Annotated in this window: 52 protein-coding genes and 2 tRNA genes (2 of these 54 cut by a window edge); 29 read left to right on the forward strand and 25 right to left on the reverse strand. The window is 64.9% G+C overall.

Features of this window, described 5'->3' with window-relative positions; all coding sequences use genetic code 11:
- The 9 genes from BLEFHOIH_RS25595 to BLEFHOIH_RS25635 all read left to right on the forward strand — a co-directional run.
- Window positions 1-2659, forward strand: the 3' portion of a protein-coding gene (locus tag BLEFHOIH_RS25595; RefSeq protein ID WP_088348898.1) for a sarcosine oxidase subunit alpha family protein. It extends 320 nt beyond the left edge of the window; the window shows 2659 of its 2979 coding nt (coding positions 321-2979); its start codon lies beyond the left edge, outside the window; it ends in the stop codon at window positions 2657-2659.
- Complete coding sequence (locus tag BLEFHOIH_RS25600) at window positions 2652-3215, forward strand: sarcosine oxidase subunit gamma family protein (RefSeq protein WP_088348899.1); 564 nt, start codon at window positions 2652-2654, stop codon at window positions 3213-3215. Before BLEFHOIH_RS25595 ends, BLEFHOIH_RS25600 begins: the two co-directional genes overlap by 8 nt.
- 186 nt (window positions 3216-3401) lie before the next feature.
- Window positions 3402-4751, forward strand: coding sequence for an L-serine ammonia-lyase (locus BLEFHOIH_RS25605; protein ID WP_088348900.1), 1350 nt, complete (start codon window positions 3402-3404; stop codon window positions 4749-4751).
- A 149-nt stretch (window positions 4752-4900) separates the two neighbouring features.
- Window positions 4901-6943, forward strand: a complete 2043-nt coding sequence (locus tag BLEFHOIH_RS25610) for an NADH:flavin oxidoreductase (RefSeq protein WP_088348901.1) — start codon at window positions 4901-4903, stop codon at window positions 6941-6943.
- Window positions 6944-7325: 382 nt separating this feature from the next.
- Window positions 7326-9209 carry a DUF3483 domain-containing protein gene (locus BLEFHOIH_RS25615; RefSeq protein WP_088348902.1) on the forward strand — a complete coding sequence of 628 codons (1884 nt, stop codon included), beginning with the start codon at window positions 7326-7328 and terminating at the stop codon, window positions 9207-9209.
- Window positions 9206-10402, forward strand: a complete 1197-nt coding sequence (locus tag BLEFHOIH_RS25620; RefSeq protein WP_088348903.1) for an electron transfer flavoprotein subunit alpha/FixB family protein — start codon at window positions 9206-9208, stop codon at window positions 10400-10402. The genes BLEFHOIH_RS25615 and BLEFHOIH_RS25620 overlap by 4 nt, the downstream gene beginning before the upstream one ends.
- A complete protein-coding gene (locus BLEFHOIH_RS25625) occupies window positions 10395-11165 on the forward strand; it encodes an electron transfer flavoprotein subunit beta (protein WP_088348904.1) in 771 nt (256 codons plus the stop codon). Before BLEFHOIH_RS25620 ends, BLEFHOIH_RS25625 begins: the two co-directional genes overlap by 8 nt.
- Before the next feature lie 117 nt (window positions 11166-11282).
- On the forward strand, window positions 11283-12560 hold the full coding sequence (locus BLEFHOIH_RS25630; RefSeq protein WP_088348905.1) for an aromatic ring-hydroxylating dioxygenase subunit alpha: 1278 nt from the start codon (window positions 11283-11285) through the stop codon (window positions 12558-12560).
- Between the two features lie 4 nt (window positions 12561-12564).
- Window positions 12565-13644: a hybrid-cluster NAD(P)-dependent oxidoreductase gene (locus BLEFHOIH_RS25635; protein WP_088348906.1), complete on the forward strand. Its 1080-nt coding sequence runs from the start codon at window positions 12565-12567 to the stop codon at window positions 13642-13644.
- A gap of 155 nt (window positions 13645-13799) precedes the next feature.
- Here BLEFHOIH_RS25635 and BLEFHOIH_RS25640 read toward each other — a convergent pair whose 3' ends face one another.
- Window positions 13800-14837 (reverse strand): GlxA family transcriptional regulator, encoded by a 1038-nt coding sequence (locus tag BLEFHOIH_RS25640; RefSeq protein ID WP_088348907.1) that lies wholly within the window; start codon window positions 14835-14837, stop codon window positions 13800-13802.
- Window positions 14838-14953: 116 nt separating this feature from the next.
- Between BLEFHOIH_RS25640 and BLEFHOIH_RS25645 the strand changes: the two genes are divergently transcribed.
- The 4 genes from BLEFHOIH_RS25645 to BLEFHOIH_RS25660 all read left to right on the forward strand — a co-directional run bounded on the left by BLEFHOIH_RS25645 (window position 14954) and on the right by BLEFHOIH_RS25660 (window position 19159).
- A complete protein-coding gene (locus tag BLEFHOIH_RS25645) occupies window positions 14954-16018 on the forward strand; it encodes a GlxA family transcriptional regulator (protein ID WP_088348908.1) in 1065 nt (354 codons plus the stop codon).
- A gap of 41 nt (window positions 16019-16059) precedes the next feature.
- Window positions 16060-17061, forward strand: a complete 1002-nt coding sequence (locus tag BLEFHOIH_RS25650; protein WP_088348909.1) for an ABC transporter substrate-binding protein — start codon at window positions 16060-16062, stop codon at window positions 17059-17061.
- 120 nt (window positions 17062-17181) lie between these two features.
- A complete protein-coding gene (locus tag BLEFHOIH_RS25655) occupies window positions 17182-18069 on the forward strand; it encodes a proline/glycine betaine ABC transporter permease (protein WP_088348910.1) in 888 nt (295 codons plus the stop codon).
- On the forward strand, window positions 18062-19159 hold the full coding sequence (locus BLEFHOIH_RS25660) for a betaine/proline/choline family ABC transporter ATP-binding protein (protein WP_088348911.1): 1098 nt from the start codon (window positions 18062-18064) through the stop codon (window positions 19157-19159). Before BLEFHOIH_RS25655 ends, BLEFHOIH_RS25660 begins: the two co-directional genes overlap by 8 nt.
- Before the next feature lie 2 nt (window positions 19160-19161).
- Here the strand turns inward: BLEFHOIH_RS25660 and BLEFHOIH_RS25665 are convergent, their stop codons facing one another.
- Window positions 19162-20181: a hypothetical protein gene (locus BLEFHOIH_RS25665; protein WP_088348912.1), complete on the reverse strand. Its 1020-nt coding sequence runs from the start codon at window positions 20179-20181 to the stop codon at window positions 19162-19164.
- A 148-nt stretch (window positions 20182-20329) separates the two neighbouring features.
- On the opposite strand from BLEFHOIH_RS25665, the gene BLEFHOIH_RS25670 reads away from it, so the two are divergent.
- The gene (locus tag BLEFHOIH_RS25670; RefSeq protein WP_088348913.1) at window positions 20330-20560 is read left to right on the forward strand and encodes a hypothetical protein; all 231 of its coding nucleotides are present in this window, start codon (window positions 20330-20332) and stop codon (window positions 20558-20560) included.
- Between the two features lie 45 nt (window positions 20561-20605).
- Here BLEFHOIH_RS25670 and BLEFHOIH_RS25675 read toward each other — a convergent pair whose 3' ends face one another.
- Complete coding sequence (locus tag BLEFHOIH_RS25675) at window positions 20606-21595, reverse strand: aldo/keto reductase (RefSeq protein WP_088348914.1); 990 nt, start codon at window positions 21593-21595, stop codon at window positions 20606-20608.
- Between the two features lie 456 nt (window positions 21596-22051).
- On the opposite strand from BLEFHOIH_RS25675, the gene ugpC reads away from it, so the two are divergent.
- The 6 genes from ugpC to denD all read left to right on the forward strand — a co-directional run bounded on the left by ugpC (window position 22052) and on the right by denD (window position 29707).
- Window positions 22052-23125, forward strand: coding sequence for a sn-glycerol-3-phosphate ABC transporter ATP-binding protein UgpC (gene ugpC / locus BLEFHOIH_RS25680; RefSeq protein ID WP_088348915.1), 1074 nt, complete (start codon window positions 22052-22054; stop codon window positions 23123-23125).
- 68 nt (window positions 23126-23193) lie between these two features.
- On the forward strand, window positions 23194-24507 hold the full coding sequence (locus BLEFHOIH_RS25685) for an ABC transporter substrate-binding protein (RefSeq protein WP_170937388.1): 1314 nt from the start codon (window positions 23194-23196) through the stop codon (window positions 24505-24507).
- A gap of 339 nt (window positions 24508-24846) precedes the next feature.
- Window positions 24847-25701, forward strand: a complete 855-nt coding sequence (locus BLEFHOIH_RS25690; RefSeq protein WP_088348964.1) for a sugar ABC transporter permease — start codon at window positions 24847-24849, stop codon at window positions 25699-25701.
- On the forward strand, window positions 25698-26600 hold the full coding sequence (locus tag BLEFHOIH_RS25695; protein ID WP_088348916.1) for a carbohydrate ABC transporter permease: 903 nt from the start codon (window positions 25698-25700) through the stop codon (window positions 26598-26600). The genes BLEFHOIH_RS25690 and BLEFHOIH_RS25695 overlap by 4 nt, the downstream gene beginning before the upstream one ends.
- 141 nt (window positions 26601-26741) lie before the next feature.
- A complete protein-coding gene (locus BLEFHOIH_RS25700) occupies window positions 26742-28529 on the forward strand; it encodes an IlvD/Edd family dehydratase (RefSeq protein WP_088348917.1) in 1788 nt (595 codons plus the stop codon).
- Window positions 28530-28702: 173 nt separating this feature from the next.
- Window positions 28703-29707, forward strand: a complete 1005-nt coding sequence (gene denD / locus BLEFHOIH_RS25705; RefSeq protein ID WP_088348918.1) for a D-erythronate dehydrogenase — start codon at window positions 28703-28705, stop codon at window positions 29705-29707.
- 217 nt (window positions 29708-29924) lie between these two features.
- On the opposite strand, the gene BLEFHOIH_RS25710 is transcribed toward denD, so the two are convergent.
- The 8 genes from BLEFHOIH_RS25710 to BLEFHOIH_RS25745 all read right to left on the reverse strand — a co-directional run bounded on the left by BLEFHOIH_RS25710 (window position 29925) and on the right by BLEFHOIH_RS25745 (window position 39623).
- Window positions 29925-30689, reverse strand: a complete 765-nt coding sequence (locus BLEFHOIH_RS25710) for an outer membrane beta-barrel protein (RefSeq protein WP_088348919.1) — start codon at window positions 30687-30689, stop codon at window positions 29925-29927.
- 335 nt (window positions 30690-31024) lie between these two features.
- On the reverse strand, window positions 31025-31699 hold the full coding sequence (locus tag BLEFHOIH_RS25715) for an outer membrane beta-barrel protein (protein ID WP_348626069.1): 675 nt from the start codon (window positions 31697-31699) through the stop codon (window positions 31025-31027).
- Between the two features lie 568 nt (window positions 31700-32267).
- Window positions 32268-32543, reverse strand: coding sequence for an HU family DNA-binding protein (locus BLEFHOIH_RS25720; protein WP_088348921.1), 276 nt, complete (start codon window positions 32541-32543; stop codon window positions 32268-32270).
- 320 nt (window positions 32544-32863) lie between these two features.
- Entirely contained in the window at window positions 32864-35287 is a 2424-nt protein-coding gene (gene lon / locus BLEFHOIH_RS25725; protein ID WP_088348922.1) for an endopeptidase La, read from the reverse strand.
- Window positions 35288-35527: 240 nt separating this feature from the next.
- Window positions 35528-36787, reverse strand: coding sequence for an ATP-dependent Clp protease ATP-binding subunit ClpX (clpX, locus tag BLEFHOIH_RS25730; RefSeq protein WP_088348923.1), 1260 nt, complete (start codon window positions 36785-36787; stop codon window positions 35528-35530).
- Window positions 36788-37154: 367 nt separating this feature from the next.
- A complete protein-coding gene (locus BLEFHOIH_RS25735; RefSeq protein WP_088348924.1) occupies window positions 37155-37811 on the reverse strand; it encodes an ATP-dependent Clp protease proteolytic subunit in 657 nt (218 codons plus the stop codon).
- A 101-nt stretch (window positions 37812-37912) separates the two neighbouring features.
- Window positions 37913-39472 (reverse strand): trigger factor, encoded by a 1560-nt coding sequence (gene tig / locus BLEFHOIH_RS25740; protein ID WP_088348925.1) that lies wholly within the window; start codon window positions 39470-39472, stop codon window positions 37913-37915.
- Between the two features lie 66 nt (window positions 39473-39538).
- Window positions 39539-39623, reverse strand: a tRNA-Leu gene (locus tag BLEFHOIH_RS25745).
- 145 nt (window positions 39624-39768) lie between these two features.
- On the opposite strand from BLEFHOIH_RS25745, the gene BLEFHOIH_RS25750 reads away from it, so the two are divergent.
- A complete protein-coding gene (locus BLEFHOIH_RS25750) occupies window positions 39769-40806 on the forward strand; it encodes a cysteine synthase A (protein WP_170937395.1) in 1038 nt (345 codons plus the stop codon).
- Between the two features lie 109 nt (window positions 40807-40915).
- Window positions 40916-41767 (forward strand): 3-mercaptopyruvate sulfurtransferase, encoded by an 852-nt coding sequence (sseA, locus tag BLEFHOIH_RS25755; protein WP_088348926.1) that lies wholly within the window; start codon window positions 40916-40918, stop codon window positions 41765-41767.
- 131 nt (window positions 41768-41898) lie between these two features.
- Here sseA and BLEFHOIH_RS25760 read toward each other — a convergent pair whose 3' ends face one another.
- From BLEFHOIH_RS25760 to BLEFHOIH_RS25780, 5 genes are all read right to left on the reverse strand, one after another.
- Window positions 41899-42492: a DUF4396 domain-containing protein gene (locus BLEFHOIH_RS25760; RefSeq protein WP_125461891.1), complete on the reverse strand. Its 594-nt coding sequence runs from the start codon at window positions 42490-42492 to the stop codon at window positions 41899-41901.
- A 404-nt stretch (window positions 42493-42896) separates the two neighbouring features.
- Window positions 42897-43856 (reverse strand): NAD(+) diphosphatase, encoded by a 960-nt coding sequence (gene nudC / locus BLEFHOIH_RS25765; RefSeq protein ID WP_088348928.1) that lies wholly within the window; start codon window positions 43854-43856, stop codon window positions 42897-42899.
- A gap of 13 nt (window positions 43857-43869) precedes the next feature.
- Window positions 43870-45711 (reverse strand): cyclic nucleotide-binding and patatin-like phospholipase domain-containing protein, encoded by a 1842-nt coding sequence (locus BLEFHOIH_RS25770; RefSeq protein WP_170937390.1) that lies wholly within the window; start codon window positions 45709-45711, stop codon window positions 43870-43872.
- A gap of 177 nt (window positions 45712-45888) precedes the next feature.
- Window positions 45889-46485, reverse strand: coding sequence for a superoxide dismutase (locus tag BLEFHOIH_RS25775; protein WP_088348930.1), 597 nt, complete (start codon window positions 46483-46485; stop codon window positions 45889-45891).
- A gap of 250 nt (window positions 46486-46735) precedes the next feature.
- Complete coding sequence (locus BLEFHOIH_RS25780) at window positions 46736-47293, reverse strand: isochorismatase family protein (protein ID WP_088348931.1); 558 nt, start codon at window positions 47291-47293, stop codon at window positions 46736-46738.
- 249 nt (window positions 47294-47542) lie between these two features.
- Here BLEFHOIH_RS25780 and BLEFHOIH_RS25785 point away from each other — a divergent pair, with 249 nt between their 5' ends.
- The 3 genes from BLEFHOIH_RS25785 to BLEFHOIH_RS25795 all read left to right on the forward strand — a co-directional run bounded on the left by BLEFHOIH_RS25785 (window position 47543) and on the right by BLEFHOIH_RS25795 (window position 48695).
- The gene (locus tag BLEFHOIH_RS25785) at window positions 47543-48265 is read left to right on the forward strand and encodes a Maf family nucleotide pyrophosphatase (RefSeq protein ID WP_088348966.1); all 723 of its coding nucleotides are present in this window, start codon (window positions 47543-47545) and stop codon (window positions 48263-48265) included.
- Window positions 48262-48516 carry a DNA gyrase inhibitor YacG gene (gene yacG / locus BLEFHOIH_RS25790; protein WP_088348932.1) on the forward strand — a complete coding sequence of 85 codons (255 nt, stop codon included), beginning with the start codon at window positions 48262-48264 and terminating at the stop codon, window positions 48514-48516. Before BLEFHOIH_RS25785 ends, yacG begins: the two co-directional genes overlap by 4 nt.
- 103 nt (window positions 48517-48619) lie before the next feature.
- Window positions 48620-48695, forward strand: a tRNA-Phe gene (locus BLEFHOIH_RS25795).
- Window positions 48696-48771: 76 nt separating this feature from the next.
- Here BLEFHOIH_RS25795 and BLEFHOIH_RS25800 read toward each other — a convergent pair.
- The 9 genes from BLEFHOIH_RS25800 to BLEFHOIH_RS25840 all read right to left on the reverse strand — a co-directional run bounded on the left by BLEFHOIH_RS25800 (window position 48772) and on the right by BLEFHOIH_RS25840 (window position 52917).
- Window positions 48772-49848: a tyrosine-type recombinase/integrase gene (locus BLEFHOIH_RS25800; protein ID WP_088348933.1), complete on the reverse strand. Its 1077-nt coding sequence runs from the start codon at window positions 49846-49848 to the stop codon at window positions 48772-48774.
- Window positions 49814-50068: a hypothetical protein gene (locus BLEFHOIH_RS25805; RefSeq protein ID WP_088348934.1), complete on the reverse strand. Its 255-nt coding sequence runs from the start codon at window positions 50066-50068 to the stop codon at window positions 49814-49816. Before BLEFHOIH_RS25805 ends, BLEFHOIH_RS25800 begins: the two co-directional genes overlap by 35 nt.
- Window positions 50049-50411 (reverse strand): DUF4326 domain-containing protein, encoded by a 363-nt coding sequence (locus tag BLEFHOIH_RS25810; protein ID WP_088348935.1) that lies wholly within the window; start codon window positions 50409-50411, stop codon window positions 50049-50051. Before BLEFHOIH_RS25810 ends, BLEFHOIH_RS25805 begins: the two co-directional genes overlap by 20 nt.
- A gap of 97 nt (window positions 50412-50508) precedes the next feature.
- On the reverse strand, window positions 50509-50745 hold the full coding sequence (locus BLEFHOIH_RS25815) for a hypothetical protein (protein ID WP_088348936.1): 237 nt from the start codon (window positions 50743-50745) through the stop codon (window positions 50509-50511).
- 112 nt (window positions 50746-50857) lie between these two features.
- Window positions 50858-51145 (reverse strand): hypothetical protein, encoded by a 288-nt coding sequence (locus BLEFHOIH_RS25820; RefSeq protein ID WP_088348937.1) that lies wholly within the window; start codon window positions 51143-51145, stop codon window positions 50858-50860.
- Window positions 51146-51168: 23 nt separating this feature from the next.
- A complete protein-coding gene (locus tag BLEFHOIH_RS25825) occupies window positions 51169-51444 on the reverse strand; it encodes a hypothetical protein (protein WP_088348938.1) in 276 nt (91 codons plus the stop codon).
- Window positions 51441-51842 (reverse strand): ASCH domain-containing protein, encoded by a 402-nt coding sequence (locus tag BLEFHOIH_RS25830; protein ID WP_088348939.1) that lies wholly within the window; start codon window positions 51840-51842, stop codon window positions 51441-51443. The genes BLEFHOIH_RS25825 and BLEFHOIH_RS25830 overlap by 4 nt, the downstream gene beginning before the upstream one ends.
- Window positions 51843-51846: 4 nt before the next feature.
- On the reverse strand, window positions 51847-52530 hold the full coding sequence (locus BLEFHOIH_RS25835; RefSeq protein ID WP_125461892.1) for a hypothetical protein: 684 nt from the start codon (window positions 52528-52530) through the stop codon (window positions 51847-51849).
- Window positions 52531-52662: 132 nt separating this feature from the next.
- On the reverse strand, window positions 52663-52917 hold the full coding sequence (locus tag BLEFHOIH_RS25840) for a hypothetical protein (RefSeq protein ID WP_088348941.1): 255 nt from the start codon (window positions 52915-52917) through the stop codon (window positions 52663-52665).
- A gap of 190 nt (window positions 52918-53107) precedes the next feature.
- Between BLEFHOIH_RS25840 and BLEFHOIH_RS25845 the strand changes: the two genes are divergently transcribed.
- From BLEFHOIH_RS25845 to BLEFHOIH_RS25870, 4 genes are all read left to right on the forward strand, one after another.
- Window positions 53108-53434 carry a hypothetical protein gene (locus BLEFHOIH_RS25845; RefSeq protein ID WP_125461893.1) on the forward strand — a complete coding sequence of 109 codons (327 nt, stop codon included), beginning with the start codon at window positions 53108-53110 and terminating at the stop codon, window positions 53432-53434.
- Window positions 53435-54847: 1413 nt separating this feature from the next.
- Window positions 54848-55252 carry a single-stranded DNA-binding protein gene (gene ssb / locus BLEFHOIH_RS25860; protein WP_170937392.1) on the forward strand — a complete coding sequence of 135 codons (405 nt, stop codon included), beginning with the start codon at window positions 54848-54850 and terminating at the stop codon, window positions 55250-55252.
- Window positions 55253-55269: 17 nt separating this feature from the next.
- Complete coding sequence (locus BLEFHOIH_RS25865; protein ID WP_125461894.1) at window positions 55270-55644, forward strand: hypothetical protein; 375 nt, start codon at window positions 55270-55272, stop codon at window positions 55642-55644.
- A protein-coding gene (locus BLEFHOIH_RS25870) for a hypothetical protein (protein ID WP_088348947.1) crosses the window boundary here: on the forward strand, window positions 55623-56651 show its 5' portion. The gene runs 168 nt beyond the window's last position; 1029 of the gene's 1197 nt are visible here — the first part of the coding sequence; the start codon lies at window positions 55623-55625; its stop codon lies off the right edge, out of view. Before BLEFHOIH_RS25865 ends, BLEFHOIH_RS25870 begins: the two co-directional genes overlap by 22 nt.

The following is a 56651-nucleotide window of genomic DNA, read 5'->3' on the forward strand; positions in this document are numbered from 1 at the left end:
CAATTTCGATGTCGGCGCGATCAACGACCGGCTCTCGCCGATCTTCGTCGCGGGCTTCTACTACAAGACCTTCATGTGGCCGCGCCGCTTCTGGGACAGGGTCTATGAGCCGAACATCCGCGCCGCCGCCGGACTCGGCAAATCGCCTGACGGCCCTGACGCCGACCGCTACGGCAATCGCCACGCCCATTGCGACGTGCTCGTCGTCGGCGCGGGACCGGCGGGGCTGGCGGCGGCGCTCGCGGCGTCCGAGGGCGGCAAGCGCATCATACTGGCCGATGAGCAGGCCGAGTTCGGCGGCTCGCTGCTGCATGACGTGACCTCGACCGTCGACGGGACGGCGGCGCAGGACTGGGCCGCGCAGGCCATCGCGATGCTGAAGGCGCGCGAAAACGTCACGCTGCTGACCCGCACGACGGCCTTCGGCTATTACAATCACAACCACGTCGCGATGGCCGAGCGCATCACCGACCATCTCGAAAACGCGCCCGACCATCTCCCCCGCGAGCGCCTCTGGCAGGTCCGCGCGGGCGCAGTGATCCTGGCGACCGGCTCGCATGAGCGCCCGCTGGTCTTCGCCGACAATGACCGGCCGGGCATCATGCTGGCCGAAAGCATCCGCGCCTTCGTCAACCGCTACGCCGTCGCGCCCGGCCGGCGGATCGTCATCGCGACGAGCGGGGCCTCGGCCTACCGCGCGGCTGCCGATGCGCACGCTGCGGGGCTGGCCGTCACCGTTGTCGATATTCGCCTCGAAGCCGATTGCGGGCCGGAAGTCGCGTTCGTCAGGCAGAAGGGCATCGACGTCCTGACCAGCCATACCGTCATCGCGGCGACCGGCCGCAAGCGCGTCACCGGCCTGATCGTCGCCCCGCTTGGCAGCGAGGGCCGCGTCGGCGCGCGCCGGACGCTGGCGGCGGATTGCGTCGGCATGTCGGGCGGCTGGACGCCTTCGGTGCATCTGTTCTCGCAATCGCGCGGCAAGCTGCGCTTCGACGATGCCATCGACGCTTTCGTGCCGGGCCAGTCCGTGCAGGCCGAGCGCTCCGCAGGTGCCGCGCGGGGTAGCTACGATCTCGCCGACTGCATCGCCGATGGCTTTGCCGCCGGCGACCCGCTCACCGCACGCCCGCGCCTCGCTGCCACGCCCAGCCTCACCGGCTTCCAGCCCGTCCGCATCCTGCCGACCGACGCGGATGCAACGCGCGTCCGCGCCTTCGTCGATTTCCAGAACGACGTCACCGCCAAGGATATCGGCCTCGCCGTGCGCGAGGGCTTCGAATCCGTCGAGCACGTCAAGCGCTACACCACCACCGGCATGGCGACCGACCAGGGCAAGACCTCGAACATGAACGCCCTCGGCCTGATGGCGGGCATCCAGGGCAAGGCGCTGCCGGCGGTCGGCACCACGACCTTCCGCCCGCCCTATACGCCTGTCACCTTCGGCACGCTGGTCGGCCCCGCCAAGAATGCGCTATTCGACCCGGCCCGCATTACGCCCATCCACGGCTGGGCCAAGGAGCACGGCGCAGAATTCGAGAATGTCGGCCTCTGGAAACGCGCCTGGTATTTCCCGCAAGGCCGCGAGACCATGCACGAAGCGGTCGCGCGCGAATGCAAGGCGGTGCGCGAGGGCGTCGGCATCTTCGACGCCTCGACGCTCGGCAAGATCGAGGTCGTCGGCCCCGACGCCGCCGAGTTCATGAACCGCATCTACATCAACGCCTGGACCAAGCTGAAGCCGGGCGCCTGCCGCTACGGGCTGATGCTGAAGGAGGACGGCTTCATCATGGATGACGGCGTCGTAGCGCGGCTGGCGGAGGACCGCTTCCACGTCACCACCACGACCGGCGGCGCGGCGCGCGTGCTCCAGCATATGGAGGACTATCTCCAGACCGAGTGGCCGGACTTGCGCGTCTTCCTCACCTCGATCACCGAGCAATATGCCGTCATCGCCCTGCAAGGCCCGAAGGCGCGCGAGGTGATCGCGCCGCTCGTCTCCGACATCGACCTGTCGGGCGAGGCGTTCCCGCATATGACTGTGCGTACCGGCTTCATCTGCGGCGTGCCGACCCGGCTGTTCCGCGTCTCCTTCACCGGCGAACTGGGCTTTGAAATCAACGTCCCGTCCGATCACGGCCGCGCCGTCTGGGAAGCCATTTACGAGCGCGGCAGGGCGTTCGGCATCACGCCCTACGGTACCGAGACCATGCATGTGCTGCGCGCCGAGCGCGGCTTCATCATCGTCGGCCAGGAGACGGACGGCACCGTCACGCCCGACGATGTCGGCCTCGGCGGCATGATCGCCAAGGCCAAGCCGGATTTCGTCGGCAAACGCTCGCTGGCGCGGCCGGACATCGTGGCGGCCGGGCGCAAGCAGCTCATCGGCCTCGTCACCGACGATCCGTCGCTCGTGCTGGACGAGGGCGCGCAGATCATCGACGACCGCCATCGCCCGGTCCCGATAAAGGCCCTCGGCCATGTGACGTCGAGCTATTGGAGCGCAGCTTGCGGTCGATCCATCGCGCTGGCGCTGGTCGCGGGCGGGCGCGAGCGGATGGGCGAGACGCTCTATGTCACGACTCCGGACAGCTTCGCCGCGGCGCGCGTGACGGCCCCGGTCTTCTTCGACGAGAAGGGAGCGCGCGTCCATGCTTGAGACCCCGAACGCCGCCCGCCGCGTCTCCGCCTTCGCCGATGCGGTCAGCCCCGCAGGCATCCGCCCGCTGCCGGGCGCGGCGCGCTTTGCCCTGCGGCTCCGCGAGGCGGACGCCACCGGTGAGGCCGCAGGCTTCCGCCTGGATCAGCCGCTGAACACCTTCGCCGCGCAGGGCGACCGGCTGTCGCTCCGGCTCGGGCCGAATGAGTGGCTGCTGATCGGTCCCGAAGCCGATGCCGACGCCATCGCCGCCGAAATCGCCGCGGCACTCGGCACACGCTTCCACACGCTGGTCGATATCGGCCATCGTAACGTCGCCATCGAAGTCAAAGGCCCGCACGCCGCCGACATCCTCAACGCCGGCTGCCCGCTCGACCTGTTCGACGCGCGCTTCCCAACCGGCACCGCAACGCGCACACTGCTCGGCAAGGCGGAGATCGTGCTGATGCGCCTCGACGATGCGCCGACCTACCGCGTCGAATGCTGGCGCTCCTTCGCCACCTACGTGCACGACTTCCTAACCGAGGCGGCGCAGGAATTCGACGCCGGGACATGATCAGATGAGGTGGACGCAACCAACCCTGCCGCTTGCCGCAGCGAACCCTCTCCAAGGGGAGAGGGCGCGCGAAGTGTGCCGGGTGAGGGGTTGCGGATTCACGGCTGAGGCACCAACCCCTCACCCTAGCCCTCTCCCCAGGGAGAGGGAACTAGGCTGCGGCTTATGGATGGGTGGGCCGCTCCCATGATCAGCGTCTTCGACCTCTTCAAGATCGGCATCGGGCCTTCCAGCTCGCACACCGTCGGCCCCATGGTCGCCGCCAAGCGCTTCCGCGACGGTCTCGCCGGGACGCTTGCCGCGCATATCCAGGTCCGGCTGTTCGGCTCGCTCGCCTGGACGGGGCGCGGCCATAAGACGGATGCAGCGATCAGCCTCGGCTTGCTCGGCGAGACGCCGGAGGCCATCGATCCCGACGCCGTGCCCGCTTTGCTCGACCGGCTCAATGCCGAGAACACGATCCCGATCGCCGGCCGCCTGCTGCGCTTCGATCCCGCCGCCGACCTAATCTTCAATCACACCGACCTGCTGCCGGGCCATTCCAACGGCATGCGCTTCACCGCATTCGGCGGCGACGGCGCCATCATCTCCGACCGCGTCTTCTATTCCATCGGCGGCGGTTTTGTCGTCGAGGAGGGCGAGAACGCCGAAGCCCAGCCGCCCACCGTCCCGCATCCCTTCGAGACCGCCGCCCAGCTCCTGGCGCTGTGCGATGCGCGCGGCCTGTCGATCGTCGATCTCCAGCGCGCCAACGAGATCGCCCTGCGCCCGGCCTCTGAGGTCGATGCCGGTCTCGACGCCATCGGCCGCGCCATGTTCACCTGCGTCGAGCGCGGCATCACCCATTCCGGCATCCTGCCCGGCGGCCTGAAGGTCAAGCGCCGCGCCATGGCCCTGCACGACACGCTCATCGCGCGCCGCGCCAGCAACCAGCGCCCCGCCCACGACCTCATGGACTGGGTCTCCACCTACGCCATCGCCGTGAACGAGGAGAACGCCGCGGGCGGCCGCGTCGTCACCGCGCCCACCAACGGCGCCGCCGGCATCATCCCTGCCGTGCTCTGCTATTTCCGCGATTTCTGCCCGGACTATGCCGAGGCCAAGATCGGCGATTTCCTGCTCGCCGCCGCCGCCATCGGCAGCCTCATCAAGAAGAACGCTTCGATCTCCGGCGCGGAAGTCGGCTGCCAAGGCGAGGTCGGCTCCGCCGCCTCGATGGCCGCTGCCGGGCTCGCTGCCTGCCTCGGCGCGACGCCCGCCCAGATCGAGAACGCCGCCGAAATCGCCATGGAGCATCACCTGGGCATGACCTGCGACCCGATCGGCGGGCTGGTGCAGATCCCCTGCATCGAGCGCAACGCGTTCGGCGCGATCAAGGCCATCGCCGCCGCCTCGCTCGCCATGCATGGCGACGGCACGCACCGCGTCAGCCTCGACGAAGTGATCGAGACCATGCGCCAGACCGGCGCCGACATGCAGTCGAAATACAAGGAAACCTCGCGCGGCGGCCTCGCCGTGAACGTCGCGGAATGTTGAAAATACGGATGTCATCTCAGCGCAAGCTGGGATCCAGTAAACGCCGGAGAGGCTGCGGCGTACTGATTCCTGCCTGCGCGGGAATGACAGTAATGGAGTTCATGTAAACTGACCGCGATCCAGACACAGGGTCAGGAAAGGCTCGGCTGATGACGGCACCCTTCGAAGCCCTGCTTCGCCCGCTCACCATCAAGGGGCTGACGATCCGCAACCGGATCATGAGCACCAGCCATGCCCCGTCCTACGGCGCGGATGGCAAGCCGAAGGAGCGTTACCAGCTCTACCACGAGGAGAAGGCCAAGGGCGGCATCGGCCTGACCATGTTCGGCGGCTCGTCCTCCGTCGCGGTCGACAGCCCGGCCGCGCCCTGGAACCAGATCTCCGTCGCCGACGACAGCGTCGTGCCGTTCTTCCGCGAATTCGCCGACCGCATCCATGCCCATGGCGCGGCGCTGATGATCCAGCTCACCCATATGGGCCGGCGCACCAAATGGGACACCGAAAACTGGCTGCCGACCGTCTCCGCCTCGCCGCGCCGCGAGCCCGCCAGCCGCTCCATCCCCAAGGAGATGGAGGATTTCGACATCGCCCGCATCGTCGCCGACTACGCCGCCGCCGCGCGCCGCTGCAAGGAAGGCGGGCTGGACGGCTGCGAGATTTCGGCGGCGCATGGCCATCTGATCGACCAGTTCTGGAGCCCGTCCGTCAACAAGCGCACGGACGGCTATGGCGGCAGCCTGGAGAACCGCATGCGTTTTGGCATCGAGGTGCTGGAGGCGATGCGCGCGGCCACCGGCCCGGATTACGTCATCGGCATGCGCATGTCCGGCGACGAACTGATCGACGACGGGCTGACGCATCAGGACTGCATCGCCATCGCCAAGACCTATGCCGAGCGTGGCCTTGTCGATTTCATCAACCTGATCGGCGGCCAGGCGCGCGACCACCTCGCCCACGCCATCGTGCTGCCGAACATGTCCTTCCCCGTCGCGCCGTTCCTGGCGCTGGCGAGCGCGATCAAGCGCGAGGTGGGCGTGCCGGTCTTCCACGCCCAGCGCATCACCGACCTGGCGACGGCGGGGCGGGCGGTGTCGGAGGGGCATATCGACATGGTCGCCATGACCCGCGCCCACATCGCCGACCCGCATATCGTGCGCAAGCTGATGGACGGGCGCGTCGACGACATCCGCCAATGCGTCGGCTACGGCTATTGCATCGACCGCATCTATGCCGGCAATGACGCGCTCTGCATCCAGAACGCCGCCACCGGCCGCGAGCGGACCATGCCGCATGTCGTGCCGAAGGGGGAGAAAAGGCGGCGCGTGGTGGTGATCGGCGGCGGGCCGGCCGGGCTGGAGGCGGCGCGGGTGTCGGCGGAGCGCGGGCATCAGGTGGTGCTGTTCGAGCGCAGCGCGGCGACGGGCGGTCAGGTCTCCATCGCGGCCAAGGCGACATGGCGCGAGGCGCTGACGGGGATCACGCGCTGGCTGACGCAGCAGGCGGTCAAGCGGGGCGTGGACATGCGCCTCGGTGTCGAGGCGACGCCGGAGCTGATCGCGGCGGAAAGCCCGGATGTGGTGATCCTGGCGACGGGCGGGCGGCCGAGCCGGGGCGGCATCGAGGGCGAAGCGTTAGCGGTCACGACCTGGGATGTGTTGAGTGGGGCGGTGACGCCAGCCGAGCATATTTTGGTTTATGACGGCACCGGCCAGCACCACGCGCCGTCCTGCGCGGAGTTCTTGGCTAAGCGCGGCGCGCTGGTGGAGATCGCCACGCAGGACCGCATGATCGGCGAGGAAATCGGCGCCACCAATCAGCCCATCCATATGCGCGAGCTGACCAAGCTCGATGTGATGATGTCGCCGAATTTGCAGCTCGTGCAGATCTACGCCGAGGGCAATCGCCGGGTGGCAGTGCTGCGCAACGAATATACGCACGCCGAGGAGGAGCGGCTGATCGACCAGGTCGTGGTGGAATACGGCACCCTGCCGGAGGACGCGCTGTATTTCGCGATGAAGGAGACCTCGGTCAATCGCGGCGAGATGGATTTACACGCGCTGATCGCGGGCCGCCCGCAGCCCGCCGTGAATGGCAGCGGCGGTTTTGCGCTGTTCCGCATCGGCGATGCGGTGGCGGGGCGGAACATCCACGCAGCGATCTACGACGCCGCCCGGCTCTGCAAGGATTTGTAGGGATGAGCGCAAGGTCTCCCCTCCCGTCGTCCCGCACCCCGGCTCGCTGGCCGGGGCAGGCGGCCTTCAGGCCGAGGCGGGACCCAATCATCTATCCGCGAACGCTGCGGCAAGCAGATATGCGAGTAAGCCCCGGCTCTTACGGCCGGGGCGACGAGCTTTGGAAGGCGCTGAGAATCAATCGGCGCCTCGCTCCCGTCACACGTTCCGCACCCAATTTCAGAGGCCGCATCCGGTCCCCTCTCCCATGGGGAGAGGGACAGGGTGAGGGGGTGTGTCCTCTCGATTTGGCGAGGCCCTACCACACGGATAGGGATTACCCCCTCACCCCAGCCCTCTCCCCATGGGAGAGGGAGCGATCCGTCGCGGATTGGAGGTGCGGATGATTGCTGCCGCGCTCTCCGGCCTGATGCTCACCACGCTGGCGGCGGGCGCGTTGCTCGCCGTATTGAACGCGCGTCGATGGCTGGCGGGGCAGGCGGCGAGCGTCGATCTGGTCGGCGGCTTGCTGGCGCTGCCGCAGCGGTATCTAGGCGATGTGCATCATGTCGTCGCGCGCAAGCCGTATAATGCGCTTTTTCACGCGCTCGTGGCGGGGGGTTTCCTTGCCTCGCTGCCGCTGATCCTGCTCGCCGCTCTACCTGCCCTTCGGGGCTGGCTACTCTGGACGGCGCTGGCTTTGTGCCTGGCGGTCATGCTCGCCGGAGCGCTGATGGTAGGCTGGCGGCGCGGGGTGGCGCGGCCTTCGGAACTGTCCGGCGGAGGCTTCGCGCGGTTGCCATTCGCGTTGCTGGCCTATGCGGTTTGCCTCCTTATCGTCGCCGTCGATCAACTCGCGGGCGAAGCCCTGCCGCAGACCATTTCGCTGACCCTCGTGGCCATCGGCGCCCTCGCCGCGGCCGATCTGATCCTCGGCGTCGGACGCGGGCCACTCAAACACGCGCTGAACGGCGCGCTGCATCTCATCGCGCACCCTCGCCCCGCTCGCTTCCACCATGGAACCCGCGACACCGCCATCCGCGCCCTCGACCTTACCGGCCAAAAACTCGGCACCGAACGCCCCGTCGATTTCGCCTGGAACCGGCTGCTCGGCTTCGACGCCTGCGTGCAATGCGGACGTTGCGAAACCGTCTGCCCCGCCTACGCCGCCGAGCTACCGCTCAATCCCAAAAAAATCATCCAGGACATCGCCGCCGCCCTCGACCCCGCCGCCACCGACCGCGCCTATGCCGGCCATCACCATCCCGGCCGCTCCCCCGGCGAAGCGCATGGCGGCCGGCTGCTGCCGCTGGTCGGCGCGGGCGCAATGATCCACCCGGACACGCTCTGGTCCTGCACGACCTGCCGCGCCTGCGTCGAGGAATGCCCGATGATGATCGAGCATGTCGACGCCGTCATCGACCTGCGCCGCTTCGAGACGCTGGAGCGCGGCGCCACCCCCGGCAAGGCGGCGCTGGCGCTGGAGGAATTGCGCGCCGCCGACAATCCGTCAGGGCGCCCCGCATCGCAGCGCATCGAGTGGGCCGCCGACCTCGCGCTTCCTCTCATCGCGGACCGGGGCGAATGCGACATTCTGCTCTGGCTCGGCGATGCCGCCTTCGACATGCGCGGCCAGCGCAGCCTGCGCGCGCTGATAGAGCTCCTGCGCCGTGCGGGCGTCGACTTCGCCGTGCTCGGCGCGGACGAGCTGGATTGCGGCGACCTCGCCCGCCGGCTCGGCGACGAGGCGACCTTCCAGGACTTCGCCCGGCGCAACATCGCGCTGCTCGGCCGCTACCGCTTCAACCGCATCCTCACCAACGACCCGCATGTGCTGCATGTGCTGCGGAAAGAATATCCGTCATTCGGCGGACGCTACACCGTCGTCCATCACACGGCGCTGCTGCTCGAACTCATCGAGGCCGGACGCCTCGCACCGCGCGGCTCGGGCCGCAGCGTGACCTTCCACGATCCCTGCTATCTCGGCCGCTATAATGGCGAGATCGAAGCGCCGCGGCGGCTGCTCGACGCGCTCGGCCTTGAGCGGATCGAGATGGAGCGGTCGGGCCTGCGCTCGAGCTGCTGCGGCGGCGGAGGCGGCGCGCCGCTGACCGATGTCGCCGGCAAGAAGCGCATCCCGGACATCCGCATGGACCACGCGCGCGCGACCGGCGCGGAGCGCGTGGCGGTCGGCTGCCCGAATTGCACGATCATGCTGGAAGGCGTGACCGGCAAGCGCCCCGCCGTCGCCGATATCGCGGAACTGATGCTGGAGGCGGTGGCATGACGGGCAAGAGGCGCGACCCGCGCGCCGAGCGTCAGGCGCGTCTCATTGCGGGCGGCGAGCGGAAGCGTTTTGCCCTCGGCGCGGTGCCTCAGCCCGCCGGACGCCCGCGCCGCGATCCGCGCAGCCTGCGGCGCGCGGCGACGGTGCCGGGCGGCGTCCGTCCCCGGATCGACTGGCACGGCGGCGCGCGGATGGCGGCGCGGCCCGGTCCCGATGCCCGCCCGCAATCCCAGCCCGAGATCCGCATCACCGCCGATCCGGCCTTTCTCGTGCTCGCGGTTGCCGATCATCCCGGCGGGGCGCTGTCCGAGCATGACCGCGAAACGATCGGCGCGGCCCGGAGCCTCGCCGACGCCGGTGGAGGCGCGGTCGCCGTGCTGACCTCGGGGACAGTCGAGGGCCTGGCCGAAGCCGGCGCGGATCGCGTGCTGTCCGTCCCGGCGGGACATATCGGCGACTACGATCCGGAAGCCCGGACCGCCGCCGTGCTGGCGGCCATCGATCTCTTAAAACCGCGCCATGTGCTCTTCCCCGAAAGCGCCGAAGGCGGGGCCGACCTCGCCCGGCGCGTCGCCGCGCTTTCGGGCGAGCGGCTGTTCGGCGGCGTGGCGTCGCTTTCGGCTGACGCCGCATCCCGGCGGATGCGGGGCGGCGCGATGGAAATGGCCGCCGCGCCGCCGCGCCTGATGTCCATCGCCGAAAATGCCTTCGCCGCGCATGACGGGGTCCGCCACGAAGCCCGCGCGCTGGATGCGCCGGCATTCGCCCCGGTGCGGCGGATCGGGACCGTGACGCCGCTGGCGATCGAGGCGGGCACCCTCAGCCTCGCCGACGCCGATTTCATCCTCAGCGGCGGCAATGGCGTTACCGACTGGGCCGCCTTCGCCGAACTCGGCCGCGTGCTCGGCGCGACGCTCGGCGGCAGCCGCGTCGTCTGCGACGAGGGCCATCTGCCGCGCGACCGGCAGGTCGGCGCGTCGGGCAGCCTCGTCACCGCGCGCTGCTACCTGGCATTCGGCATCGCGGGCGCGCCGCAGCATCTGCAAGGCATCACCGAAGTCCGGCATGTGGTGGCGATCAACACCGACCTCCATGCCGAGATGATCAAACGCGCCGATCTCGCCATCATCGCCGATGCGCAGGCCGTCATGCCCGCGCTGGTCGCCCATGCGAAGGAGCGCCGCGATGCCTAGCGTGGCGGTGCTGTTGTCGGTCGGGCGGCATCCGGCTTCGGGGCGGGCGCGCCGCGCGCCGCTCGATGCCCGGGCGCTGGAGATGGCGTTCAGCCTGCCGAATGCAGCGGTCCACGCCATTCATGCGGGCAATCCCGACGAGCCCGCCTTGCGCGATTATCTCGGCATGGGCATGGAGCGCCTGACCGTGCTGTCCATCCCGAGAGACGGCGATCCGGTCCCCGCGCTGACCGCCCATCTGGAACAGCTTTCGCCTGACATGGTCCTCTGCGGCAGCCGGGCGGAAGGCGGCGAAGATAGCGGCATGGTCCCCTATCTCATCGCCCACGCCCTCGGCTATGCCATGGTGGCCGACATCGCCGCCGTCAGCGCCAGCGCCGCCACAGCCACCCTGACGCAAGCTCTCCCGCGCGGGCGCCGCCGCCTGATCGAAACCGGCCTGCCGGTCGTCGCGACGGTCAACACCGCCGCTCCGGCGCCGCGCCAGTCCAGCTTCGGCCGCGCCCGGCGCGGCGTCATCGACATCCTCGCCGCCGACGCCCCCCCCGATACGCTCGCCGACCAATGCGAGATCCGCCCCTGGCGTCCGCGCCCCAAGCGGATGCGCCTCGCAGCCGCCGCCAGCGCCGCCGACCGGCTTAAAGCCATGACCGAGACCAGATCCGGCGAGGGCGCCGTGATGATCCAGCCCTCGCCGGAAGAGGCCGCCCGCGCCATCTATGCCTATCTCGTGGAAAAGCGCATCATCGGGGATGGGTCATGAGCATTTGCGCAAAAGCGCCTGTCGGATTTACAACCGAATCTGTCGCCGGCGAAAAAGCGCAATCGCGCTCATGTGGCGGACAATCGATCCCGTCCGCATCATTGTCAGGAGAGGCCCTTGCCCACACCGGTTGCCGCTGAAGACCTGCTTCGCCGCCGCAAGCGGGGTTTTAGCCTGGAAGCGCCGTTCTACACCGCGCCCGAAATCTTCGATCTCGACCTCGACATCATCTTCGGCCGCCACTGGATCTATGTCGGCGTCGATCCCGATCTGCCCGAACCGGGCGACTGCATGACCGTCGAGCTGGGCGCGGCATCCATCCTGCTGATCCGCGGCGAGGATATGCAGGTGCGCGCCTTCCACAATGTCTGCCGCCATCGCGGCGCGCGGCTGATCGACGAGCACAAGACATCGGTCGGCAACATCGTCTGCCGCTATCACCAATGGACCTATGGCGAGGACGGCCGGCTGCTCTTCGCCGAGCATATGGGGGCCGATTTCGACCCGAAATGCTTCGGCCTGAAGCGGGTCAATCTGCGCAATCTGGCCGGGCTGATCTTCGTCTGCCTCGCCGAGAACCCGCCCGTCGACATCGAGGCGATGGCCGCAGCCATGGAGCCCTATCTCCTTCCGCACGAGCTCAGCAATTGCAAGATCGCTCACACCAGCGAGCTGATCGAGGAAGGCAATTGGAAGCTCACCATGGAGAACAACCGCGAATGCTATCACTGCTCCGCCAACCATCCGGAGCTGACCATTCCGCTTTTTGCCTATGGTTTTGGCTTCGCGCCCGGCGAGCTGGACGATGAGGGCCGGGCCCAGGCCGAGGGCTATGCGCGGCTGCGGACGGATTGCCATGCCCGGTGGGAGGCTTGCGGCCTGCCCTCGGCGGAGATCGAACGGCTGAACACCGCCGTTACCGGCTTCCGCACCGAGCGCCTCCCCTTGAGCGGCGACGGCGAGTCGCACACCATGGATACGCGCGTCGCGTCGAAAAAGCTGCTCGGCAGCTTTACCGACCGCAAGCTGGGGGGCCTGAGCTTCTGGACCCAGCCCAATAGCTGGCATCATTTCATGAGCGACCACATCGTCACCTTCTCGGCCCTGCCGCTCGGGCCCGAAAGGACGCTGCTGCGGACGAAATGGCTGGTGCATAAGGATGCGGTCGAAGGCGTCGATTACGATCTGGACAATCTCACTAAGGTCTGGCTGCTGACCAACGACCAGGACGGCGCGCTCGTCGCCATGGCGCAGGCCGGCACGCGCCAGCCCGGCTATGAGCCCGGCCCCTATTCGCCCTATACGGAGGAGCTGGTGGAGAAATTCTGCGACTGGTATATCGGCCGCCTGTCGACGCATCTCCTCCCGGCGGCGAGCCGGGTGGCGGCGGAGTAGCGGCGTGGAGGAGCTGTCCACGCCATTGCCGGACTGGGACTCTGAGGCGGACGACGTGCTGGTCTGCCGGCAGGTGCGGCGCGAGACGCATGACGTGGCGACCTTCGTCTTCTCCGCGCGCAAACCCTGCCTGTTCCGCTTCAAGCCCGGGCAGTTCCTGACGCTGGATCTGTCGATCGGCGGCGAGGCGGTCAACCGCTGCTATACCATCTCGGCCTCGGCGGCGCGGCCCTACCGGATCTCGATCACGGTCAAGCGCCAGCCCGGCGGCATCGTCTCCAACTGGCTGCATGACCACCTGAAGTCGGGCGGCCAGATCCGCGCCATCGGGCCGCTCGGCAGCTTCACGCCCGCCCCGTCGGCCGGGAGGAAATGGCTGATGCTGTCCGGCGGCAGCGGCATCACCCCGCTGATGTCGATGACGCGGACGGCCTGCGACCTCGCCGAGGATCGCGACATCGTCTTCGTCCATGCGGCGCGCGAGCCGGCGGACATCATCTTCCGGCACGAGCTGGACGCGATGGCGTTGCAGATGCCGTCGCTGCGGCTCGCCCATCTGTGCGAAACCGTGGCCGGCGAGGCCCATTGGCCGGGCTTTACCGGGCGGCTGTCGCTGCCGATGCTGCGGCTCATCGCGCCAGATTTCCTCGAGCGGGAGATCTTCTGCTGCGGGCCGGCGCCGTTCATGGCGGCTGTGCGGGCCATGCTGGGCGAGGCAGGCTTCGCCATGTCCCGCTACAGCCAGGAAAGCTTCGACTTCGCCGAACTGGCGCCTGCCGAGCAGGCGGAGGTTTCGGAGACGGTCGCGGCTCATCATGGCGACAGTTTCCGCGTCGAATTCGCCAAGAGCGGCCGTATTATCGAATGCGCGCCCGATACCACCATCCTCGCCGCCGCGAAGGCTGCGGGGCTGCGCCTGCCGTCCTCCTGCACGCGCGGCCTGTGCGGCACTTGCAAGAGCCGCATCCTCTCCGGCACGCTGGACATGCGGCACGAAGGCGGCATCCGCCAGCGCGAAATCGATAACGGCCTGGCGCTGCTTTGCTGCAGCAAACCGACCTCCGACCTGGTCATCGACCGCTGACGTCAAAGCGCTCGCGCCCTGACACATCCCCTCCGGTCGTCCCGGACACCCGCAGCGGTGAGCCGGGACCCAATGGCCGATCCGCGACCACTGCGGCAAGAGGAGAGGCGAGTGGGCCCCGGTTCTTCGGCCGGGGCGACGGAGAGGTTAATCTTTTATGTCATCCCCGCATTCGCGGCGATGCCGATCGAGGCCGCCGCGCCGCGATGCCTCGCAGGCGTCAAACCGTATTTGCGGCGGAACGTCCGGCTGAGATGGGAGCTGTCGCAGAAGCCGCATTCGGCGGCGATGGCGGTGATCGAGCGGCCGGTCGTCTCGATCAGATAGCGCGCCTGGCCGAGCCGCATCTCCGTATAAACCTCAGAGGGCGAGCGGCCGAACACCGCCCGGAAGCGCCGTTCGATGCGCCGCTTGTCCAGCCCGACCAGCCGGGCGATCCGGGAAATCGTCAGCGGCGCGTCGAGATGGCGCTGCATCACCAGAAGCACCCGCTGCACCAGCGGATCGCCCGAGGCCGGATCGAGCGGCATGCCCGGCTGAGGCGTCTCGCCGACGGCGGCGCCGTGGATCATCATGATGTGCAAGCTCTTCATCGCCTGCGCCCGGCCGACATGGCGCTCGACCAGATAGGCCGCCAGATGCGCGGTGCTCGCCCCGCCCGAACAGGTCAGCCGGTTACGGTCGACGACGAAAATCTGGTCCGAGACCGGCAGCAGCCCGTCGAAGGCTTCGAGGAAATCATTGTGGTGGAACCAGCTCACGCAGCAGCGGTAGCCGTCCATCAGCCCGGCGCGGTGCAGCACGAACGGCCCGGTGCACAGGCCGACCAGCGGAATGTCATGCGCCGCCGCCAGCCGCAGGAAGGCGTCGATGCGCGGGTCGCCCTGGGCGAGATCGCTGAGCAGGCCGCCGACCACCACGATATAGTCGAAGCGCCTCGGATCGCCCAGACGCTGCTGCGGCTGGATCGAGACGCCGCAGCTCGAGGAAATCGGCATCATGTCGGGCGAGATCACCGACCAGTTGCAGCGGATCGGCCGGGAGCGGTCGCCCTCATCCGCCGCCAGCCTCAGCACATCGACGAAATTGGCGAAGGCGCAAAGCGTGAAGCGTTTGACCAGGATGAAGCCGACGGATAAGGGAGCGCCGCGGCGCGCAGGCAGGCCGGCCCCGGACTGAAGCGGCTCTCTCATCGCCCGATATGTCCCAACAATTCCGAACTTTTGTCGCATCCATTCTGTGGCGCCCCGGAATGTCCGTCAAGATAGGAGCGTGCGGACTCCGGTCCGCGTTCAGCGATGGGGGATGCATGAGCGAAACGGACCCGAGACGGCGGCTGTTCAGTTTCTATCTCGTTCCCGAATTCACTCTGCTCGCCTTCTCATCCGCGCTCGAAGCGCTGAGGCTGGCGAACGCCGCTGTCGGCTTCGAAGCCTATGCCTGGCGCTTCGTGTCGGAGAAAGGCAAAAGCGTAAGGTCCAGTTGCGGCCTCGATCTGGCGGCGCACGCCTCCCTTGCCGAGGAGCGCGCCATGCTTACCGGCCGCGCGCGCCCGACCATGGCCATCGTCTGCGGCGGCATGAACGTGCGCAGCCACCGCAGCCGGGCCGCCGCCACCTGGCTGCGCGAATGCCGCCGCCGGGGCGTCGCGCTGGCGAGCCTGTGCACCGGCAGCGATGTGCTGGCCGAGGCGGGCCTGCTCGACGGGCGGCGCTGCACCATCCATTGGGAGAACCTGCCCGACTTTACCGAGCGCTTCCCGGCGGTCGAGGTCTCGGCCGGCGTCTACGAGATCGACGGCGACGTCTATAGCTGCGCGGGCGGCTCGGCCTCCTTCGACATGATGCTGCATCTCATCGCCCAGGATTTCGGCGAGGCGGTCGTCAGCCGCATTTGCGAGCAGGCCCTAGTGGAGCGCGTGCGGGCCCCGAGCGTGCGCCAGCGGCTGCCGCTCAGGGCGCAGCTCGGCACCAGCGATCCCGCCATCCTGGCCGCCGTCGAGCTGATGCAGGCGAATATGCTGGAGCCGCTGCCGCTGCCGGAGCTGGCCGCCAGGGTCGGCGTGTCGATCCGCCAGGTCGAGCGGCTGTTCCGGCGCGAGATGGGCCGCTCGCCGGCGCGCTACTATCTGGAGCTGCGGCTCGAGCGGGCGCATCACCTGCTGAGCCAGTCGGCGCTGCCGATCATCGAGATTGCCGTCGCCTGCGGCTTCCTCGCCGGCTCCCATTTCTGGCACGCCTACCGGAAAGTCTATGGCTGCACGCCAAAACAAACCCGCATCGCCAGCCAGAGCGGGCGGCCCGCTTCGCCGCCCCGGACCCGCCCCGCGCGCGCACAGACCGCAGACAGACCAGTCATGAGCGAACTGATCTGATGTGAACTCCCTACCCCAGCCGCAATAAGAGGAAAAACGACATGAAGCATCACCTTGCATCGGCCTGCGTCGCATTGAGCATCCTCGCCTCCGGACAGGCCGCAAGCGCGGCCGATTGCGGCGACGTTACCATCGCCAGCATGAACTGGCAGAGCGCCGAAGTGCTCGCCAATCTCGACAAGTTCATCCTCACCAAGGGCTATGGCTGCAGCGCCGACATCATCGTCGGCGACACGGTGCCGACCATCACCTCGATGGTGGAGAAGGGCAAGCCGGACATCGCGCCGGAGGGCTGGGTGGACCTGTTGCCGGAGGTCGTCGATCGCGGCCTGAAGGAGGGCAAGCTGCTGATCGCGGCGGACTCGCTCAAGGATGGCGGCGTGCAGGGCTGGTGGATCCCGAAATACATCGCCGACGCCCATCCCGACATCAAGACCATCGACGATGCGCTGAAACATCCCGAACTGTTCCCCGACCCGGAGGATGCCAAGAAGGGCGCCGTCTTCAACGGCCCGCAGGGCTGGGGCGGGACGGTGGTGACGACGCAGCTCTTCAAGGCTTACGGCGCGGCGAAGGCGGGCTTCACGCTGGTCGATACCGGCTCCTCGGCCGGCCTCGACGGCTCCATCGCCAAGGCTTACGAGCGCAAGCAGGGCTGGATGGGTTATTACTGGGCGCCGACCGCCATTCTCGGCAAATATAAGATGGTGAAGCTCGGCCACGGCGTGCCGGGCGATCTGGCCGAATGGAAGCGCTGCAACACCGTCGCCGATTGCCCCGACCCGAAGAAAAACGACTGGCCGAAGGACAAGATCCAGACGCTGGTCACCAAGTCCTTCGCCGACAAAGCCGGCAAGGAAGTCACGGATTATCTCAAGAAGCGCTCCTGGAGCAACGACACCGTCAATGCGCTGGTCGCCTGGATGACCGACAATCAGGCGAGCGGCGAGGAAGGCGCAAAATATTTCCTCAAGCAGAACCCGGATCTGTGGACGGCCTGGGTCTCGCCGGAGGCGGCCAAGAAGATCAAGGCCGCGCTCTGATCGCAGGGTCTATTGCGGCGCGCCCGTTCGACAGGCGCGCCGCCCCATATTTTTCGCGCTGGATCGGCCGCCTGCGATCTACACTGTCAGCCATCCGGACGTTTCTGCGAGGGGAGCGATATGGACTGGCTGTTCACCTTTCCGCATATGGACGATGAGACGCTGCGGGCGCTGAAAAAGGCCATCGACGAAGGCTTCCGCAGCTTCACCCGGGGCTACGGCGACAGCATCGAGGCGTTCTTCCAGCCCTTGCAATTCTTCCTGATCCAGTCGGAGCGCTTCATGACGCGCACGCCCTGGCCGGTGATCCTGATCCTCATTGCGGCTATCGCCTGGTTCGCGAGCCGAAGCTGGAAGATCGTCGCCGGCTGCGTCGCAACGCTCCTGCTGATCGGCTTTTTCGACATGTGGGACGATACGATGAAGACCATCTCGATGATCTTCGTCGCCACGGTGCTCTCCATCGCCGTCGGCATTCCGATCGGCATCCTGATGGCGCGCTCCGACCGCGTGCAGCAGATCGTCAATCCGGTGCTCGACGTGATGCAGACGCTGCCGAGCTTCGTCTATCTGATCCCGGTCGTTATGCTGCTCGGCATCGGCAAGGTGCCGGGGCTGATCGCCGTCGTCATCTACGCCATCCCGCCGATGATCCGGCTGACCAATCTCGGCATCCGGTTGGTGGACAAGGATGTGCTGGAGGCGGCGGACGCCTTCGGCTCCTCGAGCTGGCAGAAGCTGAAGAACGTGCAGATCCCGCTGGCTTTGCCGACTATCATGGCCGGCATCAACCAGACCATCATGATGGCGCTGGCCATGGTGGTGATCGCCTCGATGATCGGCGTGCAGGGGCTCGGCCAGCCGGTGCTGAAGGCGATCTCGAACCAATATTTCACGCTCGGGCTGTTCAACGGCATGGCCATCGTCGGCATCGCCATCATCTTCGACCGCGTCAGCCAAGCCTATGGCCACCGCCTGCAGAAGCACAGGGTGATCGGCCATGTCTGAGACCGGCGCCTGCATCGAGATCAAGAATCTCTGCAAGATTTTTGGGGCAAGCCCCGCCGCCTATGTCGATGCGATCAACAGCGGCGGCATCTCCAAATCCGAGCTGATGAGCCGGCATTCGCATGTGCTCGGGTTGAAGAACATCTCGATCAGCATTCCGGCGGGATCGATCCAGGTCATCATGGGTCTGTCGGGATCGGGCAAGTCGACGCTCATCCGCCATATCAACCGGCTGATCGACCCGACCGCCGGCAGGATCGTGGTGAACGGCATCGACGTCATGGGGTTGAACAAGACGGAACTGCAGGATTTCCGCCGGCACCAGACCGCAATGGTGTTTCAGAAATTCGCCCTGCTGCCGCATCGCACCGTTTTGAAGAACGTCGTTTACGGCCTCGAAATCCAGGGCGTTCCGCTCGCCAGGCAGATGGAAGCGGGAATGCGCTGGATCGAGCGTGTCGGCCTCAAGGGTTTCGAGAACCACTATCCGAGCCAATTATCCGGCGGGATGCAGCAGCGTGTCGGCCTCGCTCGGGCGCTCACCAATGACGCGCCGATCCTGCTCATGGACGAGGCTTATTCGGCCCTCGATCCGCTGATCCGGATGGACATGCAGACCGTGCTGCTGGACCTGCAAAAGGAGATCAAGAAGACCATCGTCTTCATCACCCACGATCTCGACGAAGCGCTCCGGCTCGGCGACCGCATCGCCATCCTGCGCAACGGCGAGGTGATCCAGCAGGGCACCAGCCAGGACATCGTGCTGCGCCCCGCCGACGATTACATCGCCAGCTTCGCCAGGGAAGTCAATCGCGGCCGGGTGCTGCATGTCGAGACGGTGATGACGCCGCTCGGCGGCGCGGCGATCGCGCGCCCGGCGGCAACCATCGAGGCGGGCGAAACGCTGGAGACGGCGGCGCGGCTGCTGACCCAGGCGAATGAGAGCGAGGCCATCGTCATCGACACGATGCGCAGGCCGGTCGGCCGGATCAGCCTTCAGCAGGTGGCCCGCGCCATGGTGACGCCGAACACCGCCAAGGAAGCCGGCGACACCGTGGAAAGCCTGAGCCAGGCGACGGCCGCTTCCTGACGTCAGCCGACGCGCAGCAGCACCTGATCGCTCAGCCCGGCGGACAGGCTTCGCACGATCCTGCCGCCCGCGGCTTCGACGAGCGGCGCGAAGCCCTCGATGCCGCGCGGGTAGAGCTTGAACTTGGTATCCCGCATCATGCGCCGCCGGATCAGGTCGGCACGGGTGACGGAACCGGCGATCAGCCTCGAGCCGGTCCCAGCCGGCGCCAGCGCCTTCAGATTGGCGATGATCGCTTCATCGCTGCCATATTCGAACAGCGCGCCCTCCGACATGGCCGCGATCACCGCAGGCCCAGACGCAAGCTGGCGCACCAGACGGTCGAGTACCGCCGGTTGGTTCCAATCATAGGCGATCCGCTCGAACGCAATGTCGAGGCCGCTCAGCGGGCGGCCCTCGGCCTGGAGCGCGGCGAGCGCATTGGCGCCGAAATATGGCCCCGCCTCGTCGCCATCCAGCACGTGGATGCGCAAGGGTCGCCTCACCAGATCCGGCCGGTCGCGTCTCAGCAGGATCAGCGTGTTGATGCTGTCGATGGCCGGGCCGCCGCCGATATTGATCAGATGCAGCGGCGCGCCTTCCGCCGCCGCGAGATCGCCCGCCACGCTCTCGGCGATGAGCCGCGCCGTCTGCAGGGTGCGCAGCCGCAGCAGGCCGATATGCGGCGAGGCGGCGAGCTTGCGGTCGAGCGGCTGGTCGAAGGGCGGCGGCAGATTATCCGCGCCCAGCTTCATGATATAGGTGGTGGTGCCGTCGAGGAAATCCGCCCCCGAGCCGACGATCGCCTTCAGCAGCAGCGAGCGCCGAGCCATCAGCTTCAGCATCGGGCGCATGAGGAATTTCGGCAGGCGCCGCCGCTTGCGCTCCTCCGCGGCGAAGCGCTCAAAGAGTGCATCGACACTCGCGGCGTCATCCGGCATGGCGAAATGCGGATTGGTGACGTCGATGACGGGCAGCACGTAGCCCTCGCGCGTCGCCGCATATACGACGCCTTCGACGCGGCGCGTGTCTCCGTCCTGCATGGTGATCCTATCCCCCGCACAAGTCTCTTCCGGCACATATACATAATTCAGGGCGGCGCTTCACCCGCGATCCACAAGCGGCGCCGTGCCTCGGTTGTGCCGCTCCGGCGGCGCTGCTAATCTGCGCCCATTCGAAGGAGGGAAACCCATGAAACATGCCATCGGGATCGCGGTGCTGTTGAGCCTCGTCCCCGCCGCCGCCCATGCCGAGAAAGACCGGGTCTGCGTCAGCGCCGCCGAAAGCGAGCGCGCCTCCTGCGTCTCCCTCGCCAAGGGCAGGACGGCCGCGCTGAATACGTGCCAGGCCAAATATGACCGGCGCGTCGGCACCTGCGCGAATATTCTGGACCCCGCGACGACGGGACGCCCGCGACGCTGATGGCTGCCCGAGGACAGCGCGGGGATCGCCCCGCGCGCCTCTCGACTACCCGCCGAGCGTTTTCAGCACCGCATCCTCATACCGGCCGCCCTGGACATTGGCCGCCAGCGCGTCGAGGCTGGCGATCTGGGCGAGCGACAGCACGATCTCGGCCGCGCCGAGATTGGTCTCCAGATTGGCCAGCCGCGTGGTGCCGGGAATGACCACCAGGTTCTCGGCGCGTCCAAGCAGCCAGGCCAGCGCGATCTGCGAGGGCTGGGCGTCGTGTGCGCCGGCGATGCGCTTGATCTCCTCCACCAGCGCCAGATTGTGCTCGAAAGCCTTGCCCTGATAGCGGGGCGCCTCGGCCGCCCGGAAATCGTAGCCTTCGGCCTTCCAGTCCGGCGTGAAGCGGCCGGTCAGCATGCCGCGCCCGAGCGGCGCATAGGCGACGAGGGTCGTGCCGAGCTGGCGGCAGGCCGGCAGAATGCCGTCTTCTACGAAACGGGTGAAGATCGAATATTCCGATTGCAGCGCGGCGATCGGGTGCACGGCGGCGGCGCGGCGCAGCGTGTCGGCGCCGACCTCGGACAGGCCGATGGCGCGCACCTTGCCTTCCTCGACCATCCGCGCCATCGCGCCGACCGTCTCCTCGATCGGCCGGGTCTTATCGAGCCGGTGCAGATAATAGAGATCGACATGATCGGTGCGCAGATTCTTCAGCGATTGCTCGATGGCTTTGCGCGCATAGTCCGGCGAGCCGTTGATGGGCAGGCGGGCGCCGGTCTTCGGGTCGCGGCCCTGGCCGAATTTGGTGGCGATGAAGACCTTGTCGCGGCGGTCGTGGAAGGCCGCTCCGAGCAGCTTTTCGTTTGCGCCGTTGCCATAGACGTCGGCGGTATCGAAATGATCGACGCCGAGTTCGATCGCGCCCTGCAGCAGCGTGACGGCATCCGTTTCGGACATCGGCTGGCCGTAGGCGAAGGACATGCCCATGCAGCCGAGCCCGATGGCGTTGACGGTTGCCCCATTGCGTCCGATCCGGCGTTTGATCATGGCTTTCTCTCCTGTTCGGCGTGCGCCGCGCAAGCGGCCGCTCTCGTCCCATGCCTATCATGGGAGCGCCCGCCCGCGCGAAACACGCTTCGGCGAGCCGCTGGATCACGGTGATTTTGGATCGGTTCCATCCAAAATCCTGAACTGTGACCTCATTCTAGCGCGGGGAGCGGGATGACCGGCGGCCGGCGGCTTGCCGCTTTTCCTCCTCTCGCTCTAAGACGAAAGCGATAAGCCAAACCGAAAAAAGTGCTTGGCCCCTGTTCGGTTGCACACGTAAAGTACCGCCAAGGATCGGGCAATGCTCCAGCCGCGCGGCGGCGGGGTTAATAAGCCGTTTGGGCACGCCTGGCCGGGAGGAAACATGAAACAGCCATTCTCGCGGACTCCGCGCGGCGCTTGGCGGCATTGCGCCGGCCGGCATCACATCCAGATCATATAGACGGGCCGGGATTTATGGCATCGGTCGATATCAGGCGCGTGACGAAGCAATTCGGTTCGCATCCCGTGATCCATGGCGTCGACATCGCCATTGCCGATCATGAATTCGTCGTGCTCGTCGGCCCGTCCGGCTGCGGCAAGTCCACCCTGCTGCGCATGATCGCGGGGCTGGAGCAGATCTCCGGCGGGGAGATCGTCATCGGCGGGCGCGTCGTCAACGACGTGCAGCCGAAAGAGCGCGACATCGCCATGGTGTTCCAGAATTATGCGCTCTACCCGCATATGACGGTGCACGATAATATGGCCTTCAGCATGAAGTTGCGCGGCGCGCCGCAGGCCGAAATCACCGAGCGCGTCAACAAGGCGGCCGACATCCTCGCCCTGACGCCGCTGCTGCAGCGCTATCCGCGGCAATTGTCCGGCGGCCAGCGCCAGCGCGTGGCGATGGGCCGGGCGATCGTGCGCGATCCGCAGGTCTTCCTGTTCGACGAGCCGCTATCCAATCTCGATGCCAAGCTGCGCGTCGCCATGCGCACCGAGATCAAGGCGCTGCACCAGCGGCTGCGCACCACCTCGATCTACGTCACCCACGATCAGGTCGAGGCGATGAGCATGGCCGACCGCATCGTGCTGATGCGCGACGGCGTCGTCGAGCAGATCGGCTCGCCGCTCGAACTTTACGACCATCCGGCGAACGTCTTCGCGGCCGGCTTCATCGGCTCGCCGGCGATGAATTTCCTGCCCGGCATGCTGCGCCGCGCGGGCAATGAACTGCATGTCGAGACCGCGCGGGGCATCCGCCTGCCGCTGCCGTCCAATGCGGGCGGCACGGACGGGCAGAAGGTCATTTACGGCGTTCGGCCCGAGCACCTGTCGCTCGGCGGCGAGGGCATCCCGGCGACGGTCGCCGTGGTCGAGCCGACCGGGGCGGACACATTCGTCTATAGCGAAGTCGGCGGCGTGCCGGTCTGTGCCACGTTTTCCGAGCGCCACGCTTTCGAGCCGGGCAAGCAGATCGTGCTGAAGCCGCAGCTCGAGACGGTGCATCTTTTCGATGAAGCCAGCGGGGTGGCCATCCGCAACGCCTAGGCCAGGCAAAAAGAACCGAACGCGAAGGGCGGCCCAGAGACCGCCTTCAATCCAAGGGAGAGACGAGCATGACGAAATTCACCAGGCGCGATGCGCTCAAGCTCGGTGCTGGCGCGACCGCCGCCGCCGGCCTCACGAGCATGTTCGGCGCCGCGCCGGCCGCCGCCCAGGACGCCTTCACGCCGGAAGCCGGCGCGAGCTTGCGCGTGCTGCGCTGGTCGCCTTTCGTGAAGGGCGATGAGGAAAGCTGGATCGCCAACACCAAGAAATTCACCGAAAAGACCGGCGTCGAAGTCCGCATCGACAAGGAAAGCTGGGAAGACATCCGCCCGAAAGCCGCCGTCGCCGCCAATGTCGGCTCAGGCCCGGACATCATGTTCGTCTGGTTCGACGATCCCTTCCAATACCCGGACAAGTTGCTCGACGTCACCGACCTCGCCGCCGGCCTCGGCAAGAAATATGGCGGCTGGTATGACGGCCCGGCCGCCTACGCCACCAAGGACGGCCGCAATATCGGCCTGCCGCTCGCTGTCATCGGCAACGCGGTTTGCTATCGCGAAAGCTGGGTGAAGGAAGCCGGCTTCTCCGAATTCCCCAAGGACACCGCCGGGTTCCTGGAACTGTGCAAGGCGCTGAAGGCGAAAGGCCATCCGGCCGGCTTCCCGCATGGCCACGCGGTCGGCGATGGCAACAACTACGCGCATTGGCTGCTCTGGAGCCATGGCGGCAAGACCGTGGACGAGAGCGGCAAGGCCGCGATCAACAGCCCGGAGACCATCGCCGCGCTGAAATACGCCGCCGAGCTGTACAAGACCTTCATCCCCGGCACCGAGAGCTGGCTCGACGTCAACAACAACCGCGCTTTCCTCGCCGGTGAAATCGGCCTGACCGCCAACGGCGTCTCGCTCTATTACGCGGCCAAGAACGATCCAAAGCTCGCCGACATGGCCAAGGATATCAGGACCACGGCCTTCCCGGTCGGTCCGGTCGGCAAGCCGGTCGAGCTGTACCAGACGACCTCGACGGTGATCTTCAAATACACGAAGTTCCCGAAAGCGGCGCAGGCCTATCTGCAATTCATGTTCGACGATGCGCAGATGAATGCCTGGATCCAGGCATCGAGCGGCTATTGCTGCCAGACGCTGAAAGCCTATGCCGCCAACCCGGTCTGGACCGCCGACCCGAACCATGCGCCTTACGCCAAGGCGTCGGAGCAGTTGCGCCCGAACGGCTTTGCCGGCCCGCTCGGCTATGCCTCCGCCGCCGTGATGGGCGACTATGTGCTGGTCGACATGTTCGCCGAGGTGGTGACCGGCCAGCGCACGCCGGAAGAAGCCGCCAAGCGCGCCGAAACGCGCATCAACCGGTATTATAAGGTCTGATTTTGAGGCTGAGCTTGTTGCCTACCCCTCACCCACCCGCCTGACGGCGGGAGCCCTCTCCCTCAAGGGGAGAAGGCAATTAAGGCGCCTCTCGTCTTTTTGCCCTCTCCCCTCGCGGGAGAGGGCGGGCGCCGGAGGCGACCGGGTGAGGGGGGCGGCAGGCACAGAATTGAAGTGGCGCCCCCGCCGCCATCCGGGAATTCCCCGGGATTGCTGAAGGTCAACGTGCAGAAGCCAAATGCCATAGCAGCCGATGCGATCACGGCAGGCGCTCAGCCGCCGGCCCGCTCGTGGCTGTCCAAAGCGCTCGAGGGACGCAATACGCTCGGCGGGCTGTTCATGCTGCCCGCCGCCGCCGTGCTGCTGATCTTCCTGACCTATCCGCTGGCGCTCGGCGTCTGGCTCGGCTTCACCGACACCACCATCGGCCGCCCCGGCCAGTTCATCGGCCTCGAAAACTACGAAGCGCTGTGGGACGACACCGTCTTCTGGCTGGCCGTGTTCAATACGCTGCTCTATACCAGCGTCGCCTCGGTGTTCAAATTCGCGCTCGGCCTCTGGCTGGCGCTGCTGCTCAACGAGCGGCTGCCCTTCAAGGCTTTCATCCGCGCCATCGTGCTCTTGCCATGGGTGGTGCCGACGGTACTTTCGGCGATCGCCTTCTGGTGGATCTACGACGCGCAATTCTCGATCATTTCTTGGGCGCTGATCCAGATCGGCCTCATCGACGCGCCCATCAACTTCCTCGGCGACGCGACCAATGCGCGGGCATCGGTGATCGCCGCCAATGTCTGGCGCGGCATTCCCTTCGTCGCCATCACGCTGCTGGCCGGCCTGCAAACCATCCCGCAATCGCTCTATGAGGCGGCGACGCTCGACGGCGCCTCCTCCTGGCAGCGTTTCCGCTACATCACCCTGCCGATGCTGACGCCGATTATCGCCGTGGTGATGACCTTCTCGGTGCTGTTCACCTTCACCGACTTCCAGCTCATCTACGTGCTGACGCGCGGCGGCCCGGTGAACGCCACCCATCTGATGGCGACGCTGTCCTTCCAGCGCGCCATTCCCGGCGGACAGTTAGGGGAGGGCGCGGCCATCGCCGTCGCCATGATCCCGTTCCTGCTGTCGGCCATCCTCTTCAGCTATTTCGGCCTGCAGCGCCGGCGCTGGCAGCAAGGCGGACGCGACGCATGAGCACCCTCAATCCCCCCGGCGCCGCCGATAGCGGCCAGAGCGACAATGACGGCATGCGCTATCTCGACAGCGGCATGCGCCGGCTGGTCACCGTCTATCTGCCGCTGACCGTGTTCATGATCGTGCTGCTGTTCCCGTTCTATTGGATGGCGATCACCGCCTTCAAGCCGGACCACCAGCTCACCGACTACAAGAACTACAGCCCGTTCTGGGTCTGGGACCCGACGATGCGGCACATCAACTACCTGCTGTTCGAGACCTCCTATCCGCACTGGTTCTGGAACACCATCGTCATCTCGGTCGCCGCGACCGCGATCGCGCTCGCCTGCTCGGTGTTCGCCGCCTATGCCATCGAGCGGCTGCGCTTCACCGGTTCGCGCTATGTCGGCCTCGGCATTTTCCTCGCCTATCTGGTGCCGCCCTCGATCCTGTTCATTCCGCTCGCCTTGATGGTGTTCAAGCTCGGCTTGTACGACTCGCCCTTCGCGCTGATCCTGACCTATCCGACCTTCCTCATTCCCTTCTGCACCTGGCTGCTGATGGGCTATTTCCGCTCGATCCCGTTCGAGCTGGAGGAATGCGCACTGATCGATGGCGCGACGCGCTGGCAGATTCTCACCAAGATCACCCTGCCGCTCTCGGTGCCGGGGCTGATCTCGGCGGGCATCTTCGCCTTCACCCTGTCATGGAACGAGTTCATTTACGCGCTGACCTTCATCCAGTCCTCGGAGAACAAGACCGTGCCGGTCGGCGTGCTGACCGAGCTGGTCCGCTCCGACGTCTATGAATGGGGATCGCTGATGGCGGGTGCGCTCTTCGGCTCGCTGCCCGTCGTCATCCTTTACTCCTTCTTCGTCGAGCATTACGTGTCGAGCATGACCGGCGCGGTGAAGGAATAGACCGGACGGGGCAAGGGCGCTTATAAATGTCAGGCATGGACGGAGGCTTCGGCCGTCCCCTCTCCGAACGGGGGAGGAAGCCTGCTGTGCTGCTTATACGAATTCGGCCCGAGTGGCCTCAGTCACGGAGACGCAAGAGCAATGACCCAGAACGGTAAAGGCCGCCCGCTGCGCAGCACTTTGTGGTGGGACAACCCGGCCGATCCGGGCATGACGGCGCTCTATCTCGAACGCTACCTGAATTTCGGCCTGACCCGCGAGGAGCTGCAATCCGGCAAGCCGATCATAGGCATCGCCCAGACCGGCAGCGACCTGTCGCCCTGCAACCGCCATCATATCGAGCTGGCCTCGCGCGTCCGCGACGGCATCCGCGCCGCCGGCGGCGTGCCGCTGGAATTTCCGGTCCACCCGATCCAGGAGACCGGCAAGCGCCCGACCGCCGCGCTCGACCGCAATCTTGCCTATCTCGGCCTCGTGGAAGTGCTCTACGGCTATCCGCTCGACGGCGTCGTGCTGACGACGGGTTGCGACAAAACCACGCCAGCCATGCTGATGGGCGCGGCGACCGTCGATATTCCGGCCATCGTGCTGTCGGGCGGCCCAATGCTCGACGGCCATTTCGAGGGCAAGCTGGCCGGCTCCGGCACGGTCGTGTGGGAAGCGCGCCGCCGCCACGCCGCGGGCGAGATCGACTACGACACCTTCATCGAGATGGTCGCCGGCTCCGCGCCGAGCGTCGGCCATTGCAACACCATGGGCACGGCCTCGTCGATGAACGCCATGGCCGAGGCGCTCGGCATGACGCTGCCCGGCGGCGCGGCCATCCCCGCGCCCTATCGCGAGCGCGGCCAGAACGCCTATGAGACCGGCAAGCGCATCGTCGCCATGGTGCATGAGGATTTGCGGCCCTCGCACATCATGACCCGGCAGGCTTTCGAGAACGCCATCGTCGTCGCCTCCGCCATCGGCGCTTCGACCAATTGCCCGCCGCATGTCAACGCGATCGCGCGCCATATCGGCGTCGAGCTGGTCAACGACGACTGGGACCGCATCGGCTACGACATCCCGCTGCTGGTCAACATGATGCCGGCGGGCGAATATCTGGGCGAATCCTATCATCGCGCGGGCGGTCTCCCCGCCGTCATCGCCGAGCTGATGCGGCACGGCAAGATCCATCGGGGCGCGCTGACGGTCACCGGCCGCAGCATCGGCGAGAACAATGAAGGTGCCAGGATCACCGACTCCAAGGTGATCCGGACGTTCGAGGATCCGCTGAAGCAGCAGGCGGGTTTCGCCGTATTGAAGGGCAATCTGTTCGACAGCGCCATCATGAAGACGTCGGTGATCTCGGAGGATTTCCAGCGCCGCTACCTGCGCAAGAAGGGCGACGAGAACGCCTTCGAGGGCCGCGCCATCGTCTTCGACGGCCCGGAGGATTACCATCAGCGCATCAACGAGCCCGGCCTCCAGATCGACGAGAATTGCCTGCTGATCATCCGCAATTGCGGCCCGGTCGGCTATCCCGGCTCGGCCGAGGTGGTGAACATGCTGCCGCCGGACGCACTGGTCAGGCGCGGCATTTCCGAACTGCCCTGCATCGGTGACGGCCGCCAGAGCGGCACCTCGGGCAGCCCGTCGATCCTGAACGCCTCGCCGGAAGCGGCGGTCGGCGGCGGCTTGGCGCTGTTGCAGACCGGCGACTGGATCCGCATCGACCTGAACAAGCGCAGCGCCAATCTGATGGTCTCGGACGCGGAGTTGGCGCAGCGGCGCAAGGATTACAAGCTGCCGGAACTGGTCAACCAGACACCCTGGCAGGAGATCTACCGCTCCATGGTCGGCCAGCTCGACGGCGGCGGCGTGCTGGAGAACGCGGTGAAATACCAGAAGGTCGCCGAGACCTTCGGCGTCCCGCGCAACAATCACTGACTGCGGACGGGCAAGCCCCGCACGCCACCACACTCACAGATGTCATCCCCGCGAAGGCGGGGATCCAGTAAAGGGCAACATTCGTTGTAGGCACGGCCTGAACGCGAGCGCTGCGGAGTACTGGATCCCCTCCTGCGCGGGGATGACAACAAGAAGGACTTGGGAGGTCGTCCATGCGCATCGTCATCACCGGAGGCACAGGGTTCGTCGGACGCAAACTGGCCGAGCGGCTGCTGCGCGACGGCGCGGCGGCGGGGCCGGGCGGCGCGCGGCAGGAAATCTCCGAGGTCGTGCTGTTCGACCAGGCCGAGCCGATGCCGCCCATCGAGCCGACCAACCGGCTGAAAATCGTCACCGGCGACATCACCGACGCCGCTCAGGTCGAGGCGCTGATCACGCCCGGCACTGGCAGCATCTACCATTTCGCCGCCGTGGTCAGCGCGGGCGCGGAGGCCGATCTCGATCTCGGCTATGCCGTCAATCTCGACGGCACCCGGCATGTGCTGAACGCCGCGCGCAAGCTCCCGGCGCCGCCGCGCGTGGTGTTCGCCTCCAGCGCCGCCGTCTATGGCGGCGAGCCGCCGCTCACCGTCGACGACGAGACGCCGCCGACGCCGCGCACCTCCTACGGCGCGCAGAAGGCGGCGGGCGAACTGTTCGTCAACGACTACACGCGGCGTGGCATCGTCGATGGACGCTCGGTGCGCCTGCCGACCATCGTCGTGCGCCCCGGCCGGCCGAACAAGGCGGCCTCCACCTTCGCCTCCTCGATGCTGCGCGAGCCGCTGGCGGGGCAGACCGCAATCTGCCCGGTCTCGCCGGCCTCGCGCATGGCGATCCTGTCGCCGCGCCGCCTGATCGACTGCCTGATCGCGCTGCACGAGATGGACGGCGACGATCTCGGCTTCAACCGCACGGTGCTGCTGCCATCGATCAGCGTCAGCATCGGCGAGATGGCGGATTCGCTGCGCCGCATCGGCGGCGAGGCGGCGGCGGCCCGCATCCTGTGGGAGCCCGACCCATTCATCCAGAAGATCGTCGATGGCTGGCCGGGCGCGATGCTGGCCCAGCGCGCCGAATCGCTCGGCTTCAAGGCGGACGCCAATATGGACGAGATCATCACCGCCTTCATCGAGGACGATCTTCCCGCGCAGAGGCGCTTAGTCGCGGGCGGCTGACGCTCTCATCGCATTCCCGCGAAAGTGCCGGCGAAGACAGTGAGAGCGCGGCGCTATTCGCATCGGCGAGCGTCGGGCGGGCGATCGCCAGCGGCGTACCGACTCCATCATCGGAGAGCCCGCCTGAACGCGGGGATGCCAAGGACTGTCGCGCGTCTTCGCCCAGAAAAAAAACGGGGCGCAAGGCCCCGTTTTAAGCTCACAGTTTGCGGGCCGCTTATTTCAGCGGTTCTTCAGAGCCGTCCTGGAAGTGATAGGTCAGGCGCGCGCGAGCAACGAACAGGTCGTTGTCGTCGTCGTGGGACAGCTTGAGCTGGTTGCACCACTTTTCCCACGTCTTGCTGTCATCGCCGTCGCCGAAGCCGTAATACAAGCCCTCGACGCCGATGCTCCAGTTGGAAGCCAGCTTGTATTCGACGCCGCCGCCGACGACAAAGCCCACTTCGCTGTCGCCGCCGAACTCGACACTTTTCTTGAACGGGCCGAAAGAGCCGACAACTTCCGTATCGTCGAAGCCGGCGAAAGCGACGCCCGCCGTTGCGTAGATCAAAAGATTATCGAACGCATAGCCGAGACGGGCGCGCAAGGAAGCCAGATAGTCGATCCCGTCGCCGAAGCTGGCGTCGGCTTCCAAACCGTACACCCGGGCGCCGTCTTGCCAATTATAGCCGACATGAACGCCGCCGATCAGCGTGGTGTCGTCGTCTTCTTCGGAGAACTTGACCTTCGTCAGCTCTTTCCAGTTCGACCAGTCGCCCTTGCATTCGCCGCGGCAGCCCCTTTGTTTGCTCCGCCAAGCCAGGCTGCTGTCGCCGCTGTCGTTCCAAAGACCGCCAATATGCCCGCCGACATAGAAGCCGCTCCAGATCGGCGCCAGCGGCGCTTCATAGGGCGTGTCCTTATAGGAAAGATCGGCCGCGGCCGCGAAATTTACGCCGCCGAAAAACGCCAGGCTCGCGGCCAGTACCGCCAATTTGCGCATGTATTCCCCACTTCTCTTCTTATTGCCCAAACCAACTCTTTCAAGCGGCGCGAATGCGTCGCCGGAATAACTTTAGGTAAGAAAAGCTAATAGCGGAGTGAACGCAAGTGAGGGAAATATCACAAGGCCTTAATTCGTAATAACTGTGGCAGCATTACGACAAATTAAGCACGGATACAGGGCGGTCTATCTTCTATGCAACTTAAAATTGAAATTGGTGTCTGGTGAAGTACATAGTCCGGCCGTCCCGGGCAGGCCGATGGGAATGAAAAAGGCAGCCAAGCGGGGTACTTGGCTGCCAAAGGCTGTCAGAGATAGAGAGATGACCGATGTTTTTATTTTGATGCTTCGAGAGAATGGTAGCCGTCGAACAGCTTGTAGCTGGCGCCGATCTTGATGGCGTCGAAATCGAGGTCGACTTCGCTCGAGAGGCCCTGCGCCAGCGCGTGGTCTTCCTCGCCGAGGTCGACGTGCGAATATTCGATTCGTGCCGAAAACCGATCGGTGAACGCATGCTCGATACCGACGCCGGCCGTCCAGCCGACATGGGTCTCGTCGCCGTTCAAGATCTCGTGGCCGAGCAAGCTGATGGTCGTCTCGACCTTGCCCCAGGCGACGCCGCCGAAGCCGTAGAAGAGGGTACGACCGGATGCGTAGCCGAGCCGGCCGACCGCGGTGGCGTACCAGTCGAGCTCACGCTCGCTCTGCAGGATGCCGGCCAGAATCGGCTGGGAGCCATCGATATCCGTGCCGTTGAGGCCCAGTTCGACGCCATAGACCCAGTTGCTGTCACGCTGGATGTTATAGCCGACATGAGCGCCATAGATCGCGCCATCGACATCGTAGTCGGTGCTGAACAGCGAGGTGATGAGGTCATCGAAGGCCTTGCCGCCATGATCGAATTTCGGCGTGCCGGAGGTGTCACCGGCGCCGAAGCCGACCGAACCGCCGATATAGAGCCCGGTCCAAGCGAATACGGGGGCGTCATAGGCGGCCGGTGCGTCCTTCAAGGACCCGCCGCGGTCAAGGTCTGCGGAATAAGCCGTCGTGCTCATGCCTGCGAACGCCGCGAGTGCAGCGATCATTGCTTTGCGCATTTTATTTTCCCATCAAAAGTGCCCGAAAACGCATACGCAACAGCAACTTCGGCGGATATGGTCCGCTGAGCGCGCGACAGTATCCGGCGCCCGCTCACCAGGGTTATGATGATTCTTCCATAATATGGTCGCGCTATTTACCATTGTGCAAAGACAAAGGCAGCGATTGTGGCTCCGTTGCCTCAGTTTCGCAAGCTGGCGGCGAGCAAGCATTCCAAATGCAACTTTAGATTGCGCTTCTATACTTGAAGGAAACACGTTGCGCTTGCCGCAGCGCAAGACGGAGGCCGGCTGCGGCATGGATGACGAGGCGCTGTTGGTCACCTCGCGGCGCCATACCTGGACCGAACCCGGCCGGCGACGCCATCCCCCGCGCGCACAAAAAAGCCCTCTCCGGCTAGGGAGAGGGCATTGGTATTCGCTGGAGTCGCGGGGGGACGGCGATGACGCCCGCTCCCCGCGCTTTGCTGGAGCGGCTGGATCAGCCGTTCAGTGCTTCTTTCAATCCCTTGGCAGGGGCGAATTTCGCCACCTTGCTCGCCGGCACATTCACGGTTTCGCCGGTACGCGGATTGCGGGCTGTGGTCGCCTTGCGGTCGGCGACTTTGAAATTGCCAAAGCCCGGCAGGCGAACTTCCTGCCCTTCGAGCAGCGCCGACTGAATGTGCTTGATCACAGACTCAACCGCCACAGCCGCCTTGTCCTTGCCGATCTGCGCATCCTCGGCCACGGCCGCGACCAAATCCGTCTTATTCATGGTTATCCCTTTTCTTCATTCTCCGTAGCATTCCTAAACGCCACCCCGAGCGACGGTTTCTCGCCGTCTCGAAAAGGCTGCCCCGCGCGAAAGCCGGGTGACGTCACGGCGCTCGCCACTGGGGGCAGTCGCGCCGCATTGTCCCGCCAGCCGGTTCACCCGCCCTGACGGAGCCCTACCTTATCCAGATATCTGGATATTTGAAGAACATATTTACCGCTGCCAACACGGAAAATCGAGATACAGCAACGAAAAATGGCAAAAGGCGGCCCCGATCGCTCGGGAGCCGCCTTGATGACCATTTCGCCTAACTGCAATCTTTAGTGGGCGGTGACACCCAGATCGGACGGCAGCGGCACGGCCGGCTGCTGCACGATCACCGGCTCTTCCCACAGGATCGGCTCCGGCTTGCGGGTCAGCGCGATGGCCAGGACCTGCTCCATCCGCGAGACCGGGATGATGCTGAGCTGGTTTTTCACGCTGTCGGCGATCTCGGCCAGATCCTTGGCGTTCTCCTCGGGGATGATCACCGTGTTGATGCCGCCGCGCAGGGCTGCCAGCAGCTTTTCCTTCAGGCCGCCGATCGGCAGCACGCGGCCGCGCAAGGTGATCTCACCGGTCATCGCCACGTCCTTGCGGACCGGAATGCCCGTCATGATCGAGACGATCGCCGTGACCATGGCAACGCCGGCGGACGGACCGTCCTTGGGCGTTGCGCCTTCCGGCACGTGAACATGCAGGTCGCGGCGCTCGAACAGCGGCGGCTCGATGCCGAAATCGATCGCCCGCGAGCGGACATAGGCGTTGGCCGCCGTGATCGATTCCTTCATCACATCCCGCAGATTGCCGGTGACGGACACCTTGCCCTTGCCCGGCATCATCACGCCTTCGACCGTCAGCAACTCGCCGCCGGCTTCGGTCCAGGCGAGGCCCGTCACGACGCCGATCTGATCCTCGCGCTCCGCCTCGCCGTAGCGGAAGCGCGGCACGCCCAGGAAGTCGGCCAGATTGGCCGCGGTGACGTCGGCGCGCGGTGCTCCGCCGCCTTCGATCTCCTTCACCGCCTTGCGGGCGAGCTTGGCGATCTCACGCTCCAGATTGCGGACGCCGGCTTCCCGCGTATAGCGGCGCACCAGCTCGAGCAGCGCATCGTCGCTGACCGTCCATTCCTCTTCCTTCAGGCCATGGCCTTCGCGCTGGCTCGGGATGAGGTGGCGCTTGGCGATCTCCATCTTCTCCAGCTCGGTATAGCCGGCGATGCGGATGATCTCCATGCGGTCCATCAGGGCCGGCGGGATGTCGAGCGTGTTGGCCGTGGTCACGAACATCACGTTGGACAGGTCGTAATCGACTTCCAGGTAATGGTCGTTGAACTCGTTATTCTGCTCCGGATCGAGCACTTCGAGCAGAGCCGAAGCCGGGTCACCCCGGAAATCGGCGCCCATCTTGTCGATTTCGTCGAGCAGGAACAGCGGGTTGACCTTCTTGGCCTTGCGCATTGACTGGACCACCTTGCCGGGCATCGACCCGATATAGGTGCGCCGGTGACCACGGATCTCGGCCTCATCGCGCACGCCGCCGAGCGACATGCGCACGAATTCGCGCCCCGTAGCCTTGGCGATCGATTTGCCGAGCGAGGTCTTGCCGACGCCAGGAGGTCCGACGAGGCAGAGGATCGGGCCCTTCAGCGCATTGGTGCGCTTCTGCACAGCGAGATATTCGACGATCCGCTCCTTGACCTTCTCCAGGCCGTAATGATCCATGTCGAGCGTTTCCTGGGCCTCGGTCAGATCGGTCTTGACCTTGCCCTTGGCGCCCCACGGGATCGACAAGAGCCAGTCGAGGTAGTTGCGCACGACCGTCGCCTCGGCCGACATCGGGCTCATCTGCCGGAGCTTCTTCAGTTCGGCGAGCGCCTTTTCGCGGGCTTCCTTCGACAGCTTGGTCTTCTCGATCTTGTCCTCGAACTCGGAGATATCGTCGCGGTCGTCGCCGTCGCCGAGCTCCTTCTGAATGGCCTTCATCTGCTCATTCAGATAGTACTCGCGCTGCGTCTTCTCCATCTGGCGCTTGACGCGGCTGCGGATCTTCTTTTCGACCTGCAGCACGGAAATCTCGCTCTCCATCTGCATGTAGACGCGCTCGAGCCGCTCGGAAATCGAGGTGATTTCCAGGATTTCCTGCTTCTCGGAGATTTTCACGGCCAGATGCGAGGCGATGGTGTCGGCGAGCTTGGAGTAGTCGTCGATCTGCGAAACCGTGCCGAGGACTTCCGGGGAAATCTTCTTGTTCAGCTTCACATAGCTTTCGAACTGCGCCACAGTCGAGCGCGCCAGGGCCTCGATCTCGTCCTTGGCGCCGATCTGCTCGGCGACGCGTTCGATCTCGGCTTCGAAATAGGCTTCGTTGGCGGTGTAGCGCTTGATGACCGCGCGCGAGGTGCCTTCGACCAGCACCTTGACGGTGCCGTCCGGCAGCTTGAGGAGCTGCAGCACCGAGGCGAGCGTGCCCATGGCGTAGATGGCGTCCGGATCGGGCTCGTCATCGCCGGCATTCTTCTGGGCGACGAGCAGGATCTGCTTGTCGGTGCGCATGACCTCATCAAGCGCCTGGATGGACTTTTCGCGCCCGACGAAGAGCGGCACGATCATATAGGGGAAAACCACGATATCGCGCAGCGGCAGGACCGGGAACACCTCAGCTCTGCCGTCGTTTTCAACCGCGTGCGTGTAGTTTTCGGTCATCTGGGTCTCCCTGCAAAGGCTCTTACGCGTAACTTACGATTGCGCGCATGTTCGCCGGATGAATGAAATGGTCCGGATAAGGATTGTCCGGAGGAATCTTGGCGTTGGCACGTGAGGCTCCCCCAACACCTTGGCTTGCCCAGTCCAAGACATTGCTTAGGTGGCTATGCGAAGGGCTGAAATCAACCTGCCGTAAGGCATGCCGAAAGCGCTCTGCAGAGGCGGGCATCGGGCCCCGCACTAGGCGCTCGACTCCCCGGCCCGCTCCGAATAGATGCGCAGCGGCTTGGCTTTACCCTCGACGACTTCAGAACTGATGACAACCTCTTCGACGCCCTTCAGGCCGGGCAATTCGTACATGCTTTCCAGGAGGATGGCCTCCATGATGGAGCGCAATCCGCGAGCCCCGGTCTTGCGTTCGACGGCGCGGCGGGCGATGGCCCCGAGCGCGTCCTCGGCAAGCGTGAGCTGTACGTCTTCCATGTCGAACAGGCGCTGATATTGCTTCAGCAGCGCGTTCTTGGGCTCGCGCAGGATGCGAACCAGGGCGACTTCATCGAGGTCTTCAAGCGTCGCGATCACAGGCAGACGGCCGATGAATTCCGGGATCAGGCCGAATTTCAGCAGATCCTCGGGCTCGACCTGGCGCAGCACTTCGCCGGTCTTCCTATCGTCGGGCGACTGCACATTGGCGCCGAAGCCGATGGCCGTCGATTTGCCTCGCTGCGAGATGATCTTTTCGAGGCCCGAGAAGGCGCCGCCGCAGATGAACAGGATGTTGGTCGTGTCGACCTGCAGGAATTCCTGCTGCGGATGCTTGCGGCCGCCCTGCGGCGGGACGCTGGCAACCGTGCCTTCCATGATCTTAAGGAGCGCCTGCTGCACGCCTTCGCCCGAGACGTCCCGCGTGATCGAGGGATTGTCGGACTTGCGGCTGATCTTGTCGACCTCGTCGATATAGACGATGCCGCGCTGCGCCCGCTCGACATTGTAGTCGGCCGACTGCAGCAGCTTCAGGATGATGTTCTCCACGTCCTCGCCGACATAGCCGGCTTCGGTCAGCGTGGTGGCATCGGCCATGGTGAAGGGCACGTCGAGAATGCGCGCGAGCGTCTGGGCGAGCAGGGTCTTGCCGCAGCCGGTCGGGCCGACGAGCAGGATGTTCGACTTAGCCAGTTCGACGTCGTTGTTTTTCGACGCGTGATTGATGCGCTTGTAATGATTGTGGACCGCGACCGAGAGCACCTTCTTGGCGTGTTCCTGGCCGATCACGTAATCATCGAGAATATGGCAGATTTCGGAAGGCGTCGGCACGCCGTCGCGCGACTTCACGTAGGAGTTCTTATTCTCCTCGCGAATGATGTCCATGCACAGCTCGACGCATTCATCGCAGATGAACACGGTCGGTCCCGCAATGAGCTTGCGGACCTCATGCTGGCTCTTTCCGCAGAAGGAGCAGTAGAGGGTGTTCTTCGTATCGTTGCCGCTCACCTTGCTCATTCGCTTACCTCAGTCCTTCCGGTGAATTCTGACCAATTCACGTAGTTTAATGCCACGTTAATTGCTCCTCCCCGTCAGCCGCCCACCGGAGGGCGCACGGCGACCAGGCGTCAAATCTATTCGGATAATCATCAAGATTTCTCTAATTGCAGGAGCCTGCCGAAAACCGTGCCGGTTCCGGCAGCCAAAGGGCGGGAGAGTTACGCAACCTTGACGAGGCAACACAGGCTCCTGACTACAACCATTCGTCCCGACCGTTAAGACCGCAACCCTGGGTCGGCGAATGGGTTCACGCAGATCGTGAAAAGCACCAATTCAGAGCACCCCCTCACGACCTCGAAACCTATTCTCCGCACCATTCGACCAATTAGTCAACCCGTCCTCTGGGAAGGGTCGGCGTGTTATCTTCGCCCATAACCCGTTTCGATAAGACCTGATCAATCAGGCCAAATTTCTGCGCGCCTTCGGCAGTCATGAAATTGTCACGGTCGAGGGCATCCGCAATGACCTGTACGGGCTGCCCCGTATGTTTTGCATAAACCTCGTTAAGGCGCTGCCTGATCGCCAGAATTTCCTTGGCGTGGCGTTCGATGTCGCTGGCCTGACCCTGGAAGCCGCCGGAGGGCTGATGCACCATGATCCGGGCGTGCGGCAGGGCATAGCGCATGCCCGGCTCGCCGGCGCAGAGCAGCAGCGAGCCCATTGACGCAGCCTGCCCGACGCAGAGCGTGGCGACCGGCGGGCGGATGAACTGCATCGTGTCGTAGATCGCCATGCCGGAGGTGACGACACCGCCCGGCGAGTTGATATACATGGCGATTTCCTTCTTCGGGTTCTCCGCTTCGGCGTAAAGAAGCTGAGCCACGACGAGGGAGGCGAGGTGATCCTCGATCGGCCCCGTTACGAAGATGATGCGTTCCTTGAGAAGCCTCGAATAGATGTCATAAGCCCGCTCGCCGCGATTGGTCTGCTCGACCACCATCGGCACCAAGGTCTGCATATAAAACTCTGCGGGATCGCGCATGTCTGACTCCAAAATTGCGTTGCGGCCGAGCCGCGCGTCTCACCGAAACGCTCGGTGATTCGCGTTAAACAAATCGTTCTGCGCACCCGCTTGGATGGCTATCACTTTTTCTTGTTCTTCCCCGGCTTGGCCTCGGCCTTCTTGGCCGTGCCGTGATCGTGGTCGTGACCGGCGTGGTCATGATCATGATCGTGGTGATGATGGTCGTGATCGTGGTCGTGGTTGCAATCCGGACCATGCACATGGCCATGATCGTGGTCGTGATCATGGTGGTGGTGATGATCATGGTCATGATCGTGGTCATGATCATGACCGGGCAACTCGTCCTGATCCAACTGGAACAGCTCCTCGGCCGGGACCGGCTTGTCGGTTACATCGGCAAGCTCGAGCGAAAAGTCCACCACCTTGTCTTCAAAAAGCGGGGCCCGCAGCTCCATCTGGGCATTCGGGTTCTTCGAATAGAACTCGACGACCTTGCGCTCCTGCCCCGGATATTGCTGGGCCCGCTGCATGATCGCGCGCCGCACCTCTTCATCCGTTACTTTGATCTCGTTGCGCTGGCCGATCTCGGACAGCACCAGCCCGAGCCGTACCCGCCGCTCGGCCATCGTCCTATATTCCTCGCGGGCCTTCTCCTCGGTCGTGCCTTCGTCCTCGAAGCTTTTCTTCGACCGCTCGAAATGCTGCGTCACTTCCTGCCAAACCGCCGCGAATTCGTTCTCGACGAGCGAGGGCGGCAGCTCGAACTTGTGGGCCTCGTCCAGCGCGTCAAGCAGCGAGCGCTTGGCCTTGCTGCGCGATGCATCCGAGTAATCCTTGGCGATCCGCTCGCGAACGGCCTGCCTGAGCTTGTCGATCGACTCAAGGCCAAGAGATTTCGCGAACTCGTCGTCGACGGCAGGGAGAATGGGTTTTGCGACTTCCTTAACCGTTACATCGAACTCGGCAGTCTTTCCTGCAAGATGGGCGGCCTGATATTTTTCCGGGAAGGTCGCCGACACGGTGCGCTCTTCGCCGGTCTTGGCGCCGGCCAAACCTTCCTCGAAACCGGGGATGAACATGCCGCGGCCGAGAATCACCTGCGCGTCGGTCGCGGCGCCGCCTTCGAAGGGTTCGCCGTCGATCTTGCCGATGAAATCCAGCGTCAGCCGGTCGCCGTCTTCGGCGGCGCCGTCCTTGGCCTCATAGGCCATGTTGCCTTCCCGGATCCGCTCCAGCGCCTTGTCGATCTCCTCGGCGCCCACCTCGGCGACCGGGCGCTCGACCTTCAGCTTCTTCAGATCGGCCAGTTCGATCTTCGGCAGCACCTCGAAGGACATGATGAATTCAAGGTCGTGTGCGCCGCTGATGACGCCCTCGACCGTGCCTTCATCTTCCGGCAACCGGATGTTCGGCTGGAAAGCGGGACGCTCGTCGCGGCCGCTGAAGGCCTGAACGCGCGACTCTTCCACCGCCTGTTCGATCACCTCGGCCATGGCCGAACGGCCATAGACCTTCTTGATGTGACCGATCGGAACTTTTCCGGGCCGGAAGCCCTTCAATTGGACCTTATCCTTCAGCTCATCGAGCTTGGCTTTCAAGCGCTCATCCAATTCCGCGGCGCCAATGACGACTTTCAGCTCGCGCTTCAGGCCCTCGGATAGGGTTTCTGTGATTTGCATGGGAGTTCTAACTTCCGAAAAATCGTTATACTGGCTTAAACGGCATCGATTGAGCGCTGGAATATATGGTGCGGGCGGAGGGACTTGAACCCCCACGACTTTCGTCACTGGAACCTAAATCCAGCGCGTCTACCAGTTCCGCCACGCCCGCGAAGGCGCTGCGCCACCGATGTGGCCCCGGTCTATAACACAGCGTTTTTCGCTGCGGCTACAGAATAAATGCTTTACGTATGCTTCCCGCTGCCTTGCGGCAGATCGTGAAAGCAGCGGCAGAAAGGAGGCGCATCCAAGTGGAGATAGCATCATCGGTTCTCGATGCGATCGGGAACACCCCACTCATCCGCCTGCGCGGAGCGTCCGAGGAGACCGGCTGTGAGATTCTCGGCAAGGCCGAGTTCATGAATCCCGGCCAATCCGTGAAGGACCGCGCAGGCTTATTTATGATCGAGGACGCGATCCTCAAGGGCCGGCTCCGGCCCGGCGGCGTCATCGTCGAGGGAACCGCCGGCAATACCGGCATCGGGCTTGCCGTGGTGGCGAACGCGCTCGGCCATCCGACGGTCATCGTCATTCCGGAGAGCCAGTCGCAGGAGAAGAAGGACGCGCTGCGCCTGCTCGGCGCCAAGCTGGTCGAAGTGCCGGCCGTGCCCTATCGCGATCCCAACAACTATATCCGCTATTCGCAGCGCCTCGCCGAGAAGCTGGCCGAGACCGAGCCGAACGGCGCCATTTGGGCGAATCAGTTCGACAATGTCGCCAATCGCGACGGCCATATCCGCACCACCGCCGAGGAGATCTGGGCGCAGACGGACGGCAAGCTCGACGCCTTCATCTGCGCCGTCGGCACCGGCGGCACGCTGGGCGGCGTCTCGATGGGGCTGAAGGCGAAGCGGCGCGACATAATTATCGGTCTTGCCGATCCGGTCGGCGCGGCGCTGTACAGCTATTATACGACGGGCGAGCTGTTCGCGCAGGGCACCTCGATCACCGAGGGCATCGGCCAGGGGCGGATCACCGCCAATCTGGAAGATGTCGAGGTGGACAAGGCGTATCAGATCCCGGATAGCGAGGCGGTCTCGCGCGTGTTTCAGATGCTGCGCCAGGAGGGCTTGTGCCTTGGCGGCTCCAGCGGCATCAATGTGGCTGGCGCGGTGCGGCTCGCCCATGACATGGGGCCGGGCCATACTATCGTGACCGTGCTGTGCGATTACGGCACGCGCTATCAGAGCCGGCTGTTCAATCCTGCCTTCCTGCGGGAGAAGAATCTGCCGGTTCCGGACTGGCTGCTCGAGAATGGCGGTCCGGCAATGCCCCAGGTGTTTGTCGACGTCTAGGCGGCGTTTGGTCCTTTGTCGCCCAGCCGAGGCGGGTGTTAGCGTCTCTCGTTGAACCGAAAAAGATTTGCCGCCGGCCCCTCGGGCCGCGCGGCAGGAGGATTTGGACATGGCTGCTCCCGCGCAATTGCTGGTCGAGACGGACTGGCTCGCCGAGCATCTTGATGCGCCCGGCATCGTCATCCTGGATGCGAGCTTCCACCTGCCCGGCTCCGGCCGCGACGCTGCCGCCGAGTTCCGCGACGCCCATATCCCCGGCGCGGTGTTCTTCGATATTGAGGAGATTTCGGATAGCAGCAGCCCGCTGCCCCATATGCTGCCGCCGCCGGAGAAGTTTGCCTCACGCGTCCGCAAGATGGGCATCGGCGACGGCATGCGGATCGTGATCTACGATTCGACCAACATGTCGGGCGCGGCGCGGGCGTGGTGGATGTTCCGGGTGATGGGCGCCAAGGACGTGGTGGTGCTGAATGGCGGCCTGGCGAAATGGCGGGCCGAGGACCGCACGCTGCAGAGCGGCGAGGCGCGCCGCCGGACGGAGCGCCATTTCACGGCACGGGTGAATTCAGGGCTCGTGCGGGATATTAACGACATGACCCAATTGCTGGACAGCCGGGCGATGCAGATCGTCGATGCGCGCGCCGCGGCGCGATTCGCCGGCACCGGCGTGGAGCCGCGACCGGTTCCCAGGCTGGGACATATTCCGGGATCGAGAAACGTGCCGTTCACGAGTTTGCTGTCCGAAAATGGCACGCTGCGGTCGCCCGAGGAGATTGCCGAGATCTTCGCGGCGAGCGGGGTGGACGTGTCGAAGCCCGTCGTGGCGAGCTGCGGTTCGGGCGTGACCGCCTGCGTGCTGGCGCTCGGGCTGGCGCGTGTCGGCAATGAGACCGCAGCAGTCTATGACGGGTCGTGGGTCGAATGGAGCGAGTCGGACCGGCCGATCGAGACCGGGTCCTGATGCGCAAGCACGCCGCGCTCAGGGGCACCTTGCGGGCGGTCAAGCCAATAGGCCCCGGCTCTGCCGGCCGGGGCGACGAAGAATAAGATGCTTTGGAATCATCGCGGCGGCGCGGATGCGCGGCGATGCGTTCAGGCCCAGAGCGACTTGCGCATCCGGTAGGCGGCGGCGACGTAGCCGATCAGGCCGCCGATGCTGACGATGACCCAATAGGTCGGCAGCGCGCGCTGCGTCATGGCCGTCGGCGAAATATCGGTGAAAAGCGAGGCGATGGCCATCGACAGAATCAGGGCCGCCAGGATGATCCCGGTCGGCGCCAGCGGCGCGCGATAGGCTTCCAGGAAACTCAGCTTATAGCGCTTGCGGAGCGAGCCGACGGCGGAAAGCCAGCCGAGCAGGAAACCCGCCGCGCTGCCTATGAGGAGGCTCTGCCAGGGCACCAGCCCCAGCTTGACGCCGAACATAATGCCCGCCATCAGCCCGAGCCCGGTCAGGAACAGCGAGTAGAAGGTCGCGCGCAGCACGGCGCCCCAGCCCGGCGCGGTCTTTTCCGGCACGATTTCGGCGGGGATATAGTCTTCGCGCGGCTCGATTCGCGGCGTGAAGGCATGGTCGCCGGGAGGCGTGCTGGGCGGATCGGCGGGCGCGGCCATCATCATGATGGGCGAACGCAGGCGTGCGGCAGCTTCCGCCTCCTCTTGCTGCCGGACCATATCGGGATCCATCGGCTGCTCCTTGCTGGCGAAAGTTGAAACGCGCGTGACGCGCAAGCGGAATGTGAATTCAGTCAAGCAGCAGGCGCGGCGCAAATCAAGCGGCAAGGCGGGATGTGCTCAACTATCAGCCGGAGATTGCACCGGATGCGGACAAAGTCTGAAATTTCCGATTCGCCGATGGATGCCGGCCGGACGGTCGAGATGCGATTCGAAAGCGGACTCGCTTGAAAAGGCCCTCGGACGAGTGCGGCGCCAGCCACGAACGGCAGCCGGACTCCCTCTCCCTTGGGAGAGGGCGGGGGTGAGGGGTTCGTGAAGCAGCCGATAGTCTACAACCCCTCACCCGGCACGCTTCGCGTGCCACCCTCTCCCCTTGGAGAGGGTTGAGCTGCAGCAAGGGGCGGCGCACCACCCTAGCCCAGAACCCCGTCCGCGAATGCCCGGATCAGCATGTGCGAGATCGACAGAGGCGGCGGCACGAAATGGCCGCGCGGGTGGACCTTGTCCAACATCTGCCGCACTTCCTCTCGGCCGAACCACCGCGCTTCCGGCATCTCGACCGGATCGAGCGTCAGATCGGAATTCAGCGCCTCGCCCCAGCAGCCGATCATAAGCTGGTGCGGGAAGGGCCAGGGCTGGCTCGCCACATATTCGACGCGGCCGACGCGGATGCCCGCCTCCTCCATGATCTCGCGGCGGACGGCGGTCTCGATGTCGTCGCCCGGTTCGACGAAGCCGGCCAGCACCGAATACATATTGTCCTGGAAACGTGGCTCGTGGCCCATCAGGCACTGCCCGTTCTGGGTGATGAGCATGATGACGGCGGGGTCGGAGCGCGGAAAATGCAACTGGCCGCAGGCCCAGCAATCGAGCCGCCACCCGCCCTCGCGCAGCTCGAGCTTGCCGCCGCAGCGCGAGCAGCAGCGGTTCGTCGCGTGCCAGGCGGCAAGACCACGCATCTGGGCGGCGAGCGTCAGCTCGGCGGGCGGCATCTCGCCCTGATTGGCCAGCGTACGCAGATCGACCAGCGGCGCGAAGGTCTCGGCGCCGTCGGGCAGGCGCGCCGCTTCCGAGGGCGATAGGCAGAGGGCGAAGAGCGGCGCGCCGTCCTCCGCGATGCCGAGGAAGCTTGCCCCGGCCATCTCGAGCCCTACTGAGCCAAGCTCTCGGGCGGTGAACGGGCGCAGCCGCGTCTTGCTGCGGTCGGGATCGGAGCGGATCGCGAATTTCAGGTCGATCAGCAGGAATAACCGGGCCTCAGGCGAGGCCCGCTGCGTGTCGAGCCATTCGGTATCCCGGCGCTTTTCGGCGGCGCGGTCGAAAGCGGTCTGAGCGGTGATATGCGGAATGATGAGCTGCGGCCGGTCTGTCATGGCGGACAGTCTATCAGCTCGACGGGATGGCTGCCACGAGCGGGAGGTTGCCGGTGGCGGCACGCTTTTCCAGTTCGTTCAGCGCCCATTGATAGCTGAGATCCTTCAGCCGGCTATGCTCGCGCCACGCCATCACATCGGTGCCGGAGGGGATCGGCGCGGCCAGCAGCATGTCGAGCGGCCCGAGCCATTCCTCCTCGTCGCCCGCGCGGTCGTTCAGCACGGCGAGCAGATTCTCGAAGGAGGGCAGGCCCGGCTCGTCCGGCTTGGGCTGCCAGGGCAGGCGGAAGGCGGCCTGCTTCTTCTGCCATGCCGGCAGGTCGCGGTAGCGTACCGGCGATTTACCGAAGGGCGCAAGCGCGGCCTTGGCCACCACATTCGGCCCGGCATTCAGCCGGTGCATCGGCTGCAAGGGCGGCGGGGTGATGACGCTGCCATCGGTCAGCATCTGCCCCTCCTCGTCGACGAAGGGCGGCAGCAGGCCGGGAAACGGCCAGTTCGCCCGCACCGCAACCTGGAGATTGCCGAGGCTGTGGATGTGCGAATCGCCGGTCGAGAGATTGGCCGAGGCGGCGTAATACGGCACCGGCATGTCGGCCAGATCGGTGTCGGGGAAATGCTTCAGGATCAGCCGGTCGAGCGCGCGCTGGTCATAGAGGCTGAACAGCGGCCAGTTCTTGCGGCGCAGCGCCCGGCGGTCGACCATGATCTCGGTGACGAGCTGGTCGACATCGTCGGGGTCCATGCCGAGCGCGAGGCAGGCCGCGACCGCCGCGCCCGCGCCGGTGCCGCCGAAACAGTCCGGCTCGAAGCCCGACGCCTGCACAGCCTTGAAGATGCCGAGCGCCGCCGCGCCGAACACGCCCGAGGCCGTCGCGAAATAGCCGGTCGACTGGCCGAGCATGAAGCGGGCGAGCCGTTCGAAATCCTTGGCCGCGTTCGGCCGCAGGTGATGGTGCGAGCGGACGGGCCGATATTCCAGCCATCGCCGCGTGCCGGAGATGGCGACGCCGCGCCTCGGATCGTGGAACAGCGCCAGCCGGCAGGCATCCGCGCCGCGCATTTCGAAGGCCAGTTCCTCGACCGGCCCGAGCGGCACCGGCGTGCCGAGCCGGCCGCCATCATGCGTGCCGATCAGGCAGATTTCGTCGGCCTCGGCGATGGCGCGTTCGGTCCATGGCGTCGGCTCGGCGTCGGTGACGAGGATGATGACGTCGAAGCGGCTCTCCTGCTCCTTCAGCCAATGCACGACCTGCGGATCGTCGAGCGCGATGCCGCCGGGCAGATCCTGGCCGAGCCCTTCCGAGGACAGGATCTGGCATTCGGCGCGCTGCTCGATGGCGTGAGCGAGGCGGTCGGCGAAATCGGGCGGCACCGGATCGCTGCCGGCCGGGCAGATGGCGAGCGAGCGGGCGCGGTCGGCCGAGACGCGCGGGCGGGCGGGCAGCTTGCCTTCGCGCGGGCGGATCAGGCTGCTGATCGCGCCTTGCCAGACCTCCGGCGCGCTTTCGGCGAGCGCCTTAAAACTCTCCCATTCGAGCTTGAGCACGATGCTGGCGCGCACGGCGGTGATGCTGGTGACATGCGGCTCGCGGGCGAAGAAGGCGGTCTCGGCGAGCACCGCGCCGGGGCCGAGTTCGGCCCGCGCCGGTTCGGTGGCGAAGCGCGACGTGCGCAGCCGCCCGGAGGTGACGATGTAAAGCGCTTCAGGGACGTCGCCGGCCTTGACCAGGGTCTCGCCGCGCTCGATGGTCTGCAGATGGCATTCAGCGTAAAGGCGCTTCAACACCTTGTCCGACATGGCCTCGAAAGCACGCACGCTCTTCAGCCATTCGGCCGGAGATTTGTGCCGCATTCTTTCAAAACCCGCCATGCCCGCCGTCCAGTTCGCTGATTCCTCTGATTAGCTGATCCGCAGGGAAATGCCTATGGCGTATGCGGCTGCGGGCGCGAACCGGTGGATATCGGCGGCCGGACTGGGGTCGCGGGGGGAGTGCGCCCCGGCTCCGCCGCCGGGGCGATGAGTTTGGGCTTAAGCCGCCGCGAACATCTCCTCGACATGTTCCCAGTTGACGAGATTGTCGAACCAGGCTTCGAGATATTTCGGCCGCGCATTGCGGTAGTCGATGTAATAGGAATGCTCCCAGACATCGACGCCGAGCAGCGGCTTGGCGCCATGCACCAGCGGGCTCTCGCCATTGGCGGTCTTCATGACTTCCAGCTTGCCGTCCTTCAGCGCCAGCCATGCCCAGCCGGAGCCGAACTGGCCCTTGCCGGCCTCGATGAAGACCTCGCGGAATTTGTCGAAGCCGCCGAGATCGCTATCGATCCGGGCCTGCAGCGAAGCGGGCAGCTTGCGGCCGCCGCCGCCGGGCTTCATCCACTTCCAGAAATGGATGTGGTTGTAATGCTGGCCGGCATTGTTGAAGAGCGCCTGATTGGTGCCGAAGGATTTCTGCACCACCTCTTCCAGCGGCAGCCCCTCCAGGCCCGACCCGGCAAGCAGCTTATTGCCGTTATCGACATAGGCAAGATGGTGCTTGTCATGGTGGAATTGCAGCGTCTCGGCGGACATGTAGGGCTGCAGCGCATCATAGGCGTAGGGAAGTTCGGGGAGTTCGAATGCCACGGGTTGCTCTCCTTTTATCTGGCTAGCGACATGACCCGCACCGTAGACTTCGGCGGCTGGCGTGGCAAGCGCGGAGGAGAAAAGAAAGGGGGCATGGAAACCCTGTATTCCATGCCCCTGAATGCTGCCGAGGAAAGCTTCGTTGGATGACACAGGGATACGATAAGGTCAGGCTAGCGGCCGCGCGCTGAACGCCTCATGAATGCTCCATTCACACAGGATTCAACCGTCGCGCCCGGCCGGCTCGCGGTCATTTGAACAGCGGCTGCAGCTCGGTGAACTCGGCGGTGCCGGCCTTTTCCAGCCATTCCCAGATCACCGTCTCGCCGTCGACGATATGGGCGCCGCATTGGCGCAGCCGCGCCAGCGCCAGGTCGCGCCGCGCCGCGTTCCGCGCGCCGACCGCGTCGGCGGCGACGAACACCTCATAGCCGTCGACGATCATATCGAGCGCGGTTTGGGCGACGCTGACATGCGCCTCGATGCCGGCGATGACGATCTGGCCCCGCCCGGTGTCGCGCGTCTCCTCGAAATGGCTGCGCAGGGCCTCGTCATGCAGGCAGGAGAAGTGCATCTTGGCGAGCACAGCGGCGTCACCGGCAAGCTCGCGCCGGAGCGCGGCGGCGGTGTGGCCATGCTCCTTCGGCGCCTGTTCCGAAACCGTGACCGGAACCTTCAACAGCTTGGCGGCCTTGATCAAGCGCGACGCGTTTTGCACCAGTTCTTTACCGCCGGAAATGGGCGCTAATACTTTATCTTGTATGTCCACGATGAGAAGCTGCGACATCTTCCGTTGCAGGCGCATCATTTGCCGTAACTCTCATCGGCTGACTGGCGGGCTCATTGTCGGCTAAGGATCGAGACTAACGCAAATTGACTGATTATTGAAGGCTAACCGGCGATTTGCCGCGCGCCCGCCGCATTGAGCTTGGCGGGCTCGGCGGGGGCGGGGGGAAAGCAGGCCGGCGACCGGGCGGCGGCGGAGGAGAGGCTTGATTTTGCCCGGCGGGGCGGCCAATCTCCCCGCGTCAAGAACGGTTTTCCGAAACGGCACACCATGATTCTTCCCAATGCCGCGTTGCTGGGCGCGAATGCGGACGGCGCGCAGCCGGTGCAATCCGGCGGCAAATCGAAAAAGCGCGCCCTCGCCAGCCATCTGCTGGTGCTTGCCAGCGCCTCGCCGCGCCGGCTGGCGCTGCTCGAACAGGTCGGCATCGAGCCGAACGCGCTGCGGCCCGCCTCGATCGACGAGACCCCGAAGAAGGGCGAGCGGCCGCGCAGCCTTGCCCAGCGCCTCGCCAAGGCCAAGGCGCTCGCCTCGCGGGAGCGCATCCAGCGCGAGCCGGAGCTGAAGGACGCTTTCGTGCTCGCCGCCGACACCGTCGTCGCCATCGGCCGCCACTCGATCGGCAAGCCGGAATATCTCGACGAGGCCGCCAAGGCGCTGGCGACGCTGTCCGGCCGCACGCATAAGGTCTACACGGCGGTCTGCATCGCCACGCCCGAGGGCAATGTGCGGATGCGCACGGTCGAGACGCGGGTCCGTCTGAAGCGCCTCAACCGCGAGGAGACCGACAGCTATCTCGCCTGCGGCGAATGGCGCGGCAAGGCCGGCGGCTATGCGATCCAGGGCGTGGCGGGCGCATTTGTCGAAAAAATCGTCGGATCCTATTCCAACGTCGTGGGTTTGCCTCTGATCGAAGTTGTCAGCCTCTTGGCCGGTGAAGGTTTCCCGGTCTATTTCAACTGGCTGAACCGAGCCGAGGTCGATGCCGTATGAACCATCAGACTGGCGACGATAAGCAGGACAACAAGAGCGAAGCCGCCGCCAAGCCCACCCCGCGCTGCCCGATCTGCGGCAAGCCGCGCGAGGTGGCTTACCGGCCCTTCTGCTCCAAGCGCTGCGCCGATGTCGATCTCGGCCGCTGGCTGAACGAGCGCTACGTGGTCCCCGGCGACATCGATGCCGACGAGGATGGCGAAGGCGCCCCGGCCACATCGCGGCGTTCGGAGGACGAGAGCGGAGCATAAGATTTGGCGCCGGACGGAGTGTAAATACCGACGCATCTTGTCTGGACAGGTCGCCGCCTATTCCCTATAAACCAATCCGGCCGGCCCTTCGCGCCGCGCCATTGCCCAGGTAGCTCAGTCGGTAGAGCAGCGGATTGAAAATCCGCGTGTCGGTGGTTCGATTCCGCCCCTGGGCACCATTCTTTTCAATGACTTAGCGCGACCGTCCAGGTTTTCTAGACAGGCTTGTCCGGTGTTTCTAGACAAGCACGCTTCTCATTTCGTTCCAGTTCGCCCCTTACGCCCTCCTCTCTCCAATGGTTTCAATTTCCGGATGGCCGCCTTGCTGCGATGTGAGCGATCGGCCTCACGCGAGTAATGTTCGGCCATCTTGCTCGAGCGCTGCCCGAGCACCGCGGCGATGTCTTCGGCCGTCACGCCGGCTTCCGCCAGCACGGTCGCGACCGTGTGGCGCAGGCCATGGAATGTCAGCCCAGCGCCGATGAGCTTCTTGGCCTCCAGTTTTTTCAGCTCCTTGCGAAAGGACGCCCGGAAGCCGCTCTCTGTCCACGGCCTGCCTCGCGAGTTCGCGCACAAGGTAATGGCGTCATGGGTCGGCGCTTCCCGCAGCGCCTGGCGCAGATCTGCGAGCACATGGATATCGATGGCGACCAGGCGCTTGCTGGTTGTGATGTTGATGCAATTGCCGGCGACGACCTTTCGCGGCAGCGTCAGCACATCGCCCTGGCGGATCCCAGTATAAAGCGCGATCGCGACCGGCAGGCGAAGGTGCGGCGCCAGGTTCTCCAGGACCACTTTTCGTTCGGCCATCGTCCAGGGGCGATTGACCGTCCGGGCATCTCGCGGCCGCTTGATCTTTTTCATGTCCCGGGCGGGGTTCGCTGACATCGTGCCCATGCTCATGGCATGGACAAAGAGGATGGAGAGCACACTCCGGATGTAATTGACGAAGCGCCTGCCTCGCTCTTGGCGCCACTGGATCCGCAGCGCGTTCAGCGTGGGCGGGGTGAAGGCGCTGAGATTGGCCTTCCAGAGTGGCCCTAGGAAATCGAAGACCTTCTCATAATCGCTGCGCGTGCGCGTTGTGAGATCTTTGAACTCATCGGTGAGCTTGTAGTTGAGGATCAGCTCTTTGAGGGTGCCCGGCTTGGCATCGAGCTCGGCCCGGTCTTTGGCAACTTTGTCCAGCTCGGCCAGCCGCGAAAAGAATTCGGGCGAACCGAACTCCTCTTTCATCCGTCGACCAGTTGCCCGGTGATAGCAGTAGTATTTGCCGGCCTTCGGCTCGAAATAGCGCTTAATGCCCTGGACGCGCGTCACGGTTGCCGGCATGCCACATCCGCTCTAAATCGTCGCCCTCGACGATAGGGCGGAAATTGTTGATGCTGTCAATCCAGCGATCGAGCGCATGCCGATCGTAGCGGGGAATCCTGGCGAGCAGACTGACCGGCCGCACCGGGCAGGCCTTTTTGAAATTCGATACGCAAAGCCCGCAATAAGCGGCCGCCTGGCTCTGCGACAGAAGGCGCGGCTCAATCGCAGCTCGAGACATCTCGGTCCCCGATCTCGCTCTTGTAGGCTAGCTCGAGCAGCACGTCGCCATGACACGGCCCATCGAGCGGACACCAGCACGCGAGGTTTTTGCCACGCAGCTCGGCGATATGGCTGAAGACATGGTCGCGCGCGGCGCGCTGCTGTGCGACCGGCGTCTTGCAGGTCGGGCAGGTTTGGCCTGCCAGGAGCGCGCGGTAGAGTTCGACACACTCTGCCCGACTGCCGTCCTGCCCAACGATGAATGGATTGCCCCATCTGGTCGCGCGATCGACTTTCACAGTGTTTTCCGGCATGCGCCATCCCTTGGCGCGGCGGAGCTGAATGCGTGTGGGGACAGTCATTTGAGCAATCCTGAGATTTCGTCTAACCAGGCATGGGCTCGGCGCGCTCGGAAGCGGCTGTGTGCCAGCCGCTTCGCGGTTTAGGCGCCGCAGCCGCTTAAGCTGCCGCGTTGTCGGTCGCCGCCTGTTCTGCCGGATGCGGGTCCGCCGCCTCGGCCGACGCCGGGAGGGGCAGTTCGATCAGCTCGACGGATCGCGTGTCGGTGAGGTGAAGCTCCTGCTCGCTATGAGGTGCGATTTCCTCATGGGTGCTTGATGTGCCGCCATCGACCTTGTCATTGATCACGAGCCGGACAGGCCAGTCGTGTGTTTGCACTGTGACTTTCGTCGCCATGTTTTCGTCCTTCTGGTTGGGCTGAACGCATTACAAATTTGGAGGGAGCGGCAACGCCCCGCGTCGGCCGCTCCCCGCCCCCAGGTTGCTGGGAACCCGTTCGGGTGGGGGCTTAACTGATGAGCACGGCCGCCGATTCCTGGCCCTGCGTCTTGGCGTTGGTCGCCTTGCCAATGCCGGTGCAGAGGTAATCGAACAGCGAGTGACGCTGGATCGGATCAGGCACCTCGGCGAGGTACGAAGAGGCGATTTCGCCGAGGGCGGAGAAGATACGCTCCATGTCCTGCGCACCGTGATGATACTGGTTCGCGTGATCGCGGATGGTCTCTTTCAGCGCGATGCCCAGCCGGTGCGAGATCATGGGTGTGCCTTTCGAGTCGTTGATGCGATGAAGCTGCAAACTGCCCGCCCTGGATGGAATTCTTACTGGATTGCCCGCTCGACCAGCTCCAGTCCCCGCTGTGTCAGCCTGGCTCTCCCGCGGCCGTGTGGCATCTCCAGAAGACCCTTCGAGACAAGCGCGTGGACGGCATTCGGGGCGATGCCCCAGCTGCGCGAAAAGCCGCGCTCGATCCAGCCGTCGACCGCATTGTCGACTTCGCGCAGGACCTGCTGCTGGCGAGGCGTCAGCCGTTGGAATTCCTTGCGGGCATCGGCCAGGTTGGTTTCGTCGATCACTTCGGTGAGATGCTCGCTCATGGCTTGTCCATCACGTCGGGGTTGAAGAAGCCGAGGCTGCCCTTCAGCGGCCGGAAGGGCACAGCGCATGCCTCGGTCAGCACGAAGCCATACCTGCCGGCGAACCAGGGTGACGGGTGCCTGCGCACGCAGTCGAGGATCTTCGCCTCGCCGACGATGCCGCCGAACTGCAACTGGTCCGGCGGCGGGCAGGGCGGCAACTCGGGCGCCTCCGGCCGGATGACGTTGTCGTAGAAAACGATGAAGTCCGCGTACTCGACGCGGCTCATGCCCTTGGCCGCGTGGATCAAGAACGGCCCGCGCAGGTTGGTGTGCCAGTCGCGGTTCTCGATGTCCTTACCGGCGTGCAGGATGGCCCAGGCCCAGGGTTGCCGGACGCTGAGGGCATATCGCAGCATGGGATCACCTCTTGTCCGGGAGGCCACAGGCCGCGATGAGCTGGCCGTAGGTGTTGAGATAGCGGGTGACCGTATGATCCCAGCGCTCCGGCATCACGACGTAGGGCAGCGGCTCCTGCGTCAGCGCGTGCGATCGATGGATGAACGCGCCGATGTCGCGCTCGAGGGTGGCGTCGAGCCGGTCGCGGGCGTAGAGGATCGCGTTCGCAAAATCCCCCTGGAGCCGGCCGAAGTCCGGGACCTCGAGGGCGGCCATGATGCGGCCCTTTAGGCTCTCGCGCAGTTGATCGCGCCAGCAAAAGGCGAGCGCCGGCACCGTCATACCCATCTCGGCGGCGCGGGCGATCGGCGGCACATACCCGAGATAGGCATCGCTCGCGTTCAACAGCAGAGCATGCAGCTGCGCCAGCGGCCCCCGACACCGAAGGATCGTCGCCAGCTCCACCGCATACTGCGCGGCCGCAAAGGGGGCATGGCGGCTCTCCGGGAAATAGAACGTCCGGCCGAGGTGGTACGCGAGATCCGTGATCGCAAACTGATCGCCACCTTCAATCGGCGGCCAAATTACCGGCGTCAACCCACTGTAAGCACGCAAATAATAGGCTCGTGCGCAGATTTCTTTTATAATCTGCGGCTTATTAGCGCGCCTAGCGTGAGACGTCAGAACGGTGCTCTGAGGTTTACCCATGTGATATCCTGAAGATTGCTATGCCATTTGGGCGCTTTGGTCCTTGGTTTACTCAGTACGCTGACAGGAACACTTTAGAGAGGGAAATATGACACAATTTGTTACATCTTGGACCTCTGCGGGCTCTCAGGGTCAGGCGGCTTTCTTCAATTCGGCGGGCGGCTCGGCCTTCGCGTTGTGATGCTGGAGGCGCTGCCGGAGGCGGCGGAACGTTGTTCGCCAGACAATCCGGAGGCGTCGAACCTCGGCATGGCGGGACCGGCCATAAGGGCAGTCGGAGATGCCGAGACGGGGGTTTTTGGCAGCAGCCCAGGCTTGCGCCATGGTGTCGGCTAGCGCGGCGTGCGGGATCGGTAAGCGGGAGAGATCGGTGATGTCGTAGTGCATTGATTAGGTATCCATTCTGCAACTAAAGTCGTATATGCAGAGTAAGTTAACGCCTTATGATGCCAATGCTCATGATAGACGCGTGTATTCATGAGTAAAAAAAGGAATTGCTGGGCAGTAATTTCTCCAACGCTTCAGCGTTGCATGATGTGTTTGGAAATTGGACTGCGCGTACAATTGGGGATGGATTGTGAAACGTTTGTTTCGTGCGTTGTTCGGCGACATTCTGCGCGGGTCGAAGATGGTGCCGAATACAAGAGAGCATCGGCGTCATCTGAGCGGCTCGTTTTACGTCGAACACGTCTGTGAAAATGGGGAGGTCGTGCTGCAATACGTCGAGCCGGAAAGGCTGACGGAGAAAGGCGGCTGCCTTTATCTCTATGGGTGGTGCGAGGCGATGCCGGCGTTTCGCTGTATTCCGGTCCACCGCATGACGCAGCTTGTGGACGATCGGACAGGCGAGATGGTGCCGCGCGGAGATATCGCCGGCTGGCTTACCAATCGCACCTTGAATTGAAGTTTTTGAGCCGTTCGTGCCGCGAAGGCCGCAGCTTCTATCTTGCCAACGCCGGCCGCGAGCTACTGCCGGCAGCTGAAATATATCGGCGTGTTTCTCGCGCATGGGCGGCCCCTCGGACATCGTCTCGGGGGGAAAGGTAATTCACCAGCGGTGAGATTGTCAAGAACCAGTCTCACCGTTGGTGAGATTGGAAATTTCACTCCCTGTCTCACGCAGGCTCGAAATTATCTTTTGAATATCCAGTACAAGGCGATGCGATAGGCTTGAAAGATCGCCACGGTAGATCCAGTCCAATGTCAGACCATACGCGGTGCAAAGCAGCATTATGTGCTCTACCCTGGGATACCGGGCGCCCGATTCCCACATGCTGTAGGCGCTCGAGCCAAGCCTGGTCGGGGCATAGAACGTCTTTTGATCCAGGCCGAGCGCGAGCCGCGTGATTTCCAGCCGCTTTCCGAGCGCTTCTGGCCTGGTTACATGTACGGGGCTTATCATGACAGTTCCGTCGCATGCACAGTTGGTGAAAGCGACTCACAGACTCGAGCTTGACAAATCTCACTATGTGTGAGATTACTCCCAGCATGGTTCATAATGTTTCGCTTTCGACAGTATCGGAGGTGATTGACGCTTTAGGCGGCCCATCCGCCATGGCGCGCATGTTCGGTGGCGTTCCGAGTAGGTTCTCCAATTGTCGGGCGAGGCAGGCATTTCCGCCGAGCATCCACATGCGAATTTACGTGGAGTGCATGAAGCGTGGCCTAACCATCGCGCCAGAGCTAGTCGGGGTCACTGCGGACGATTTGGCTATTGCAGCGGGCGATCGGCAGCGAATGCTTCCAATGGCGGCCGAGTGACCGCATGGGGCGTGCACTTAGGGCCAAGCGCAAAGACTACCGCTGCGCGTGAATGGCTCTCAGACCCGGCCGATCGGAGCCCTGAATGCTCACCTGATGCGGTTTTGAATCCCATGCGAACGGAAGTGTTGAGTGCCAGGAGGAACGGACGCAGCGAACCCTGGCAGGAGCTCCCTAGTAGGCGAGGCCCGCACGGACGGCGCCTGCAACGTCTGAGATTATGGGCGTGACAGCCGGGAGAGACCGGCACCTGTACGAGTTTCTAGCCTCCCATCAGTGCCTTTGCCCGGCGGCGTCATTGGTTCCCGCCGGGCGTTTTTCCCTCGTTGCGTCAATGCGTTCTGGTGATGCGCCGGGCCCCCTCTGGAGGTGCCCCCGCCTCTCCGCGGACTTCTGCCAGTCCGCACCGGCGCATCATCAGTGCGAGTTGTGTCAGTGGTGTTCGTTGCGTGCGTGAGCGGGTGGCCGTCAACCCCGCTGTCGTTTCGCGTCCGGCCGGATGGGCGTTTCCCGTTCTCCCATCCGGCCTGCGCGACAGGATGCTAGGAGATCGCACGTGCTGAACAAAGTCTTGCTCATCGGCCATCTCGGCCAGGCGCCGCAGCTGAAGCAAACCTCCGGCGGCCAACCCTTTGCCATCCTGTCGCTCGCAACCACGGAGCGCTGGCGCGACAAAGCCGGCAATCGCCATGAGCGCACCGAATGGCACCGCATCGTGGTGTGGCGCGAGAACCTCCTGGAGTTCGTCGAGCGCCTGAAGAAGGGCTCGAAGGTCTGGGTCGAGGGCAGCCTCGCCAGCCGGCGCTGGGAGGATGAGAAGGGCATCGAACGGTACACGACCGAGATCGTGCTGCAGGGTTTCAATGCGCGCCTGGAGCGGCTTGATCGCAGCAAGGGCGGCGTCCCCGATCCCGAAGGCGAGGATGCCTACGGCACTGAGAGGGAGCCGGCCGACGCTTAAGCGCGGGCGGAGAACACATGCCCCACGCGGCGACAAGCATTTTCACCGAAGAACAGCGTGCCCAGGCGATCATGCTCAAGGTACGCGCCGATCATCTGGTCAGCTTCTATGGTGTCCGCCACTCTGTCGGGCCTCTGACTATCCCGCACGACTGGACCGTCTGGTTGTTGATGGAGCGGGCCGGCGTGCCTCGCGATCTCATCGCCGAATATGGCTACGTCGATCGGCGCTGGCTCGACAAGCGGCTACGCGTCGGCAAGGTCGCCATGATCTTCGCCCCGTTCGCGGCCCGGATCGAGGCGCTGTCAAAGCGCATGCCGCGCTTCAATGCGCCTAACCCCGGCGTTCTCTCGATCGGCATGGAGGGCGTATGCGTCGCTCGAGCGGAATAAACTGGCCCCGGATCCGCGCCCGCGCGGCGGCGGCGCCGGGCCTCGCCATTGCCGGCATCTTCATCGGCGCATCGGGCATGATGAGCGTGAGCTTCGGCTATGAGCTTGGCAAGCCCTCCGGCCACGGGCTGATCTTTGCGGCGGTCGCCATCGGCATTGAGGGCTTTGCCGATCTCTCGATGCCGCTGTTTTGGCATCGCCTCAAGCTGCTCGGCAAGGCGGTGCTGATTGCTTTCTTCGGGCTCTGCCTGGTCTATAAATTGACGGCCGCGAACCGCTTCGCGGCCGAAAACTTTGGTAAGCACGAGGCGGCGGCGACGACCGCGGCGACCGATTACGAGATCGCCACCCAGAAGGTCGAGGCGCTGCGGCGGACGCTTGCCGGCAATGCCGATGTCCGCCTCGTCAGCGTCATCCAGAACGACATCAACGCATTGCTGCGGGATCCGCTGACCGAGGGCTGCAATGGGCCGCTCAACGGCGAGGTCACCAAAAAAGTCTGTCCCAAGGTCGACGTGCTGCGCGGCGAGCTCGCTCGAGCGAAGGCGCGCGATGCCGCGGAGGCCGAGCTGCCCGCCGCGATCGCGGCTCTCTCGGCCAAGGCGACCGGCGCCGGCGGCGCCACGAGCGAGAGCGCCGGGCCGGTCGCGGCGTTGCTCGGGCTGATCGGCTACCACATCGCTAGCTGGTCGCAGTTCATGGCCGACCTCCTGATGATGATCGTCGAGTGCGGTGCCATCTTCGTGCCGATGCTCGTCGGGTCCGCCTTCGGAGAGGGACGCCGCCGGGAGAATCCGCCGGCCGAACCAGTCGCGCGCCCTGAGCCTCCGGCGGCCGAGGAGACGTCTCCAAAGCCCCCCCTGCGGGGCCTCACCGAGAAGGCGAAACGGGACTCGGCCGAACTGACCGCGTTTCTGGGCGATTGCACCGAGCGGGCGGGCGGCGAGCGGGTGAATTCAACCACGCTCTACATGACTTATTGCGAGTATAATCAATCGCTTCCGGGC

The sequence above is a fragment of the Rhodomicrobium sp. R_RK_3 genome, assembly GCF_002198715.1.
Taxonomy (GTDB): Bacteria; Pseudomonadota; Alphaproteobacteria; order Rhizobiales; family Rhodomicrobiaceae; genus R-RK-3.

Coding starts and splice junctions, on each gene's coding strand:
- BLEFHOIH_RS25600 (WP_088348899.1), top strand. CDS start 2,652: ATGCTTGAGACCCCGAACGCCGCCCGCCGCGTCTCCGCCTTCGCCGAT.
- BLEFHOIH_RS25605 (WP_088348900.1), top strand. CDS start 3,402: ATGATCAGCGTCTTCGACCTCTTCAAGATCGGCATCGGGCCTTCCAGC.
- BLEFHOIH_RS25610 (WP_088348901.1), top strand. CDS start 4,901: ATGACGGCACCCTTCGAAGCCCTGCTTCGCCCGCTCACCATCAAGGGG.
- BLEFHOIH_RS25615 (WP_088348902.1), top strand. CDS start 7,326: ATGATTGCTGCCGCGCTCTCCGGCCTGATGCTCACCACGCTGGCGGCG.
- BLEFHOIH_RS25620 (WP_088348903.1), top strand. CDS start 9,206: ATGACGGGCAAGAGGCGCGACCCGCGCGCCGAGCGTCAGGCGCGTCTC.
- BLEFHOIH_RS25625 (WP_088348904.1), top strand. CDS start 10,395: ATGCCTAGCGTGGCGGTGCTGTTGTCGGTCGGGCGGCATCCGGCTTCG.
- BLEFHOIH_RS25640 (WP_088348907.1), bottom strand. CDS start 14,837: ATGAGAGAGCCGCTTCAGTCCGGGGCCGGCCTGCCTGCGCGCCGCGGC.
- BLEFHOIH_RS25645 (WP_088348908.1), top strand. CDS start 14,954: ATGAGCGAAACGGACCCGAGACGGCGGCTGTTCAGTTTCTATCTCGTT.
- BLEFHOIH_RS25650 (WP_088348909.1), top strand. CDS start 16,060: ATGAAGCATCACCTTGCATCGGCCTGCGTCGCATTGAGCATCCTCGCC.
- BLEFHOIH_RS25655 (WP_088348910.1), top strand. CDS start 17,182: ATGGACTGGCTGTTCACCTTTCCGCATATGGACGATGAGACGCTGCGG.
- BLEFHOIH_RS25660 (WP_088348911.1), top strand. CDS start 18,062: ATGTCTGAGACCGGCGCCTGCATCGAGATCAAGAATCTCTGCAAGATT.
- BLEFHOIH_RS25665 (WP_088348912.1), bottom strand. CDS start 20,181: ATGCAGGACGGAGACACGCGCCGCGTCGAAGGCGTCGTATATGCGGCG.
- BLEFHOIH_RS25670 (WP_088348913.1), top strand. CDS start 20,330: ATGAAACATGCCATCGGGATCGCGGTGCTGTTGAGCCTCGTCCCCGCC.
- BLEFHOIH_RS25675 (WP_088348914.1), bottom strand. CDS start 21,595: ATGATCAAACGCCGGATCGGACGCAATGGGGCAACCGTCAACGCCATC.
- ugpC (WP_088348915.1), top strand. CDS start 22,052: ATGGCATCGGTCGATATCAGGCGCGTGACGAAGCAATTCGGTTCGCAT.
- BLEFHOIH_RS25685 (WP_170937388.1), top strand. CDS start 23,194: ATGACGAAATTCACCAGGCGCGATGCGCTCAAGCTCGGTGCTGGCGCG.
- BLEFHOIH_RS25690 (WP_088348964.1), top strand. CDS start 24,847: ATGCTGCCCGCCGCCGCCGTGCTGCTGATCTTCCTGACCTATCCGCTG.
- BLEFHOIH_RS25695 (WP_088348916.1), top strand. CDS start 25,698: ATGAGCACCCTCAATCCCCCCGGCGCCGCCGATAGCGGCCAGAGCGAC.
- BLEFHOIH_RS25700 (WP_088348917.1), top strand. CDS start 26,742: ATGACCCAGAACGGTAAAGGCCGCCCGCTGCGCAGCACTTTGTGGTGG.
- denD (WP_088348918.1), top strand. CDS start 28,703: ATGCGCATCGTCATCACCGGAGGCACAGGGTTCGTCGGACGCAAACTG.
- BLEFHOIH_RS25710 (WP_088348919.1), bottom strand. CDS start 30,689: ATGCGCAAATTGGCGGTACTGGCCGCGAGCCTGGCGTTTTTCGGCGGC.
- BLEFHOIH_RS25720 (WP_088348921.1), bottom strand. CDS start 32,543: ATGAATAAGACGGATTTGGTCGCGGCCGTGGCCGAGGATGCGCAGATC.
- lon (WP_088348922.1), bottom strand. CDS start 35,287: ATGACCGAAAACTACACGCACGCGGTTGAAAACGACGGCAGAGCTGAG.
- clpX (WP_088348923.1), bottom strand. CDS start 36,787: ATGAGCAAGGTGAGCGGCAACGATACGAAGAACACCCTCTACTGCTCC.
- BLEFHOIH_RS25735 (WP_088348924.1), bottom strand. CDS start 37,811: ATGCGCGATCCCGCAGAGTTTTATATGCAGACCTTGGTGCCGATGGTG.
- tig (WP_088348925.1), bottom strand. CDS start 39,472: ATGCAAATCACAGAAACCCTATCCGAGGGCCTGAAGCGCGAGCTGAAA.
- sseA (WP_088348926.1), top strand. CDS start 40,916: ATGGCTGCTCCCGCGCAATTGCTGGTCGAGACGGACTGGCTCGCCGAG.
- BLEFHOIH_RS25760 (WP_125461891.1), bottom strand. CDS start 42,492: ATGGATCCCGATATGGTCCGGCAGCAAGAGGAGGCGGAAGCTGCCGCA.
- nudC (WP_088348928.1), bottom strand. CDS start 43,856: ATGACAGACCGGCCGCAGCTCATCATTCCGCATATCACCGCTCAGACC.
- BLEFHOIH_RS25770 (WP_170937390.1), bottom strand. CDS start 45,711: ATGCGGCACAAATCTCCGGCCGAATGGCTGAAGAGCGTGCGTGCTTTC.
- BLEFHOIH_RS25780 (WP_088348931.1), bottom strand. CDS start 47,293: ATGATGCGCCTGCAACGGAAGATGTCGCAGCTTCTCATCGTGGACATA.
- BLEFHOIH_RS25785 (WP_088348966.1), top strand. CDS start 47,543: ATGATTCTTCCCAATGCCGCGTTGCTGGGCGCGAATGCGGACGGCGCG.
- yacG (WP_088348932.1), top strand. CDS start 48,262: ATGAACCATCAGACTGGCGACGATAAGCAGGACAACAAGAGCGAAGCC.
- BLEFHOIH_RS25800 (WP_088348933.1), bottom strand. CDS start 49,848: ATGCCGGCAACCGTGACGCGCGTCCAGGGCATTAAGCGCTATTTCGAG.
- BLEFHOIH_RS25805 (WP_088348934.1), bottom strand. CDS start 50,068: ATGTCTCGAGCTGCGATTGAGCCGCGCCTTCTGTCGCAGAGCCAGGCG.
- BLEFHOIH_RS25810 (WP_088348935.1), bottom strand. CDS start 50,411: ATGACTGTCCCCACACGCATTCAGCTCCGCCGCGCCAAGGGATGGCGC.
- BLEFHOIH_RS25815 (WP_088348936.1), bottom strand. CDS start 50,745: ATGGCGACGAAAGTCACAGTGCAAACACACGACTGGCCTGTCCGGCTC.
- BLEFHOIH_RS25825 (WP_088348938.1), bottom strand. CDS start 51,444: ATGAGCGAGCATCTCACCGAAGTGATCGACGAAACCAACCTGGCCGAT.
- BLEFHOIH_RS25830 (WP_088348939.1), bottom strand. CDS start 51,842: ATGCTGCGATATGCCCTCAGCGTCCGGCAACCCTGGGCCTGGGCCATC.
- BLEFHOIH_RS25835 (WP_125461892.1), bottom strand. CDS start 52,530: ATGGGTAAACCTCAGAGCACCGTTCTGACGTCTCACGCTAGGCGCGCT.
- BLEFHOIH_RS25840 (WP_088348941.1), bottom strand. CDS start 52,917: ATGCACTACGACATCACCGATCTCTCCCGCTTACCGATCCCGCACGCC.
- BLEFHOIH_RS25865 (WP_125461894.1), top strand. CDS start 55,270: ATGCCCCACGCGGCGACAAGCATTTTCACCGAAGAACAGCGTGCCCAG.